The 55695-nt window shown below is 65.3% G+C and carries 54 protein-coding genes, 1 tRNA gene and 1 pseudogene (2 of these 56 cut by a window edge); 26 read left to right on the top strand and 30 right to left on the bottom strand.

The window, feature by feature from the left end; all coding sequences use genetic code 11:
- The 18 genes and pseudogenes from QTI24_RS09335 to QTI24_RS09250 form a co-directional block, all read right to left on the bottom strand.
- A protein-coding gene (locus QTI24_RS09335) for an NADH-quinone oxidoreductase subunit J (RefSeq protein ID WP_286599918.1) crosses the window boundary here: on the bottom strand, nucleotides 1–500 show its 5' portion. 148 nt of this gene lie to the left of the window's left edge; the window shows 500 of its 648 coding nt (coding positions 1–500); it begins with the start codon at nucleotides 498–500; its stop codon lies beyond the left edge, outside the window.
- A gap of 23 nt (nucleotides 501–523) precedes the next feature.
- Complete coding sequence (gene nuoI / locus QTI24_RS09330) at nucleotides 524–1066, bottom strand: NADH-quinone oxidoreductase subunit NuoI (RefSeq protein WP_286599917.1); 543 nt, start codon at nucleotides 1064–1066, stop codon at nucleotides 524–526.
- A gap of 11 nt (nucleotides 1067–1077) precedes the next feature.
- Nucleotides 1078–2154 (bottom strand): NADH-quinone oxidoreductase subunit NuoH, encoded by a 1077-nt coding sequence (gene nuoH, locus QTI24_RS09325; RefSeq protein WP_286599916.1) that lies wholly within the window; start codon nucleotides 2152–2154, stop codon nucleotides 1078–1080.
- On the bottom strand, nucleotides 2151–4301 hold the full coding sequence (gene nuoG / locus QTI24_RS09320; RefSeq protein ID WP_286599915.1) for an NADH-quinone oxidoreductase subunit NuoG: 2151 nt from the start codon (nucleotides 4299–4301) through the stop codon (nucleotides 2151–2153). The genes nuoH and nuoG overlap by 4 nt, the downstream gene beginning before the upstream one ends.
- A 17-nt stretch (nucleotides 4302–4318) precedes the next feature.
- A complete protein-coding gene (gene nuoF / locus QTI24_RS09315; protein ID WP_503011229.1) occupies nucleotides 4319–5659 on the bottom strand; it encodes an NADH-quinone oxidoreductase subunit NuoF in 1341 nt (446 codons plus the stop codon).
- On the bottom strand, nucleotides 5659–6174 hold the full coding sequence (locus QTI24_RS09310; protein WP_286599913.1) for an NADH-quinone oxidoreductase subunit NuoE family protein: 516 nt from the start codon (nucleotides 6172–6174) through the stop codon (nucleotides 5659–5661). The genes nuoF and QTI24_RS09310 overlap by 1 nt, the downstream gene beginning before the upstream one ends.
- A 7-nt stretch (nucleotides 6175–6181) precedes the next feature.
- A complete protein-coding gene (locus QTI24_RS09305) occupies nucleotides 6182–7435 on the bottom strand; it encodes an NADH-quinone oxidoreductase subunit D (protein WP_286599912.1) in 1254 nt (417 codons plus the stop codon).
- A complete protein-coding gene (locus QTI24_RS09300) occupies nucleotides 7435–8043 on the bottom strand; it encodes an NADH-quinone oxidoreductase subunit C (protein ID WP_286599911.1) in 609 nt (202 codons plus the stop codon). Before QTI24_RS09300 ends, QTI24_RS09305 begins: the two co-directional genes overlap by 1 nt.
- Nucleotides 8044–8056: 13 nt before the next feature.
- Complete coding sequence (locus QTI24_RS09295; protein ID WP_012748606.1) at nucleotides 8057–8536, bottom strand: NuoB/complex I 20 kDa subunit family protein; 480 nt, start codon at nucleotides 8534–8536, stop codon at nucleotides 8057–8059.
- A 15-nt stretch (nucleotides 8537–8551) separates the two neighbouring features.
- The gene (locus QTI24_RS09290; protein ID WP_028248911.1) at nucleotides 8552–8911 is read right to left on the bottom strand and encodes an NADH-quinone oxidoreductase subunit A; all 360 of its coding nucleotides are present in this window, start codon (nucleotides 8909–8911) and stop codon (nucleotides 8552–8554) included.
- A 59-nt stretch (nucleotides 8912–8970) separates the two neighbouring features.
- A tRNA-Leu gene (locus tag QTI24_RS09285) sits at nucleotides 8971–9055 on the bottom strand.
- Nucleotides 9056–9175: 120 nt separating this feature from the next.
- Nucleotides 9176–9616, bottom strand: coding sequence for a preprotein translocase subunit SecG (secG, locus tag QTI24_RS09280; RefSeq protein ID WP_286599910.1), 441 nt, complete (start codon nucleotides 9614–9616; stop codon nucleotides 9176–9178).
- A gap of 38 nt (nucleotides 9617–9654) precedes the next feature.
- A complete protein-coding gene (gene tpiA, locus QTI24_RS09275; RefSeq protein ID WP_286599909.1) occupies nucleotides 9655–10404 on the bottom strand; it encodes a triose-phosphate isomerase in 750 nt (249 codons plus the stop codon).
- 11 nt (nucleotides 10405–10415) lie between these two features.
- Complete coding sequence (locus QTI24_RS09270; RefSeq protein WP_286599908.1) at nucleotides 10416–11414, bottom strand: NAD(P)H-quinone oxidoreductase; 999 nt, start codon at nucleotides 11412–11414, stop codon at nucleotides 10416–10418.
- 84 nt (nucleotides 11415–11498) lie between these two features.
- Entirely contained in the window at nucleotides 11499–13808 is a 2310-nt protein-coding gene (gene pnp, locus QTI24_RS09265; RefSeq protein ID WP_286599907.1) for a polyribonucleotide nucleotidyltransferase, read from the bottom strand.
- A 206-nt stretch (nucleotides 13809–14014) separates the two neighbouring features.
- Complete coding sequence (gene rpsO, locus QTI24_RS09260; protein WP_007837783.1) at nucleotides 14015–14281, bottom strand: 30S ribosomal protein S15; 267 nt, start codon at nucleotides 14279–14281, stop codon at nucleotides 14015–14017.
- A 187-nt stretch (nucleotides 14282–14468) separates the two neighbouring features.
- A pseudogene (locus QTI24_RS09255) lies at nucleotides 14469–15641 on the bottom strand (pyridoxal phosphate-dependent aminotransferase); the annotation flags it as partial.
- Nucleotides 15642–15654: 13 nt separating this feature from the next.
- The gene (locus QTI24_RS09250) at nucleotides 15655–16935 is read right to left on the bottom strand and encodes a branched-chain amino acid ABC transporter substrate-binding protein (protein WP_286599906.1); all 1281 of its coding nucleotides are present in this window, start codon (nucleotides 16933–16935) and stop codon (nucleotides 15655–15657) included.
- 125 nt (nucleotides 16936–17060) lie between these two features.
- Here QTI24_RS09250 and QTI24_RS09245 point away from each other — a divergent pair, with 125 nt between their 5' ends.
- Complete coding sequence (locus QTI24_RS09245; protein ID WP_286599905.1) at nucleotides 17061–17432, top strand: Hsp20/alpha crystallin family protein; 372 nt, start codon at nucleotides 17061–17063, stop codon at nucleotides 17430–17432.
- A gap of 199 nt (nucleotides 17433–17631) precedes the next feature.
- Nucleotides 17632–18369 (top strand): alpha/beta hydrolase, encoded by a 738-nt coding sequence (locus QTI24_RS09240; protein WP_286599904.1) that lies wholly within the window; start codon nucleotides 17632–17634, stop codon nucleotides 18367–18369.
- Here QTI24_RS09240 and tsaD read toward each other — a convergent pair.
- Nucleotides 18317–19366, bottom strand: a complete 1050-nt coding sequence (gene tsaD, locus QTI24_RS09235) for a tRNA (adenosine(37)-N6)-threonylcarbamoyltransferase complex transferase subunit TsaD (protein ID WP_286599902.1) — start codon at nucleotides 19364–19366, stop codon at nucleotides 18317–18319. The genes QTI24_RS09240 and tsaD overlap by 53 nt on opposite strands.
- 93 nt (nucleotides 19367–19459) lie before the next feature.
- Between tsaD and QTI24_RS09230 the strand changes: the two genes are divergently transcribed.
- The 4 genes from QTI24_RS09230 to QTI24_RS09215 all read left to right on the top strand — a co-directional run bounded on the left by QTI24_RS09230 (nucleotide 19460) and on the right by QTI24_RS09215 (nucleotide 24021).
- Nucleotides 19460–20716: a nitrate regulatory protein gene (locus QTI24_RS09230; protein WP_286599901.1), complete on the top strand. Its 1257-nt coding sequence runs from the start codon at nucleotides 19460–19462 to the stop codon at nucleotides 20714–20716.
- A 332-nt stretch (nucleotides 20717–21048) separates the two neighbouring features.
- Entirely contained in the window at nucleotides 21049–22293 is a 1245-nt protein-coding gene (locus tag QTI24_RS09225; protein ID WP_286599900.1) for a CmpA/NrtA family ABC transporter substrate-binding protein, read from the top strand.
- Nucleotides 22294–22303: 10 nt separating this feature from the next.
- Entirely contained in the window at nucleotides 22304–23215 is a 912-nt protein-coding gene (gene ntrB / locus QTI24_RS09220; protein ID WP_286599898.1) for a nitrate ABC transporter permease, read from the top strand.
- Nucleotides 23212–24021, top strand: a complete 810-nt coding sequence (locus tag QTI24_RS09215) for an ABC transporter ATP-binding protein (RefSeq protein ID WP_286599896.1) — start codon at nucleotides 23212–23214, stop codon at nucleotides 24019–24021. Before ntrB ends, QTI24_RS09215 begins: the two co-directional genes overlap by 4 nt.
- Nucleotides 24022–24054: 33 nt before the next feature.
- Here the strand turns inward: QTI24_RS09215 and QTI24_RS09210 are convergent, their stop codons facing one another.
- Nucleotides 24055–25329, bottom strand: coding sequence for an ANTAR domain-containing protein (locus tag QTI24_RS09210; RefSeq protein ID WP_286599894.1), 1275 nt, complete (start codon nucleotides 25327–25329; stop codon nucleotides 24055–24057).
- A 254-nt stretch (nucleotides 25330–25583) separates the two neighbouring features.
- Between QTI24_RS09210 and QTI24_RS09205 the strand changes: the two genes are divergently transcribed.
- Complete coding sequence (locus QTI24_RS09205) at nucleotides 25584–26843, top strand: MFS transporter (RefSeq protein WP_286599892.1); 1260 nt, start codon at nucleotides 25584–25586, stop codon at nucleotides 26841–26843.
- A 140-nt stretch (nucleotides 26844–26983) separates the two neighbouring features.
- Here the strand turns inward: QTI24_RS09205 and QTI24_RS09200 are convergent, their stop codons facing one another.
- The gene (locus tag QTI24_RS09200) at nucleotides 26984–28696 is read right to left on the bottom strand and encodes a bifunctional protein-serine/threonine kinase/phosphatase (protein WP_286599891.1); all 1713 of its coding nucleotides are present in this window, start codon (nucleotides 28694–28696) and stop codon (nucleotides 26984–26986) included.
- Nucleotides 28697–28760: 64 nt separating this feature from the next.
- Between QTI24_RS09200 and nirB the strand changes: the two genes are divergently transcribed.
- The 10 genes from nirB (at nucleotide 28761) to QTI24_RS09150 (ending at nucleotide 39289) form a co-directional block, all read left to right on the top strand.
- Nucleotides 28761–31220 carry a nitrite reductase large subunit NirB gene (nirB, locus tag QTI24_RS09195; protein WP_286599890.1) on the top strand — a complete coding sequence of 820 codons (2460 nt, stop codon included), beginning with the start codon at nucleotides 28761–28763 and terminating at the stop codon, nucleotides 31218–31220.
- An 11-nt stretch (nucleotides 31221–31231) separates the two neighbouring features.
- Complete coding sequence (nirD, locus tag QTI24_RS09190; protein WP_286599889.1) at nucleotides 31232–31612, top strand: nitrite reductase small subunit NirD; 381 nt, start codon at nucleotides 31232–31234, stop codon at nucleotides 31610–31612.
- A gap of 9 nt (nucleotides 31613–31621) precedes the next feature.
- Nucleotides 31622–34423, top strand: coding sequence for a nitrate reductase (locus QTI24_RS09185; RefSeq protein ID WP_286599888.1), 2802 nt, complete (start codon nucleotides 31622–31624; stop codon nucleotides 34421–34423).
- Between the two features lie 98 nt (nucleotides 34424–34521).
- A complete protein-coding gene (gene ybiB / locus QTI24_RS09180; RefSeq protein ID WP_286599887.1) occupies nucleotides 34522–35463 on the top strand; it encodes a DNA-binding protein YbiB in 942 nt (313 codons plus the stop codon).
- Nucleotides 35460–36248, top strand: a complete 789-nt coding sequence (gene cobA / locus QTI24_RS09175; RefSeq protein ID WP_286599885.1) for a uroporphyrinogen-III C-methyltransferase — start codon at nucleotides 35460–35462, stop codon at nucleotides 36246–36248. The genes ybiB and cobA overlap by 4 nt, the downstream gene beginning before the upstream one ends.
- A 22-nt stretch (nucleotides 36249–36270) precedes the next feature.
- On the top strand, nucleotides 36271–37509 hold the full coding sequence (locus tag QTI24_RS09170; protein WP_286599883.1) for a BaiN/RdsA family NAD(P)/FAD-dependent oxidoreductase: 1239 nt from the start codon (nucleotides 36271–36273) through the stop codon (nucleotides 37507–37509).
- 97 nt (nucleotides 37510–37606) lie between these two features.
- Complete coding sequence (gene rpsU, locus QTI24_RS09165; RefSeq protein WP_007833691.1) at nucleotides 37607–37819, top strand: 30S ribosomal protein S21; 213 nt, start codon at nucleotides 37607–37609, stop codon at nucleotides 37817–37819.
- Nucleotides 37820–37926: 107 nt separating this feature from the next.
- The gene (locus QTI24_RS09160; protein WP_286599881.1) at nucleotides 37927–38376 is read left to right on the top strand and encodes a GatB/YqeY domain-containing protein; all 450 of its coding nucleotides are present in this window, start codon (nucleotides 37927–37929) and stop codon (nucleotides 38374–38376) included.
- Nucleotides 38377–38378: 2 nt separating this feature from the next.
- Nucleotides 38379–38831: an NUDIX domain-containing protein gene (locus tag QTI24_RS09155; RefSeq protein ID WP_286599880.1), complete on the top strand. Its 453-nt coding sequence runs from the start codon at nucleotides 38379–38381 to the stop codon at nucleotides 38829–38831.
- The gene (locus QTI24_RS09150) at nucleotides 38831–39289 is read left to right on the top strand and encodes a DUF6314 family protein (protein WP_286599879.1); all 459 of its coding nucleotides are present in this window, start codon (nucleotides 38831–38833) and stop codon (nucleotides 39287–39289) included. Before QTI24_RS09155 ends, QTI24_RS09150 begins: the two co-directional genes overlap by 1 nt.
- Nucleotides 39290–39308: 19 nt before the next feature.
- Here QTI24_RS09150 and QTI24_RS09145 read toward each other — a convergent pair whose 3' ends face one another.
- The 4 genes from QTI24_RS09145 to pmbA are packed head-to-tail and all read right to left on the bottom strand — an operon-like array spanning nucleotide 39309 to nucleotide 42671.
- Nucleotides 39309–39899: a biotin transporter BioY gene (locus QTI24_RS09145; protein WP_286599878.1), complete on the bottom strand. Its 591-nt coding sequence runs from the start codon at nucleotides 39897–39899 to the stop codon at nucleotides 39309–39311.
- Between the two features lie 39 nt (nucleotides 39900–39938).
- On the bottom strand, nucleotides 39939–40532 hold the full coding sequence (locus QTI24_RS09140) for a CbiQ family ECF transporter T component (RefSeq protein ID WP_286599877.1): 594 nt from the start codon (nucleotides 40530–40532) through the stop codon (nucleotides 39939–39941).
- Nucleotides 40525–41298: an energy-coupling factor ABC transporter ATP-binding protein gene (locus tag QTI24_RS09135; RefSeq protein WP_503011228.1), complete on the bottom strand. Its 774-nt coding sequence runs from the start codon at nucleotides 41296–41298 to the stop codon at nucleotides 40525–40527. Before QTI24_RS09135 ends, QTI24_RS09140 begins: the two co-directional genes overlap by 8 nt.
- 2 nt (nucleotides 41299–41300) lie before the next feature.
- A complete protein-coding gene (pmbA, locus tag QTI24_RS09130) occupies nucleotides 41301–42671 on the bottom strand; it encodes a metalloprotease PmbA (protein WP_286599876.1) in 1371 nt (456 codons plus the stop codon).
- Nucleotides 42672–42729: 58 nt separating this feature from the next.
- Here pmbA and yjgA point away from each other — a divergent pair, with 58 nt between their 5' ends.
- Entirely contained in the window at nucleotides 42730–43386 is a 657-nt protein-coding gene (gene yjgA / locus QTI24_RS09125; RefSeq protein WP_286599875.1) for a ribosome biogenesis factor YjgA, read from the top strand.
- A 125-nt stretch (nucleotides 43387–43511) separates the two neighbouring features.
- The gene (gene mog, locus QTI24_RS09120) at nucleotides 43512–44090 is read left to right on the top strand and encodes a molybdopterin adenylyltransferase (RefSeq protein WP_286599874.1); all 579 of its coding nucleotides are present in this window, start codon (nucleotides 43512–43514) and stop codon (nucleotides 44088–44090) included.
- Nucleotide 44091: 1 nt separating this feature from the next.
- On the opposite strand, the gene QTI24_RS09115 is transcribed toward mog, so the two are convergent.
- The 5 genes from QTI24_RS09115 to QTI24_RS09095 form a co-directional block, all read right to left on the bottom strand.
- Entirely contained in the window at nucleotides 44092–45528 is a 1437-nt protein-coding gene (locus tag QTI24_RS09115; protein WP_286599873.1) for an aldehyde dehydrogenase family protein, read from the bottom strand.
- A 163-nt stretch (nucleotides 45529–45691) separates the two neighbouring features.
- Nucleotides 45692–46138 carry a nuclear transport factor 2 family protein gene (locus tag QTI24_RS09110; RefSeq protein WP_286599872.1) on the bottom strand — a complete coding sequence of 149 codons (447 nt, stop codon included), beginning with the start codon at nucleotides 46136–46138 and terminating at the stop codon, nucleotides 45692–45694.
- Nucleotides 46139–46181: 43 nt separating this feature from the next.
- On the bottom strand, nucleotides 46182–47093 hold the full coding sequence (gene kdgD, locus QTI24_RS09105) for a 5-dehydro-4-deoxyglucarate dehydratase (protein WP_286599871.1): 912 nt from the start codon (nucleotides 47091–47093) through the stop codon (nucleotides 46182–46184).
- An 89-nt stretch (nucleotides 47094–47182) separates the two neighbouring features.
- Entirely contained in the window at nucleotides 47183–48163 is a 981-nt protein-coding gene (locus tag QTI24_RS09100; protein ID WP_286599869.1) for a Bug family tripartite tricarboxylate transporter substrate binding protein, read from the bottom strand.
- A gap of 130 nt (nucleotides 48164–48293) precedes the next feature.
- Nucleotides 48294–49124: a FadR/GntR family transcriptional regulator gene (locus QTI24_RS09095; RefSeq protein ID WP_286599868.1), complete on the bottom strand. Its 831-nt coding sequence runs from the start codon at nucleotides 49122–49124 to the stop codon at nucleotides 48294–48296.
- A gap of 66 nt (nucleotides 49125–49190) precedes the next feature.
- Between QTI24_RS09095 and QTI24_RS09090 the strand changes: the two genes are divergently transcribed.
- The 7 genes in view from QTI24_RS09090 to QTI24_RS09060 are tightly spaced (at most 55 nt apart) and all read left to right on the top strand, a layout consistent with a single transcriptional unit that may run on beyond the window.
- Nucleotides 49191–50015 (top strand): NAD-dependent epimerase/dehydratase family protein, encoded by an 825-nt coding sequence (locus QTI24_RS09090; protein WP_286599867.1) that lies wholly within the window; start codon nucleotides 49191–49193, stop codon nucleotides 50013–50015.
- Nucleotides 50016–50020: 5 nt separating this feature from the next.
- Nucleotides 50021–50911, top strand: coding sequence for an SMP-30/gluconolactonase/LRE family protein (locus QTI24_RS09085; RefSeq protein WP_286599866.1), 891 nt, complete (start codon nucleotides 50021–50023; stop codon nucleotides 50909–50911).
- A 44-nt stretch (nucleotides 50912–50955) separates the two neighbouring features.
- Nucleotides 50956–51927, top strand: coding sequence for a TRAP transporter substrate-binding protein (locus QTI24_RS09080; protein WP_286599864.1), 972 nt, complete (start codon nucleotides 50956–50958; stop codon nucleotides 51925–51927).
- Nucleotides 51928–51982: 55 nt separating this feature from the next.
- Nucleotides 51983–52471, top strand: coding sequence for a TRAP transporter small permease (locus QTI24_RS09075; RefSeq protein ID WP_286599863.1), 489 nt, complete (start codon nucleotides 51983–51985; stop codon nucleotides 52469–52471).
- Nucleotides 52472–52474: 3 nt separating this feature from the next.
- Nucleotides 52475–53770, top strand: a complete 1296-nt coding sequence (locus tag QTI24_RS09070) for a TRAP transporter large permease (RefSeq protein WP_286599862.1) — start codon at nucleotides 52475–52477, stop codon at nucleotides 53768–53770.
- Between the two features lie 20 nt (nucleotides 53771–53790).
- The gene (gene garD / locus QTI24_RS09065) at nucleotides 53791–55377 is read left to right on the top strand and encodes a galactarate dehydratase (RefSeq protein WP_286599861.1); all 1587 of its coding nucleotides are present in this window, start codon (nucleotides 53791–53793) and stop codon (nucleotides 55375–55377) included.
- Nucleotides 55378–55390: 13 nt separating this feature from the next.
- A protein-coding gene (locus QTI24_RS09060; RefSeq protein ID WP_286599859.1) for an SDR family NAD(P)-dependent oxidoreductase crosses the window boundary here: on the top strand, nucleotides 55391–55695 show its 5' portion. Its footprint extends 460 nt past the window's final position; 305 of the gene's 765 nt are visible here — the first part of the coding sequence; it begins with the start codon at nucleotides 55391–55393; the stop codon falls past the right edge of the window.

Genomic DNA, 55695 nt, shown 5'->3' with positions numbered 1-55695 from the left:
CGCAGCGTAAGGGCGATGGCCGCAAACATGGCGACCAGCAGGATCACGGCCGCGATCTCAAGCGGATAGAGATAGTCGGTGTAGAGAAGCTTGCCGAGTTCGAGCGTGTTGGACGTGTCGGGGCCGGTCGCGAGCGGGCTCTTCGGCGCGCTCAGGCGGAAACCGCCCATCAGCACCGCGGCCATCTCGAGCGCGATCAGCGCGCCGACGGCGGCAGCAAGCGGGAAGTGCTTCCAGAAGCCCTCGCGAAGCCCTTCGACGTCGATGTCCAGCATCATCACCACGAAGAGGAACAGCACCATCACCGCCCCCACGTAGACGAGGACCAGTGCGATCGCCAGAAATTCGGCGCGCAGAAGCAGCCAGATGGCCGATGCCTGGAAAAACGCCAGCACCAGGTAAAGCGCGGCATACACAGGGTTGCGCGCGGTGATCACGCGGAAGGCTGCAAACAGCAGCACCGCGGAAAACAGATAGAACAGACCGGTCTTGACGTCCATGGATCGAATTTGTTTCTTCCCGCTCAGCGGTACTTGGCGTCAGCCGCCTTGTTGGCGGCAATTTCTTTTTCGTAGCGGTCGCCGACGGCGAGCAGCATGTCCTTGGTGAAGTAGAGGTCGCCGCGCTTCTCACCGTGGTACTCGAAGATGTGCGTCTCGACGATCGAATCGACCGGGCAGCTCTCCTCGCAAAAGCCGCAGAAGATGCACTTGGTGAGGTCGATGTCGTAGCGCGTGGTACGGCGGGAGCCGTCGTCGCGCACGTCGGATTCGATGGTGATGGCGAGCGCCGGGCACACGGCCTCGCAAAGCTTGCAGGCAATGCAGCGCTCTTCGCCGTTTTCATAGCGGCGCAACGCATGCAGTCCACGGAAGCGCGGCGACAGCGGCGTCTTCTCTTCCGGGAACTGAATGGTGATCTTCCGGCTGAACGCGTACTTGCCGGTTATGGCCAGACCCTTGAACAACTCGAACAGCATGAAGCTGCGCAAGAAGTCCTTGAGCGAGAAAGGCGCGGACGCGAATGAGGAGGAGCGCGCAAGCGCGCTGGCGGAGGGCGCAGTCATGGCAGTTCCAGTTATTTCCAGATGTTGAACGGGGTCTGCATCCAGGCGCCGACCACCACCAGCCACACCAACGTGACCGGAATAAAGATCTTCCAGCCGAGCCGCATGATCTGGTCATAGCGGAAGCGCGGGAAGGTCGAACGAACCCAAAGGAACATCGTGACGACCACGAAGGTCTTGATGCCCAGCCAGATCCAGCCCGGGATGAATGCGAGGAAGTCGAACGGAGGCAACCAGCCGCCGAGGAACAGCACCGCGCACAGGATCGAGACGAGCCACATGTTGGCGTACTCGGCCAGGAAGAACATCGCGAAGCTCATGCCCGAGTACTCGATCATGTGACCGGCGACGATTTCCGATTCGCCTTCCACGACGTCGAAGGGGTGGCGATTGGTTTCAGCCAGGCCCGAGATGAAGTAGACGACGAAGATCGGCAGCAGCGACAACCAGTTCCACGACAGAAACCCGATGCCCATCGAAGCGAAGTGGCCCTTGCCCTGCCCCATCACGATGTCAGTCATGTTCAGGCTGGCGGACACCATCAGCACCACGACGAAGCAGAAGCCCATCGCGATTTCGTAGCTGACCATCTGGGCCGAAGCGCGCAGTGCACCGAGGAAGGCGTACTTGGAGTTGGACGCCCAGCCGGCAATGATCACGCCGTACACCTCGAGCGAGGTGATGGCCATCACGAACAGCAAGCCGGCATTGATGTTGGCCAGCGCGACCTCCGGTCCGAAGGGAATGACCGCCCAGGCGGCCAGCGCCGGCATGATGGTCATGATCGGCCCCAACAGGAACAAGCCCTTGTTGGCGACGGTCGGCAGGATGATTTCCTTGGTCAGCAGCTTGAGCGCGTCGGCGATCGGCTGCAGCAAGCCCAGTGGGCCGATGCGGTTGGGGCCGATGCGAATCTGCGTGAAGCCGATGGCCTTGCGCTCCCACAGCGTGAGATAGGCAACTGCGCCCATCAGCGGCAGCACCACCACGACGATCTTGATCAGCGTCCAGATCACCGGCCAGGCCACGCTGGTCCACCAGCCCGCGGAGATCAAGCCCAGGCCGAAGCCATGCAGCGCGTCGATCATGCGAGCACCTCCTGTGCCACAGAGGCCTGCGCCAGGCGCGCGTCGGCCGTGAGTTGCAGGGAAGGTGCGCGACGCACGATCGAGTCGAGTTGGTAGATGCTCGCGACGGCCGGCGACGCGCCCGAGGCGTTGCCAGACTGGATGGGCGCCGCGGTGGCGTTGCTCAGCCGGTCGGCCAGCACCTGGCCGGGCGAGCCGATCTCGGCCAGTACGTCAGCCGTCGATTCGAACGCGAAGCCCGAGAGGCCGAGCAAATTGGCCAGCACACGCAGAACCTTCCAGGCCGGACGTGTTTCACCCAGCGGCTTCACGACGGCGTGGAAACTTTGCGCGCGGCCTTCGGCATTGACGAAGGTACCCGGCGTCTCGGTGAACGGAGCGACAGGCAGCAGCACGTCGCTGAATTCGAGGTTGGACTTGAACGGACTCAGCGTCACGACCATTTGCGCGTGCGCGAGTCCTTCGACGGCAGCAGCACCGGCTGCCGAATCGAATACGGGTTCGGTGTTGAGCAGCAATACAGCCTTGAGCCCGCCGCCGAGCATCTGGCCTGCATTCAGACCGCCGGCCTTCGGCAGTGCGCCGACGACTTGCGCGCCGACGGTATTGGCCGCCTCGGTCAGGTAGCCGACGCTGGCACCGGTTTGCGCACCGATCCAGTTGGCCAGTGCCAGCAAGGTGCTGGCCTCGGCATGATGCGCCGCCGCGTTGCCAAGCAGGACGGCCTTGCGTTCGCCGCCGAGCAGCGATGCCGCCATTGCCTTCGCCGAGTCGCTTGCAGCGGCATTCCTCGTCACAGGAGCCGTGGCGCCGGTGCTTTCAGCAATCGCAGCAGCGATGTCGACCAAAGAGTCGACCCACTGGTGAGCCGGAACGCGAACGGCGTTCGCCACGGGCATCGCCCAGGCGTCGGCATCGGCCAGCAGGTCCGGCGAAGTCAGTGCACTGAGCACGCCGCCCTTGCGAATCGATTGACGAATACGCTGCGCGAACAGCGGATGCTCCTTGCGCAGGTTTGAGCCGATCACGAACGTGCGTTGCAGCTGCGACAGCGATGCGATCGAGGTGCCGAGCCAACGGACGCCTTCGACCTCGGCGAACTCGGCGTTGCGCAGGCGGTAGTCGATGTTGTTGCTGCCCAGGCCATGCGTCAGCAAGTTGGCGAGGTGTAGCTCTTCGAGCGTGCTGTGCGGGCTGACGAGCGTGCCGATGCTTTGCGCACCGTGGTCGGCCTTGATCTGCTTCAGGCCATTGGCAACGTATTCCAGCGCAGTTTGCCAATCGACTTGTTGCCACTGGCCGCCCTGCTTCAGCATCGGCTGCGTCAGGCGCTCGGGGCCGTTCAATGCCTCGTAGGAGAAGCGGTCGCGGTCGGCGATCCAGCACTCGTTCACGTCTTCGTTTTCGAGTGGCACCACGCGCATCACGCGATTGTTCTTGACCTGGACGATCAGATTGGCACCGGTCGAGTCGTGTGGACTCACCGATTTGCGGCGCGACAGTTCCCAGGTGCGAGCGCTGTAGCGGAAGGGCTTGCTCGTCAGCGCGCCGACCGGGCAGATGTCGATCATGTTGCCCGACAGTTCGGAATCGACCGAGTCGCCGAGGAAGGTCTCGATCTCGGAGTGTTCGCCGCGGTTCGACATGCCGAGCTCCATCACGCCGGCGACTTCCTGGCCGAAGCGGACGCAGCGCGTGCAATGAATGCAGCGGCTCATTTCTTCCATGCTGATGAGCGGGCCGACGTCCTTGTGGAACACGACGCGCTTTTCTTCCTCGTAGCGCGAAGACGAACCGCCGTAGCCCACGGCCAAATCCTGCAACTGGCACTCGCCACCCTGGTCGCAGATCGGGCAGTCGAGCGGATGGTTGATCAGCAGGAACTCCATCACCGACTGCTGGGCCTTGATGGCCTTTTCGCTCTTGGTGCGGACGATCATGCCCTGGGTGACGGGCGTGGCACAGGCCGGCATCGGCTTCGGCGCCTTCTCCACATCGACCAGGCACATGCGGCAGTTGGCCGCGATGCTGAGCTTCTTGTGATAGCAGAAGTGCGGGATGTAGGTGCCCGCCTTGTCGGCCGCGTGCATGATCATGCTGCCTTCGACGATGTCGACCTTCTTGCCGTCGAGTTCGATTTCAACCATATGTGTTCTTCTTGCGCTCAGGCCTTGGCCGGTGCCTTCGGGACGTAGCCGGGGATCAATGCCTCGAACTCGTGGCGGAAGTGCTTGATCATGGCTCTGACCGGCATCGCGGCGGCATCGCCCAGCGCGCAGATGGTGCGGCCCTGGATGTTGTCGGCGACAGAATTCAGCAGGTCCATGTCGGTGGCCTTGCCATGGCCGTTGTGGATGCGATCCACCACGCGCCACAGCCAGCCCGTGCCTTCGCGGCACGGGGTGCACTGGCCGCACGACTCGTGCATGTAGAAGTACGAGAGGCGCTTGAGCGATTCGACCATCGAGCGGCTGTCGTCCATGACGATCACGGCGCCGGAGCCCAGCATCGATCCCGCCTTGGCGATGGAGTCGTAGTCCATCGTGCATTCCATCATGATGGATGCCGGCAGGACTGGAGCCGACGAGCCGCCGGGAATCACCGCCTTCAACTGGCGCCCCTTGCGCACTCCGCCGGCCAGTTCGAGCAGCTTCGAGAACGGCGTGCCCATCGGCACTTCGTAGTTGCCCGGCAGTTCGACGTCGCCGCTGACCGAGTAGATCTTGGTGCCGCCATTGTTCGGCTTGCCGCACTCGAGATAGGCCACGCCGCCGTTGTTGATGATCCAAGGCACCGCGGCAAAGGTCTCGGTGTTGTTGATCGTGGTCGGCTTGCCATAGAGGCCGAAGCTCGCCGGAAATGGCGGCTTGAATCGTGGCTGGCCCTTTTTGCCTTCGAGCGATTCGAGCAGCGCGGTTTCCTCGCCGCAGATGTAGGCGCCAAAGCCGTGTGCAGCGTGAAGCTGGAAGTTGTAGCTACTGCCCAGGATGCCGTCGCCCAGGTAACCGGCCGCGCGCGCTTCTTCCAGCGCTTCCTCGAAGCGGTCGTAGGTCTGAAAGATTTCGCCGTGGATGTAGTTGTAGCCCACGCTGATGCCCATCGCGTAGGCCGCGATGGCCATGCCTTCGATCACGATGTGCGGGTTGTAGAGCAGGATGTCCCGGTCCTTGCATGTACCCGGCTCGCCTTCGTCGGAATTGCAGACGAGGTACTTCTGGCCCGGGAACTGGCGGGGCATGAAGCTCCACTTGAGACCGGTCGGAAAGCCCGCGCCGCCGCGGCCCCTCAAGCCAGACGATTTGACTTCGGCGATCACCTGGTCGGGCGTCAGCCCTTCACTCAGGATCTTGCGCAGCGCCTTGTAGCCACCACGCGCCTCATAATCGGCCAGCCGCCAGTTGGTGCCGTTCAGGCCGGCGTAGATCTGCGGCTCGATGTGGCGATCGTGAAAGCAGGTCTGGACGCCGGTCGCCTGGAACTGCGAAAGCACTTGCTCGGGCGACATCATTGCGCTCCCTTCAAGCCGTCTATCAGCTGATCGAGCTTTTCATTGCTCATGAAGCTGCACATCGTGCGGTCGTTGACCAGCATCACCGGCGAATCGGCGCAGGCACCCAGGCATTCGCTCTGCTGAAGAGTGAACATGCCGTCGGGCGTGGTCTCGCCCATTGCGATGCCCAGCTTCTTCTCGAGATGTTTCAGCGCCACGGCGCCGTCGCGCAACTGGCACGGCAGGTTGGTACAGACGTTGAGCTTGAACTTGCCCACCGGCCGCTGGTTGTACATGTTGTAGAAGGTCGTGACTTCATGCACCGCGATCGGCGCCATCCCCAGGTAGGCGGCGATCTCGCGTTCGCGCTGCTCGCTGACGAAGCCTTCGTCCTGCTGCACGATCGTCAGGCAGGCCATCACTGCGGACTGCTTACCTGTCGGCGGATACTTGGCAACCTCTCGCGCAAAGCGCTCCAGCGTCGCGGCCGACAGCGACGCCTGGGGGCTGTGGGTGGTGTCGGAATTCATGGGCTCTTTACCTGTCAATCTCACCGAACACGATGTCCATCGTGCCGATCACGGCCACTGCGTCGGCAATCATGTGCCCGCGCGCCATCTCGTCGAGCGCCGCAAGATGCGGGAAGCCGGGTGCGCGGATCTTCAGACGGTAGGGCTTGTTGGCACCGTCGCTCACCAGATAGATGCCGAATTCGCCCTTCGGGTGCTCGACGGCGGCATATGCTTCGCCTTCGGGCACATGAAAACCTTCGGTGAAGAGCTTGAAATGGTGGATCAACTCCTCCATGTTTGCCTTCATCGACTCGCGCGCAGGAGCGGCCACCTTGTGGTTGCTGGTGATGACCGGCCCCTGATTCGCACGCAGCCATGCCGAGCACTGCTGGATGATGCGATTGGCCTGGCGCATTTCCTCGACGCGGACCAGATAACGGTCGTAGCAGTCACCGGTCTTGCCGACGGGTACGTCGAAGTCCATGCGGTCGTAGACGTCGTAGGGCTGCTTCTTGCGCAGATCCCATTCGACGCCGGAACCGCGCAGCATCGGACCGGTGAAGCCGAGGTTAAGGGCGCGCTCTGGAGTGACCACGCCGATACCGACCGTGCGCTGCTTCCAGATCCGGTTGTCGGTGAGCAGCGTCTCGTACTCGTCGACCATCTTCGGGAAGCGCTTGCAGAAATCGTCGACGAAGTCCAGCATCGAACCCTGGCGGTTTTCGTTGAGCCGCTCGATCGCCTTCGCGTTCTTGATCTTGCTGGCCTTGTACTGCGGCATCGCGTCGGGCAGGTCACGATAGACGCCGCCCGGACGGAAGTAGGCCGCATGCATGCGCGCGCCGGACACCGCTTCGTACAGGTCGAACAGGTCTTCACGCTCGCGGAAGCAGTAGATGAGCATGTTCATCGCGCCGCAGTCGAGGCCATGCGCGCCAAGCCACAGGAGGTGGTTCAGCAGGCGCGTGATCTCGGCGAACATCACCCGGATGTATTGCGCGCGGATCGGCACATCGAGGCCCATGAGCCGCTCGATGGCAAGACAGTACGCGTGCTCGTTGCTCATCATCGACACGTAGTCGAGACGGTCCATATACGGCAGCGACTGGATGTAGGTGCGCGACTCCGCGAGCTTCTCGGTCGCGCGGTGCAGCAGGCCGATATGCGGGTCGGCGCGCTGGATGACTTCGCCATCCAACTCCAGCACGAGGCGCAGCACGCCGTGCGCTGCCGGGTGCTGGGGACCGAAGTTCAGCGTGTAGTTCTTGATTTCGGCCATCAGTGGAGTCCGCCGTAGTTGTCTTCGCGGATCACCCGCGGCGTGATTTCGCGCGGCTCGATGGAGACGGGCTGATAGATCACGCGCTTCTGGTCCGGGTCATAGCGCATCTCGACGTGACCCGACACGGGAAAGTCCTTGCGGAACGGATGCCCGATGAAGCCGTAATCGGTCAGGATGCGGCGCAGGTCGTCATGGCCTTCGAAGACGATACCGTACAGATCGAAGGCTTCGCGCTCGAACCATCCCGCGGCATTCCAGACGCTGGTCAGCGAATCGACGACCGGCAGGTCTTCGTTCGGCACGAACACCTTGAGGCGGACACGCTGGTTGAGGCTCACGGAAAGCAGATGGGACACGACGCAGAAACGCTCGCCCTCCCACTCGCCTTCACGATAGCCGGAATAGTCCATGCCACAGAGGTCGATGAGTTGCTCGAAGCGGCAACCCGGCGCATCGCGCAGCAAGGTCGCAACCGCCCGGTAGTCAGCTGCACTCACCACCACCGTCACCTCGCCCAGCGCGAGCGTGACGCTCTTCGCCTTGGAGCCAAGCGTTTCGGTGATCTGGGTCTGCAGCGCCTCGGGAGAAATGGCAAAGTCGGTCATCGTCTCTTGCTCTTCAGGCGCGCGCAATCGTGTTGGTACGGCGAATCTTCTGCTGGAGTTGGATCACCCCATACAGAAGCGCCTCGGCGGTCGGCGGACAGCCCGGAACATAGACATCGACCGGCACGATGCGATCGCATCCGCGCACGACCGAATAGCTGTAGTGGTAGTAGCCGCCGCCGTTCGCGCACGAGCCCATCGAGAGCACCCAGCGAGGCTCCGGCATCTGGTCGTAGACCTTGCGCAGCGCCGGAGCCATCTTGTTGCAGAGGGTGCCGGCGACGATCATCAGGTCGGACTGGCGCGGGCTGGGCCGGAACAACATGCCGAAGCGGTCGATGTCGTAGCGCGCCGCGCCCGCATGCATCATCTCCACCGCGCAGCAAGCCAGCCCAAAGGTCATGGGCCACAGTGATCCGGTCTTGGCCCAGTTCACCACCGAATCGTAGGTCGTGGTGACGAAGCCTTCCTTCATGACGCCTTCAATGGCCATTTTTCGGATTCCTTGTCATTCCCAGTCGAGGGCGCCTTTTTTCCACTCGTAGACGAAGCCCACGACGAGGATGGCGAGAAAAATCATCATTGCCCAGAACCCGACGGGGCCGATTTCCTTGAGCGCGATGGCCCACGGAAAGAGAAAAGCAATTTCGAGGTCGAACAGGATGAAGAGAATCGCGACGAGGTAGTACCGGACGTCGAACTTCATGCGCGCGTCTTCGAAGGCCTCGAAGCCGCATTCGTAAGGGGAATTTTTTTGCGCGTCGGGGCGGTTAGGACCGAGGATGTAACCCAGAACCTGGGGTGCGACGCCGACTCCGACACCGACCAGGATGAACAACAGGACGGGGAGGTAGGAATCGAGGTTCATCAGGGGGTTCTATCACCGCTTGCCACCGGCAGGAAGCATAGATTCCTGCCGGTGAGATTTGGTGCGGTCGGCGAGACTCGAACTCGCACAGCTTTCGCCACTACCCCCTCAAGATAGCGTGTCTACCAATTTCACCACGACCGCGGTTTTTTCTGTCCGGATGGCATGAGGAACCTCGAGAGGTTTTGGCTTTCCGGAACAGCTTTAGAGTTTACCCTGAAAAACAGCCGTTTTCACTGGACGACTGAAGAGAAGATAGCAGGATTACTTGGCCGGGATCTGCCCGGCGCCCGAAGCAGGCGCGGCCGGGGCCGAAGCCGGCGCATTCGACGCAGGGGCGGCAGGCGCGGGACCCGACGGAATCTCCGCAGCCGAACCCGAACCCGAAGTCGCAGGTGCCGGCGTCGGTGCCGGTGCAGGCGCGCCGACTGCGGCGCGTTCGAGCAAGCTGCCACCGCCCGCAGGCCGCGAATGGCCGAAGTAGGCCAGCAGCAGCGTGCAAGCGAAGAAGACGGCAGCGAGAACCGCCGTCGTACGCGAAAGAAAATTCGCACTGCCGCTGGCGCCGAACAGGCTGCCGGCGCTACCGCTGCCGAAGGCCGCGCCCATGTCGGCACCCTTGCCGTGCTGGATCAGGATCAGGCCGATCATCGCGAGTGCGGTGAGCATCTGCACGCCCACGAGAATATTGAGGACCACGTTCATTCGTTCTAACTCCTAAATTGGTTGGCAGCCGCGCTGTATCAGCTGGCCGCGGCGATGATCTGCAGGAAGTCGGGGGCCTTGAGGGACGCGCCGCCGATCAACCCGCCGTCTATATCGGCTTGCGCGAGCAGTTCTGCTGCATTCGCAGCGTTCATGCTGCCGCCGTAAAGAATCCGGATGCCGGCGGCATGGTCGCTCGCGGCGTGGTGCAGTTGCGCGCGCAGCACCGCATGCACGGCCTGCGCCTGCTCAGGCGTTGCCGTCTTGCCGGTGCCGATGGCCCATACGGGTTCGTAGGCCACGACAATCTCGCTGATGCAATGGCCATTGACGTGAATCACCGCTGCGAGCTGGCGCTTGACGATCTCTTCCGTCTGCCCTGCTTCGCGCTGAGCCAGCGTTTCGCCAACGCAGACGATCGGCGTGATGCCATTGGCCAGCGCAGCAGCCGTCTTCGCGGCCACGACCTCGTCGGTCTCGCCGTGATACTGACGCCGCTCCGAATGCCCCACGATCGCGTAGTGCACGCCGAATTCCTTCAGCATTGCCGCCGACTGCTCGCCAGTGAAAGCGCCTTGCGCCCGCGCCGACACATCCTGCGCACCCAATTCGATCGGAGATCCCGCGACCAGCGTTTGCACCTGCGCAAGATAAGGCGCGGGCACACACACCGCGATTGCGCAAGCCGGGGTGCCAACGCCTGCCACCAGGGCCTTCACCAGCGCCTCGTTGGCGGCGAGGCTGCCGTTCATCTTCCAGTTACCCGCGATCAGCTTTTTCTTCGTCATGTCTGTCTTGTTCACCAGGTCAGCACGATCTTGCCGATGTGCTGATTCGATTCCATGAGGACGTGCGCCTGCGCGGCGCCGCTCGGATCACCCTCTGCAGCGAAGCTGCTGTGAATGACCGGCTTGACCGCGCCGCTCTCGAGGAGCGGCCACACCTTCTCGCGCAATGCCTTGGCGATCGCCCCCTTGAAGGCGACCGGCCGCGGACGCAGCGTCGAGCCGGTGATGGTGAGCCGCCTGCGCAGCACCAGTCCTGCATTGATTTCACTCTTGACGCCCCCCTGCACCGCGATGATCACCAGCCGGCCGTCCTCGGCCAGGCATTCGATCTCACGCGCCACATAGGCGCCGGCCACCATGTCGAGCACCACGTCGACACCCTTTCCGCCGGTGAGGCGTTTGGCCTCCTCGACGAAATCGGCAGTCTTGTAGTTGATTGCGTGGTCGGCACCGAGCTTCAGGCACGCTTCGCACTTTTCGTCGCTGCCCGCCGTCACGATCACGGTGGCGCCGAGCGCCTTGCCGAGTTGGATGGCCGTGACGCCGATACCGCTCGAACCGCCCTGGATCAGCAAGGTTTCGCCCTTCTGCAGGCGGCCGCGCTCGAACACGTTGCTCCAGACGGTGAAGAAGGTCTCGGGCAGCGTGGCCGCCTCGACGTCGCTCCACGTCTTGGGCACCGGCAGGCATTGCGCGACGGGGGCGACGCACAACTCGGCATAGCCGCCGCCCGCGACCAGCGCGCAGACGTGGTCGCCGATCTTGAAACCGGCATCGGCCAACGCCTTCCCGTCGCCCGACACGATCTCGCCCGCTACTTCAAGGCCGGGCAAGTCCGACGCTCCCGGCGGCACCGGGTAGTGGCCCATCCGCTGAAGCACGTCAGGGCGATTCACGCCGCTTGCGGCCACGCGAATCAGCAGTTCTCCCTCGCCCGCGACGGGTGTGGGACGCTCCACCATGCGCAGCACCTCGGGGGGGCCGAACGATGTGATCTCTATGGCTTTCATGGTCTTCTCTAGGCTGCAATGCCCGCAGTCAGGCGGGCATTGCTCGATCCACAAGTGCGGCGACGTCTCCGCCACCGCTCCTCTTCAGGCCTGATGGTCGCCGCGGTTCGCCTCTTGCAGCGGCAATTGCTCGACCACTTGCTCGCCCTGCTCGCCGCCACGTTCGTTGTTCTCGAAGCGCGGTGCACGTTCGGTGCGCGGCGGACGATCGCCACGGTCACCACGGTCCGAGCGCTCACGGCGATCGCCACGATCGCCACGGTCTTCGCGCGGAGGACGCTCGTTGAACTCCATGCCGGCCGGACGCTCGGCCAGGGCCTTCATGGACAGCTTGACGCGACCCTTTTCGTCGGTCTCGAGCACCTTGACCTTCACGATCTGGCCTTCGCTCAGGTAGTCGGTCACCTTCTCGACGCGCTCGTGCGCAATCTGGCTGATGTGCAGCAGGCCGTCCTTGCCGGGCAGCAGGTTGATGAGCGCGCCGAAATCGAGAATCTTGGTGACCGGGCCTTCGTAGACCTTGCCGATTTCCACTTCCGCGGTGATCTGCTCGATGCGCTTCTTGGCCGCTTCAGCCTTTTCCGGGTCGGTCGAGGCGATGGTGATGGTGCCGTCTTCGTCGATGTTGATCTGCGTGCCAGTCTCTTCGGTCAGCGCGCGGATCACGGAGCCGCCCTTGCCGATCACGTCGCGGATCTTCTCGGGGTTGATCTTCATCGTGAACAGGCGCGGCGCGAAGCTCGAGACTTCGGCCTTGGCCTCGCCCATGGCTTCCTGCATCTTGCCGAGGATGTGCATGCGGGCTTCCTTGGCCTGCGCCAGAGCGACCTGCATGATTTCCTTGGTGATGCCCTGGATCTTGATGTCCATCTGCAACGCCGTAATGCCGTTGGTCGTGCCGGCCACCTTGAAGTCCATGTCACCGAGGTGATCTTCGTCGCCCAGGATGTCGGTCAGCACCGCGAAGCGGTTGTCTTCCTTGATCAGGCCCATGGCGATACCGGCCACGTGGGCCTTCATCGGCACGCCGGCGTCCATCATCGAGAGGCAGCCGCCGCAGACCGAAGCCATCGACGAGGAGCCGTTCGACTCGGTGATTTCCGACACGACGCGAATCGTGTACGGGAATTCTTCCTTGCTCGGCAGGCAAGCGACGAGCGCGCGCTTGGCGAGGCGGCCGTGACCGACTTCGCGGCGCTTGGTGGAGCCCATGCGGCCGACTTCGCCGGTGGCGAAGGGAGGCATGTTGTAGTGGAACAGGAAACGGTCTTCGTATTCGCCGGCCAGCGCGTCGATGCGCTGCGCATCGCGTTCGGTGCCGAGGGTGGTCACGACCAGCGCCTGGGTTTCACCGCGCGTGAACAGGGCCGAACCGTGGGTGCGCGGCAGCACGCCGTTGCGGATTTCGATCGGGCGCACGGTGCGCGTGTCGCGGCCGTCGATGCGGGGCTCGCCCGACAGGATCTGGCTGCGAACGATCTTCGATTCGATCGAAAAAAGCAGGTCGTTGACCTTGCCTGCGTCGAAGGGCTCGCCGCTTTCCTTCAGCGCGTTCATCACGCTGGCGTTGGCTTCGCGCAGGGCCTGCGTGCGCGCTTGCTTGCTGCGGATCTGGTAGACGGCGCGCAGCTTTTCCTCTGCCAGGCCCTTGACCTTGGCGACGAAGGCTTCGTCTTCGGCCGGCGGCTGCCAGTCCCACACCGGCTTGCCGGCGTCGCGGACGAGTTCATGGATCGCGTTGATCGCGATGGCGGCTTGCTCATGGCCGAACACCACGCCGCCGAGCATGATTTCTTCGCTCAGTTGCAGGGCTTCGGACTCGACCATCAGCACGGCGGCTTCGGTGCCGGCCACGACCAGATCCATCTGCGAATCCTTGCGCGCGGTCTGACCCGGGTTCAGCACGTACTGGCCGTTGATGTAGCCCACGCGGGCGGCGCCGATCGGGCCACTGAACGGAATGCCGGAGATCGACAGCGCGGCGCTCGTGCCGATCATCGCGGCGATGTCGGCATCGACTTCGGGGTTGAGCGACAGGGTGTGGATGACCACGTGCACTTCGTTCAGGAAGCCTTCGGGGAACAGCGGGCGGATCGGGCGGTCGATCAGGCGGCTGGTCAGGGTTTCGTGTTCGCTGGGCTTGGCTTCGCGCTTGAAGAAGCTGCCGGGGATCTTGCCTGCGGCGTAGGTCTTCTCGATGTAGTCAACGGTCAGGGGGAAGAAGTCCTGGCCGGGCTTGGCGGATTTGGAAGCGACTACGGTCGCCAGGACCACGGTGCCCTCGATGTCCACCTTGACGGCGCCGCTGGCCTGGCGCGCGATTTCGCCGGTTTCCAGGACGACAGTCTTGTCGCCCCACTGAAAGGACTTGGTGACTTTGTTGAAGAGGCTCATGTTCAGCTCCTGTTTTTTGATAGCGGCTCGACCCGTGATAGTCACAGGCCCCGCGGGGCCGGAGCGCTTTCCAGAACACGATGCCATTCCAGAGAAGCTCGCCGGGAACCTCGTTGGAATGACACAGCTTCGCTCTGTTGGCGGCTCCGAAGTAAAAAACGCCTGAGCTAGCGGACTAACCCAGGCGTTCTTGCATGCGATTCGGCTTACTTGCGCAGACCCAGCTTGGCGATCAGCGCGGTGTAGCGGTCGGCGTCCTTGGACTTGAGGTAGTCCAGCAGCTTGCGGCGGCGGCTCACCATGCGCAGCAGGCCGCGACGACCGTGGTGGTCCTTGGCGTGCGTCTTGAAGTGCGGGGTGAGTTCGTTGATGCGGGCGGTCAGTAGTGCGACTTGCACTTCGGGACTGCCGGTATCGTTGGCGGCGCGGGCGTTGTCCTTGACAACTTCGGCCTTGATAGAGGCTGCGATCATTTGATTTTCCTAGTTCCGGGATGTTTGACTTGCGGTGTGTGCTGGAACTGCGCACACCGTGCGCCTTGCGGCATGCAAAGCTTTGGGATTATAGCTCGCCCCCAGGCTGCGCGCACTTCGTGTCGCTTCGCCTACCCCCTGCCGGGGGCAACACCCTGCGGACCGGCGGAGCCGGATCCGCGGTGTTTCACGCGTTTGGCTGCGCGGCCAGCCAGCGCTTCAGGCGGTTGACGCCCTCCACCAGGCGTTGCTTGTCCTTGGATGCGAAGCACCAGCGGAGCCAGCCTTGCGCCTCGGGCGCGAAGGCGTTGCCGGGGGCCAAACCCAGGCCGGCTTCGGCCACCAGGCGCTTGGCGACTTCCAGGGAATCGTCAAATCCGTCGAGCTTGAAGAAGGCGTACATGCCGCCGCGCGCGGGAGCCACCTCGACGCCGGGAATGTCCGACAGCAAGGGGACCAGGGTGTCGCGGCAGGATTTCAGGTGCGCGACGATCTTGGGGGTGATTTCCTCGGTGTGGCCCAGTGCGGCGACGCCGGCGCGCTGGGTGAAGACGCTGGCGCACGAGGTGTTGAACTCGATCAGCTTGCCCATACCGTCCATCAGCGCGGGGGGCACAACCAGCCAGCCGAGTCGCCAACCCGTCATCAGGAAGCTTTTGGAGAAACTGTGGGCGACCACCAAGCGGTCGTCGGGCGACGCGACGTCGAGGAAGCTGGGCGCGCAGCGGTTGGGCGTCGGTTCGTAATACAGGCGCTCGTAGACCTCGTCGGCGAGGATCCAGGTGCCGGTGGCGCGGCAATGGTCGAGGATCGCCTGCTGCTCGGCCCGCGTCAGCGTCCAGCCGGTCGGATTGTTCGGCGCGTTGACGATGAGCAGCTTGGTCGATGGCGTCACTGCGGCGCGCAGCGCTGCGAGGTCGAGGGTCCACTGCCCTCCCGTGGGCACCAGGGGCACGCAGCGCACCCTTGCGCCGAGGATTGCCGGTTGCGCGGTGAGGTTGGGCCATACCGGGGTGATGGCGACGACCTCGTCACCCGCATCGACGAGCGCCTGCACGGCCAGCATCAGCGCGCTGACGCCGCCGGAGGTGATCGCAATGCGCGACGACTCGATCTTCGGGTGCAGGCCGCTCATGTATCCAGCGACGGCCTCGCGCAGTTCGGGCAGACCCAGGTTGTGCGCATAGAAGGTTTCGCCACGCTGCAGCGACTCGATGGCCGCCTGGCGGATGACCTCGGGCGTGACTTCGTCGCTCTCGCCGAACCAGAAGGCCAGCACGTCGCTGCGGCCCAGGCCGGCGTTGGCGACTTCACGGATCTTGGAGGCTTCGAGGTTGTGGATGGCTTCGCGCATCGGATTTTTCCTTGGGGATTCAGGGGCGCTGCATCTGGCAGCTGGTGGGCATTTCGGCGCGGCTGGCCGGGATCGTCTTCACGACACGGAAGCCGTAGCCGGAGCCTTCGACGTCGAACTTCACGCCGGGCGCGCCCTGCTTGTCCATGACGCCGACGACGAGGCTCTGCTGGAACTGATGGTCAGCAGCGCGCATGTGGCCGCTCTGACCCGACAGCGTGACATTGGCCTTCTCGAGCGAGCGCGCCACGGCCACGGTATCAACGCTCCCCGCGCGCTCGATCGCCTGCGCCAGCGCCTCGATCATCAGTTGCATGCGCATGTGGACGTAGTCGTCGGCGGCTTTCGGAAAGCGCTCGCGGAAAGACCGGTAGAAGGCCTCGGACTGCGGCGTCTGCACGTTCGGCAGCCAGTCGGCCACCGCGATCACGCGCCCGATGCCGGCGTCGCCGATGGCCGCCGGCGCACCGAGGGCGTTGCCGTAGAAGGTGTAGAAGGTGCCGTTGAAACCGGCTTCGCGCGCCGCCTTCACGAGCAAGGTGAGATCGTTGCCCCAGTTGCCGGTGATGACCGCCTGCGCGCCACTCGCAAGGATCTTGCTCGCATAGGGAGCGAAGTCCTTGACCCGCCCCATCGGGTGCAACTCGTCGCCCACGATCTTCACGTCCGGGCGCAGCACGCCGAGCTGCCGTCTGGACTCACGCAACACCGCCTGTCCGAAGCTGTAGTCCTGGCCGAACAGGTAGACGCGTTGGAGCGCCTTGTCGTCCTTCAGGACATCCATCAGCGCGGTGACGCGCATGTCGGCGTGCGCATCGAAGCGGAAGTGCCAGAAGCTGCAGCGCTCGTTGGTGAGCGCCGGATCGACCGCCGAGTAGTTGAGGAAGAGCACCCGCCGGGCCGGATCGCGCTCGTTGTTCTTCTCGATCGCATCGATCAGCGCGGCCGCCGTGGCCGACGAGTTGCCCTGCAGCACGATGCGCGCGCCGTCGTCCATCGCGGCGCGCAAGGCGGACAGCGCCTCCTCGTTCTGCCCCTTGCTGTCGTAGCGGTCCAGCTGCAGAAAGCGAGCGCCGCCCGGCAGCTTGACCCCACCGCGCGCATTGACGCGCTCCACCGCCCACAGCAGATTGCGGAACACCGCCTCGCCGGTGTTGGCGAAGGGGCCGCTCATGCTCTCGATGAGCGCGATACGGATGGGAGGCGCGGGCTGCGCATGCGCCAGGCCCAACACCGATGCGCATAGTGCCGAGGCGCCGAATTTCAAGGCGGCGCGACGGCAAATAAAGCTTGCATTCATTGCTTGAAAGTCCCTGGGGCCGCTCCTAGTTGAGGGGCATGCGGCACTTGTCTTGTTGAAACCGCCGCGCAGTGTACGGGACACACATTTCTTGTCCCCATTCTCATCGCTCAGGAGTTCTCACCATGTTTTTCGCACCCGCCGTTCGCACCGCCCGCTTCGTTCCGCGTTCGTACGACCGGAGCCTGGAGCGCTTCGTCAACGAGGCATTCTCCGGAGCGCAACGCTCGCTCAATGTCGAACAGGACGACAAGACCTGGACCTTGACGCTGGACGTGCCCGGCCTGTCGCGTGATGACCTCACGATCGGCATCGAAGGCGCCGTGGTTCGCATCGAGAGCAAGGCGGAGGCCAAGCGCCAGCTCAAGGCCGCGTACGAACTGCCACAGGACATCGACGTGGCCGCGAGCCAAGCCAAGCTCGAAAACGGCGTGCTGACGCTCAAGCTGGGCAAGCTGGTTCCGGTCAGCAATGTCGCTCAGCTCGCCATCAACTGACAACCTGTCGCTTCGAACTCAAAAAAGGCAATACACGGGCCGGTAACTTTCAGTTGCCGGCCCGATGCGTTTTTGACTCACAATCGGTGCGTATTTCGTCACGTTCTGTGACGATTTTTTCAATGCCTTCCTCTTAATTTGCGCTGGAAGCGAACGGGACTGCGGTGGCAGCAGACGCGAGGCGCCCCGACGAAGCACCATGAAAACGCACTTGAAGCTTGCAGACGACGACGCCCGTTCGGACACCCTGTTGGTGTTCCTCCCGGGGGCCTTCCTCAAGCCTGAAGAATTCGAGCGCGAAGGTTTCGTCCATGCCGTGAGGGAGCGCGAGCTGGCCGCGGACGCCCTGCTCGTCGATGCCGATGTGTCGTACTTCTACGACCAGACCTTCATCGAGCGGCTGCACGACGACGTCATCCAGCCGCAGCGCTCCCTGGGCTACAAGTCGATCTGGCTGGTCGGCATTTCCATCGGCGGCTTCGGCGCGCTGATCCACGAACTGGCAAAGCCAGGCGCCGTCGACGGCATCGTGGCGCTGGCGCCCTATCTCGGGCGCCGCCCCATCGCCGCGGAAATCCACAAGGCCGGTGGCCTGCGTGCCTGGAAGGCGCCCGAAGGACCGCCGCCCGACGAGGAAGTCGATCGCAAGCTCTGGCCCTGGCTCCAGCAATATTCGTCGCCGAAGCGTGCGGAGAACCTGCCGCCGCTGTATTTGGGATTCGGGCTCAGCGACCGTTTCGCGGCCAACCATCAACTGCTGGCGGATGCGCTGCCGGACGGCCGCGTGTTCACCACGGAAGGCGGGCACGATTGGCCCCAATGGTCGCAACTCTGGCGCAAGGTGCTCGATGTGCTCCCGCTTCCATCGCGCACCATGAAGGGCTCTAGGCGAGCGGTGACGCCTCGGTCAACGACGCCAGCGGCCATCGCGGCTTGACGTCGAAGGCGTAGCGCTCGGTCGGCGACTGCATGCCGGCCTGAAGACGCATCGCGGCAGCCATGGCGATCATGGCGCCGTTGTCGGTGCACAGGTGCAGCTCCGGATAGTGCACGCGAACCCCGCGTTTCGCGCATGCCGCGTTCAGTTGCTCGCGCAACGCCCGATTGGCGCCTACGCCGCCGGCGACCACCAGCCGATTCAGGCCTGTCTGTTCGATGGCGCCCAGCGATTTCTTCAGCAGCACTTCCACGATCGCAGCCTGGGTCGATGCGGCGAGATCAGCCTTGCGCGCCTCCAGCTCGCTGCCCAGTTTCTTGGCCTGGGTGAGCACTGCCGTCTTGAGGCCGGCAAACGAGAAGTCGAGGTCGCCGCTGTGCAGCAGGGGGCGCGGCAATTTGAACGCCGCCGCGTCGCCGCCTTCCGCCAGCTTGGCAAGCCAGGGACCGCCCGGATAAGGCAGGCCCATCAGCTTGGCGCTCTTGTCGAAGGCTTCGCCGGCGGCGTCATCGATGGTTTCGCCCAGTAGCTCGTAGCGCCCGACGCCGTCGACGCGCATCAGTTGCGTATGTCCGCCTGACACCAGCAAGGCCACGAAGGGAAATTCCGGCGCGTCCGCGCTCAGGAAGGGCGACAGCAGATGGCCCTCCAGGTGGTGCACGCCGAGCACGGGCTTGCCGAGCGCCGCTCCCAGCGCGCAAGCCACACCGGCGCCGACCAGCAAGGCACCCGCCAGGCCCGGCCCGCGCGTGTACGCCACGACGTCCACATCCGCGAGCTTCCGCCCGGCTTCGGCGAACACGGCCTGCGCCAACGGAAGAACACGGCGGATGTGATCGCGGCTCGCCAGCTCGGGGACGACGCCGCCATAGGCCTGGTGCATGGCGATCTGGCTGTGCAGCGCGTGCGCGGCCAGGCGTGGCAAACCACTCTCCCCGGCCTCGACGAGGGCAACCCCGGTTTCGTCGCAAGACGATTCGATTCCCAGTACAAACATCCAGCAAGTGTAGGTTGCGCCCGCTTTCGGGGCACGGATGTTGCTGGATAGGCTCAGCCCCAGAGGTATATGGATAGTGACTCGAATACGACGATGAAATCTGGCTTGAGCTTTTTGGTTGCCGCTCTTCGATGCGAGATCGAAGGGTTGGAGCAGCTCGACCGAACCAGTCAACTGGTCGGAACGATCAGCCGGCTGGTGCATGCCTTGCAGCGCGAGCGGGGAATTTCGAACGTGCTCCTGGCGTCGCGAGGCCAGCGCTTCGGCGCGCAGCGTGACGAGCAGATCGCCGAGTGCCTACGAATGGAAGAAGCGGCGCGCCTCGGTTTCGAGCAGTTGGAGATGGAAACTGCCCGCATCGGCAACGGTGCGCGGCTGTTCAGCCGCATTGCCTGGGTGCTGCCGGGGCTGGATGCGCTGCCGGAATTGCGTCGTCGCATCGGTGCGCTGGAGGTGGACTCGGCCGAATCGACCGCTGCCTTCGTCAAGCTGATCGCGGGCTTGCTCGCCGTCGTGTTCGAGGCGGCTGACGGCGCGACGGATCCGGAGGTCTCGCGCGCACTCGTGGCGCTCTTCAATTTCATGCAAGGCAAGGAGTTCGCGGGGCAGGAACGCGCCTGCGGTGCCGCCGCCTTTGCCTCGGGCCGCAACGACAGCAACCGGCAACAACAGTGGCTGCACCTCATCGATTCGCAGGAGCGGTGCTTTCAGGTCTTCACCGAGTTTTCGGCGCAGGACCTCGTCGATATCTGGCGTGCGAGCCTGCCCACCACGCAGATGGCCGAACTGGAGCGGCTTCGCCGCATCGCCTGCGCGGCACCGGCGGGCGTGGTGCTCGATACCGACTTGAGCCAGACATGGTTCGATTGCTGCACGCGGCGAATCGATGCCATGCGATCCATCGAGGAACGCCTTGCCGACGACCTCCACCGGATCTGCCAGCAGAAGACTACGCAAGCCCGCGCGGAGTTGCAGACTCACCAGGCACTGCTGGCAAAGGTCAGCGGCCAGCCCGATGCGACGGCTGCCGCGTACTTCGACGGGCCGGCAACGCTGGACCCCGCACCGTACGGCCGACAGCTTGAACGATCGATTCTCGACATGGTCCAGGAGCAATCGCACCGGCTTCAGGCGATGAGCGACGAACTCGACACCGTGCGCGCGGCGCTCAACGAGCGCAAGCTGGTCGAGCGCGCCAAGGGTCTCCTGATGGCGCACCGCCGGATCAGCGAACAGGAGGCGCACAAGATGCTGCGCCAGACCGCCATGAACCAGAACCGAAGGCTGATCGATGTCGCCGAATCGGTGCTGGCCATGGCCGAGTACCTGCCCAAGGATGCGTCGTCTTGAGCGCGCCGCCAAGCCGGAATGGTGCGCTGCACAACAATCGCGCTTCGTTCGGCTTCGAAAGAAAATCTCTTCCCAGCCCAATGCAGGCATCGATTTGAAGCTATGTTTTTCATAGCAATCGGCCGCTCGAAATCGCTGGCACGTAGCTTGCAGTCAACCTGCCCATAGACCAACGAAGGTCTGCAGGCAGGCGGCATCCAACGGCGGGTGCAGCCCACCCAACCGGACAAAGGCGTCCCCACCCGCAAGGGCTCGTTTTCGAGCAGCCCTGCGCGGTGAGGACGCCTTTTTTGTTTTCTGCTTTGTCCTATTTCCACTTCGGAGTTCGCCCCATGACCGATTCGCTGCCATCCAAACTGAGTCGCCGACGTGTGCTGCAGGCCGCAGCGGCCGGCGTTGTCGGGCTCGACCCCGCCCTGCGCGCGGCCGTCTGGGCCCAGGGCTCGGACAAGCCGGAGAAGGAGGAAGTCAAGATCGGCTTCATTCCGCTCACCGACTGCGCCAGCGTCGTGATGGCCTCCGTGCTGGGCATCGACAAGAAGTACGGCGTGAAGATCGTGCCGAGCAAGGAAGCAAGCTGGGCCGGCGTGCGCGACAAGCTCGTCAACGGCGAGCTCGACTTCGCCCATGTGCTCTACGGCCTGGTGTACGGCGTGCACCTCGGCATCGGCGGCCCGAAAAAGGACATGGCCGTGCTGATGACGCTCAACAACAACGGCCAGGCGATCACGTTGTCGAAGAAGCTCGCCGACAAGGGCGCGGTGGATGGCGCCTCGCTGGCCAAGGTGATGGCCGGCAACAAGGCCGAATACACCTTCGCGCAGACCTTTCCCACCGGCACCCACGCGATGTGGCTCTACTACTGGATGGCCGCCAACGGGATCGATCCGCTGAAGGACGCCAAGGTCATCACCGTGCCGCCGCCGCAGATGGTCGCGAACATGCGCGTCGGCAACATGGACGGCTACTGCGTGGGCGAACCCTGGGGCCAGCGCGCGATCATGGATGGCATCGGCATCACCGCCATCACGACGCAGGACATCTGGAAGGACCATCCGGAAAAGGTGCTCGGCACCACCGGTGACTTCGTCAAGAAGTACCCCAACACCGCGCGCGCCGTGACCGCCGCCATCCTCGAAGCCGGCAAATGGATCGACGCCGGCCTGCAGAACAAGAACAAGATGGCCGAGACCATAGCGGACAAGAGCTACGTCAACACCAGCGTGGATGCAATCAACCAGCGCATCCTCGGCCGCTACACCAACGGCCTCGGCAAGAACTGGGACGACCCCAACTACATGAAGTTCTACAACGACGGCGCGGTCACTTTCCCGTACCTGTCGGACGGCATGTGGTTTCTCACGCAGCACAAGCGCTGGGGCCTGCTGAAGGAGCATCCGGACTACCTGCAAGTGGCGACACAGATCAACCAGATCGACATCTACAAGCAGGCCGCCGCGGCCACGAAGACTTCCGTTCCGAAGGAAGCGATGCGCACCAGCAAGCTGTTCGACGGCGTCGTCTGGGACGGCAAGAACCCGAAGCAGTACGCCGATTCGTTCAAGGTCCACGTCTGAGGAGCGCACCATGGTCAGTGCCGTCTTTCACTCCCCGCTCGACGCGACTCCGGTCATGCCGGCCGCTGCGAAGACCGTTGCCGCCGCCAGGCCCGTGGCTCCGGCCAGGCAGGTCGAATCCGAGCCGCGCCCGCCTCGTGATTTCAGCGCGCTGTGGCTGCGCGTGCTACCGCCCGTACTGGGCTTTGCGCTCCTGATCCTGATCTGGGAACTGGTCGCGATGAAGAGCACCACCGGCTTCCCCTCACCGCTCACGACATGGAAGCAGGCGCTGATCGTGTTCAGCGATCCGTTCTACAGCAAGGGGCCGAACGACCAGGGCGTGGGCTGGAACGTCCTCTCGTCGCTGCAGCGCGTGGGGCTCGGCTTCGGGCTCGCGGCCGCCGTAGGCATTCCGGCGGGCTTCGCGATCGGGCGCTTCGAGTTCCTCTCGCGCATGTTCAATCCGCTGATCAGCCTGTTGCGTCCGGTATCGCCGCTGGCCTGGCTGCCGATCGGGCTGCTGGTGTTCAAGGGCGCGAATCCTGCAGCCATCTGGACCATCTTCATCTGCTCGATCTGGCCGATGATCATCAACACCGCCGTCGGCGTGCAGCGCGTGCCGAGCGACTACATGAACGTTGCCAAGGTGCTGAACCTCAGCGAATGGAAGATCTTCACCAAGATCCTCTTTCCTGCCGTGCTGCCCTACATGCTGACCGGCGTGCGCCTCGCGGTCGGCACTGCCTGGCTCGTGATCGTCGCGGCCGAGATGCTGACCGGCGGCGTGGGCATCGGCTTCTGGGTGTGGGACGAGTGGAACAACCTCAACGTCGCCAACATCATCATCGCGATCTTCGTCATCGGCATCGTCGGACTCGTGCTCGAGTTCGCGCTGATCAGGATTGCCACGGCATTCACGTTCGAAGAGGTCAAGTCATGAACGACGACAGCAAGTACATCCAGATCCAGGGCGTGGAGCAGCGCTTCAAGACGGCCAAGGGCAGTTTCCTCGCGCTGCGTGACGTGAACCTCAACGTGGCAAAGGGCGAGTTCATCACCCTGATCGGGCACTCGGGCTGCGGCAAGTCGACCCTCCTGAACCTGATCGCAGGCCTCACCACGCCGACGCAAGGCGCGCTGCTCTGCGCCAACCGCGAGATCAAGGGCCCCGGCCCGGAACGCGCGGTCGTGTTCCAGAACCATTCGCTGCTGCCCTGGCTCACCTGCCACGAGAACGTGTACCTCGCGGTCGAGCGCGTGTTCGCACCGACCGAAGGCAAGGCGCAACTCAAGGCACGCACCGACGCGGCGCTGGCATTGGTCGGCCTCACGGCCGCCGCGCAGAAGCGCCCCGGCGAGATCTCGGGCGGCATGAAGCAGCGCGTAGGCATCGCACGCGCACTGTCGATGGAACCGAAGGTGTTGCTGATGGATGAGCCCTTCGGCGCCCTCGATGCGCTCACCCGCGCCAAGCTGCAGGACGAACTGCTCGCCATCGTGCAGAAGACGCACAGCACCGTCGTCATGGTGACGCACGATGTGGACGAGGCAGTGCTGCTCTCGGACCGCATCGTGATGCTGACCAACGGCCCGGCCGCCACGATCGGCGAGGTGCTGGCGGTCGACATTCCGCGCCCGCGCAATCGCGTCGAGCTCGCCGAGGATCCGGTCTACGTGCACGCGCGCAAGGCGGTGATCGACTTTCTCTACACGCGCCAGGCGCACGTGGAGAAAGTCGCCGCCTGAGGCGACCCGCGCCGACGAAGCGCGCGACCGGAGTCAGGACATGATGACCTGCAGGCTGTGTTCGTACGACGCAGTGAGATGGTCGAAGGTGTCGACCAGCGCATCGCTGGAACGCACCAGCGCGGAGCGGCCTTCGGCGCTATCGGCCTCCCGCACGCCGTGCACGAGTTGCAGCCATTCGTCCCGTGCGCCTGCCAACGCGGTGCGAATCTCCGGTGAGCTCAGGGGTGCGCGTTCGAGTTCCAGCAATGCGGACTCGAACTCGTCCATGGTCGGCGCCAGGCGTGCGCGCGAGGCATCGGCCGACAAGGTCGACGCCAGCAGCGCGTCCTTCGCCAGCCGCTGCGCACGCATGCGTTGGCGCCCGCAGATGTTGACGATGCGGAGCGCCCGTCGCGCGCCCGATGCCTCCAGTGCACCTGTCAGGGCTTCGGCGGCCGACAGCAACGTGTCGGCGCGCGCATCGATATCGATCAGCGCCTTCGGTCCTAGCCTCGTCGCGAGCGCTGTCTCCAGGCTCTGCCACGCCAGGCGTACATCGGCCAGGGCCTGCGCGCCGGATTCATCGAGTTCGAAGGCTGCCAGATGATTCAGGTTGTCCTGCACCCGTTCGGTCGATTGCGTGCGCAGGACGCGCGCACGCCGCGCGTCGATGCCGGCCAGCGCCTGCGCAGCGACCCGGACCAAGCGCTGCGACAGCATGCGCAACTGTCCGGCGCGATTGATCGCATCGGCCCACCGGGACGCCTCCACCACGGAGCGCGAGACCTCCCCCAGTCGCAGATTGGCGTGCATCGCAGCGCCGCGCAGCAGGCCGAAGGCCTCGTCCTCACCAATGCCGCGCGCCGACATCAGCAATCCCTTGGCGCGACCGACCCATTTGCGCTCGTCCAGACGGGTGCGAAGGGATTCCAGTTCGGTGCGCAGGGCGGCCTCCCGCTGCCAGCGCGCCCGCGCGCGGCCCAGCAGTGCATCGAGGGATCGCGCGTCGAGTCCCTCGATCGGCGCCCATGCATGCACACCGAGCGCGGCGACCTTCTCATGCGCCTCGCGATTCAGTGGCGCAGACACCAGGCTCAACGCACAGGGCGGTACGCCCGACCAGGCTTGCAGCGCATCGACAAGATCCGGTGTCACCGCCGGCACGCAGATCAGGATTTCACGAGGCGCGAGCGAGAGCGCCCGCGGCGCCATCGTGCGGTAGCTTGCACGCGCGACCTCCGCGGCATGGGCGCCAACGAAGGCGCGCTGCAGGACTTCGGGAAGATCGGTGGCTTCGTGGTGCAGGACGACAAGAAGAGGATTCACGACAGGCTTCGGGCTGGAGCCGAAAGCATAGGTCACGCACGGTCACATTCGCTGGCATATCTCTTGCGTGACATTGCGCGTGGTGTAACGAAGCACCGCATTGGTGAAGCGGCAGGCTCCTGCACGCAGCCCGGGAACGCACAGGCCGGGCACCTCCGTCACGCCGCCAGCATCCGCTGCCGGCACTGCATCCCCAACACGACCGACGACACGGCCCGACAACGGCCGCGCCGCGGCATTTCGCACTGAAAGCCATGTCCAGCTTCAAGTCTTTCCTGAACTCAGGCCACGGCCCGACGTTGTTCGCGTCCTTCCTGTACTTCGCGTTCTCGTGCTGCATCTGGGTCCTCAACGGCGCCATGGCGCCATTCATCGGCGAAACCTTCGACCTCTCGCCGGCGCAAAAGGGCCTGATGCTGTCGGTGCCGATCATTGCCGGCGCGCTGATGCGTTTTCCCCTGGGCATCCTGTCGCAGTACATCGGCCGCAAGAAGGCGACGCTGGTCGAGATGGGCCTGATCGCCGTCGCGATGCTGTTCGGCTTCTTCATGGTGCACAGCTTCAACGACCTGCTCGCCATGGGCGTGCTGCTGGGCATCGCCGGCGCCAGCTTCGGCGTAGCGCTCTCACTCGGTTCGGGCTGGTTTCCGCCGCAGCACAAGGGGCTCGCGATGGGCCTGGTGGGCGCGGGCAACGTCGGGACGGCGGTGTCGGTGCTGGTGGCGCCGCCGCTCGCGCAATGGCTGGGCTGGCAGAGCGTGTACGGCGTCGCGGCCGTGGCGATCCTGCTGCCGATGATCGTGATGGTCGTGTTCGCGAAAGAGCCGCCCGACATCGACAGCCACGCCAGCTTCCGCGAGCACATCGCCTGCCTGTTCGAGAAGGACGGATGGGTGTTCAGCCTGATCTACGGCGTGACATTCGGCGGCTTCATCGGCCTGACGACCTTCCTGCCTTCCTACTACTACGACCAGTTCGGCGTGAGCAAGGTGCAGGCCGGTCAGCTCACCATGCTCGCCGCCTTCATGGGCGCCGCCGTGCGCGTGATCGGAGGCTGGATCTCCGACCGCTGGGGGGGCGTCAACACGCTGACGCTGGTGCTTCTGGTGGTGGCGGTCGGGCTGTCGCTGGTGGGGTTCGCATCGTCGTCCCTCACCCTCACGACGCTGCTGCTGATCACCTGCTTCGCCGCACTGGGTGCGGGAAACGGCGCGCTGTTCCAACTCGTGCCGCTGCGCTGGCCGACGAGCACGGCGGTCGCGGGCTCCATGATCGGCGAGATCGGCGCTCTCGGCGGCGGCCTCGTGCCCAACGCGATGGGCCTCTCCAAGCAATACCTCGGCAGCTATCTCTGGGGATTCGTCTTCTTCGCCGCCCTCTCCCTCGTGATGCTCGGCGTCATGCGCGTGATGCAGATCCGCTGGACCCGCACCTGGGCCGAAAAAGGCGGCCGCGCCCGCGCGGCCTCACAGCCAGCGACCCCCGCCAAGTTCACCAAAGCCCGCAACGCATGAACCCGCACAACCCCATTCCAGGAATACCGCGGACCCGGCTTAGCCGGTCCGCCGGTATTGCCCCCTGCAAGGGGGTGGAGAGCGACATGAAATGCGCGAGCCTGGGGGTGTGCGCAAAGACTACGAGCCTGGGGCTGTGCTCAGCTCTTTGGCAAGAACAGCAGCCAGAACACCAGCAGCATGTTGAGCAGCAAGGACACGCCGAGCGCGATCTTGTACAGCGCCGCCGGGTCACGGCGAACCAGGGGCGTGGCGCTCGGGGCGCTGACGGGTCGCGAAGCGCCACGCTCCAGCGCCAGCAGCAACTCCTCCGCCGTCTCGAAGCGCTGCCGCGGATCGCGCGCGACGGCCTTGCGCACCAGGTGGTCCAGCCATATCGGCACATCGGGCCGGATGCGCGAGAGCGAGGCCGGATCGCGCCGGTAGCGCGACGCCTGGTAGGGCTCGATCTCGCCATAGGGCAAGCGCCCAGAGAGCCACTGGTAGAGCGTGACCCCCAATGCGAAAAGATCGCTCGCCGCATCGGCAACGCCGCCTTCCCATTGCTCAGGATTGATGTAGCTCGGCGTGCCGGCGTGCAGCTCGCGTTGCGCCGCACCCTCGCGCCCGGACAACGCCACGCCCAAGTCGAGGATGCGCCAGCGTCCATCGTCTCCGAGGTGCAGGTTGCCAGGCTTGATGTCCCGATGCACCACACCGTGGCGGTGCAGCCGTCCCAGTGCGCGGCTCACTTCGATGGCCGCGGCCACGACTTCGGCGACCGCCCCGCGCCCGCCGGACTTCTGCATCTGCTCGAGCGTCCGGCCGCCATGCCAATCGAACACGGTGTAGAGCGCGCTCGCATCGGCCGCTCGCTCATGGACGCGCACGAAGCCGCTGTCGGGTCGTGCGCTGACGCGCAGGCCCAGCCAGGCTTCGTGCGCGAGCATCGCGCGCTCCTGAGGGTCGCCGGCCCGGGACGGGTGCAAGGTCTTGAGCGCGACCAGCGCTCGCGTCACGGGATGGCGCGCCTGGTAGAGCAGGTGCACGCCGCTGTTCGCCACCAGCGCGGTGACGAGGTAACCGTCCAGCACGTCGCCGACCTTCAACAGGGGCGGCGGCGCCAGGCGGCGGACATCGCCCATCTCGTCGTCCAGTTGTCGGGCATCGAGACCGATGACACGGATCACCAGCGCGGTCGCGTTGTCGCGGGTTCCTGCGCCCAGCGCCGCATTCACCAGCGCGTCGCTGGCCTCGCCCGCCGTGCCTTGCAGCGCGATCGCGGCGAGTTGCTGCGCCTTGAGCACACCGTGCACGCCGTCGGAGCTGAGCACGAAGCAGTCGCCGACGCGCACGTCACCTTGCACGTAGTCGACCCGCACCTGGTCGTCGAGGCCGATGGCGCGTGTCAGGCGGCTGCGAAAGTCGGGCTGCTCGAAGGCATGGTCGTGGGTCAGCGGCACGGCGGGCTCGCCATCCTGCCGCACGCGCCAGGCACGGGTGTCTCCGACGTGCGCGAGCGTGTAGCTCTGCCCGTGCAACACCAGCGCGGTCAGCGTGGTGAGCGCAGTGCCCTCGCCTTGGCGTCGACGGTTGTGATCGGCCAGCCAGGCGTTCTGCGCGCCGATCAGGCGGTCCAGCGCCGCGGTGGGCTCCCAGGTGTCGGGCGTGGCGAAGTAGTCGCCCAGCAGCCCCATCACCGTGGTCTGCGCGGCTTCCAGGCCGCGCCCACCGGTCGATACACCGTCGGCAATGGCGGCGATCAGCCCGCGCGCCTCTTCGCCGCGCGGCGCGTGCACGGCACCGGCGAAGTCCTCGTTGACGTCGCGCGGCCCGCGCTGGCTGCTGTAGCCGATGTCCACTTCAAAGCTCATGGCGCGATTCTCCACGCGCGTCCCGGGCAGCCCGCTTGATTGAATCGACGAAAGGTCCAGCCCCATGAAGAAGATGAAACTCGTGATGGTCGGCAACGGCATGGCCGGCGTGCGCACGATCGAAGAGCTCCTCAAGATCGAGCCCGACCTCTACGACATCACCGTGTTCGGCGCCGAGCCTCACCCGAACTACAACCGCATCCTGCTGTCGCCTGTGCTCGCGGGCGAGCAGACGATCGATGAGATCGTGCTCAACAGCTGGGAGTGGTACGCCGAGAATCACATCACCTTGCACGCCGGCAAGAAGGTGGTCGAGATCGACCGCGTCAAGCGCATCGTGCGTGCCGAGGACGGCACCGAGGCCGCGTACGACCGCCTGCTGATGTGCACCGGGTCCAACCCATTCATGCTGCCGGTCCCGGGCAAGGACCTGAAGGGCGTGATTGCCTACCGCGACATCGCCGACACCGACTACATGATCGAGACCGCCCGCACGCACAAGAACGCGGTGGTCATCGGCGGCGGCCTGCTGGGCCTCGAAGCGGCCAACGGCCTGATGCTGCGCGGCATGAACGTCACCGTGGTGCACGTCATGCCATGGCTGATGGAGCGCCAGCTCGACGACGTCGCCGGCAAGCTGCTGCAGAAGTCACTCGAAGACCGCGGGCTCAAGTTCCTCCTGGGGGCCCAGACGCAGGAACTGGTCGGCGGCGAGGACGGTCGGGTGAAGGCCATCCGCTTCAAGGACGGCACCGAGGTGGCGGCCGACCTGGTCGTCATGGCGGTCGGCATCCGGCCCAACACCGAACTGGCCGAGAAGGCCCGGCTGCACGTCAACCGCGGCATCGTCGTCACCGACACCATGCAGACCGTGACCGACGCGCGCATCTATTCGGTCGGCGAATGCGCGGCGCATCGCGGCATCGCCTATGGCCTCGTGGCGCCGCTTTTCGAACAGGCCAAGGTGGCGGCCAACCATCTGGCGCAGTTCGGCATCGGCCGCTACATGGGCTCCCTGACCTCGACCAAGCTCAAGGTCACCGGCATCGACCTCTTTTCGGCCGGCGAATTCATGGGTGGCGAAGGCACCGAGGAGATCGTGATGAGCGACCCTTTCGGCGGGGTCTACAAGAAGCTGGTGATCAAGGACGACAAGCTCGTCGGCGCTTGCCTCTACGGCGACACGGTCGACGGCAGCTGGTACTTCAAGCTGCTGCGCGACGGCCGCAGCGTGCACGACATCCGCGACAAGCTGATGTTCGGCGAATCGAACATCGGCGACACCGGCCACGAAGGCCATAGCAAGGCCGCGTCGATGCCGGACGATGCCGAGGTCTGCGGCTGTAACGGCGTCAACAAGGGCACGATCTGCAAGGCGATCAAGGACAAGGGACTGTTCACCCTCGAAGAAGTCAAGAAGCACACCAAGGCGAGCGCGTCCTGCGGTTCGTGCACCGGTCTGGTCGAGCAGATCCTGATGTTCACGGCGGGCGGCGACTACTCCGCGACGCCGAAGAAGAAGGCCGTCTGCGGGTGCACCGACGTGAGCCACAAGGACGTGCGCGACGCGATCCGCAAGGAGCACTACCTCACGCACGACGAGGTGTACCGCAACCTCGGCTGGCGCACGCCCAACGGCTGTTCGTCCTGCAGGCCGGCCATCAACTACTACCTGATCTCGACCTGGCCCAAGGAGGCGAAGGACGATCCGCAGAGCCGCTTCATCAACGAGCGCAGCCACGCCAACATCCAGAAGGACGGGACCTATTCGGTGATCCCGCGCATGTGGGGCGGCCACACCACGCCCGACGAGCTGCGGCGCATCGCGGACGCGGCCGACAAGTACAAGATCCCGACGGTCAAGGTCACGGGCGGCCAGCGCATCGACCTGCTCGGCGTGAAGAAGGAAGACCTGGAAGGGGTCTGGAAGGACATCGGCATGCCTTCGGGCTTTGCCTACGCGAAGTCCCTGCGCACGGTGAAGACCTGCGTGGGCAGCGAGTGGTGCCGCTTCGGCACGCAGGACTCGACGCAGATGGGCAAGGACCTGGAGCGCGCGTTGTGGGCGATGTACTCGCCGCACAAGGTCAAGCTCGCCGTCTCGGGCTGCCCGCGCAACTGCGCCGAGGCCGGCATCAAGGACGTGGGCGTGATCGGCGTCGACTCGGGCTGGGAAATCTATGTCGGCGGCAACGGCGGCATCAAGACCGAGGTCGCGCAGTTCCTCGTGAAGCTGAAGACCTCCGAGGAAGTGATGGAGTACGCGGGCGCGTTCCTGCAGCTTTACCGCGAGGAAGGCTGGTATCTGGAGCGCACGGTGCACTATGTCGGGCGTGTCGGCCTCGACTACGTGAAGAAGAAGATCCTCGAAGACGCGGAAGGCCGCAAGGCACTCTGGGAACGTCTCCAGTTCGCACTCGATGGCGAGCCCGATCCGTGGTTCGAGTCGAGCCAGGCCTCCGTCGACGTGCGCCAGTTCACCCCTGTCGCCGTGGTCACCGACAGCGCTGCGCAGGTCGCTTGAAAGGAAACGCGATGAGCGAATGGAAAGTCATCTGCCGCGTCGACGACATCCCGGTGCTCGGCGCACGCCGCGTGAGCCGGCCAGCGGGCGTCGATGTCGCGGTGTTCCGCAATGCCGAGAACCAGGTCTTCGCGCTGCTCGACCGCTGCCCGCACAAGGGCGGTCCCCTGAGCCAGGGCATCGTCTTCGGCACCAGCGTGGCCTGCCCGCTGCACAACTGGGCCATCGGCCTCGACGACGGCTGCGCGAAATCGCCCGATGAAGGCTGCACGCCGCGCTTCGCGGTCAAGCTCGCGGATGGCGTGGTGCACCTCGATGCCGTCGAACTGGCGTCGCACGCCATCGATCTCCCCCGGCCCGTCGCCGGACCGAAGCGCACCGTTGCGGCCTGAGGGAAAGCCATGAAGGAAACACGCTCGACCTGCCCGTACTGTGGTGTGGGCTGCGGCGTGATCATCGAGTCCGATGGCGCGCAAATCACCGGCGTGCGCGGCGATCCCGAGCACCCCGCCAACTTCGGCCGCTTGTGCACCAAGGGCTCGACGCTGCATCTGACGGCCAGCGCCGCGGTCACGATGCAGACGCGACTGCTGCAGCCGATGCAGCGGGCCACGCGCGGCTCCGCACCCGCAGCGATCAGCTGGGATGGCGCGCTGGACGTGGCTGTCGAGAAGTTCTCGCAGGTCATCCGCGACTACGGCCCGGACGCGGTGGGCTTCTATGTCTCCGGCCAGTTGCTGACCGAGGACTACTACGTCTTCAACAAGCTCGCCAAGGGCCTCGTCGGCACCAACAACATCGACACCAACTCGCGACTGTGCATGAGCAGCGCAGTCGCGGGCTACAAGAAGACGCTCGGCGCCGACGCCCCGCCCGCCTGCTACGACGACCTGAAGCGTGCCGAGTGCATCTTCATCGTGGGCAGCAACACGGCCTGGGCGCATCCGATCCTGTTCCGGCGCATCGAGGACGCGAAGGCGGCCAATCCGGCGATGAAGATCATCGTGGCCGATCCGCGGCGCACCGACACGGTGGAGATCGCCGACCTGTTCCTGCCCATCCAGCCGGGCACCGACGTGATGCTCTTCAATGGCATGCTGCACCTGATGCTGTGGGAAGGATGGACCGATGCGCGCTACATCGCCGAGCACACCAGCGGCTTCGACGCGCTCAAGGCCACGGTGCGCGACTGCACGCCCGATCATGTGGCGCAAGTCTGCGGCATCTCGAAGGACGACCTGTTGCAGGCAGCGCGCCTCTTCGCGACCTCGGGCGCGACGCTGAGCCTCTATTGCCAGGGACTCAACCAGTCCTCTTCCGGCACTGCCAAGAACGCGGCGCTGATCAACCTGCATCTGGCGACCGCCCAGATCGGCAAACCCGGCGCCGGGCCCTTCTCGCTCACCGGGCAGCCGAACGCGATGGGCGGTCGCGAAGTGGGCGGTCTTGCCAACCTGCTCTCGGCGCATCGCGACCTCGCGAATCCGCAGCATCGCGCCGAAGTCGCGGCGCTGTGGGGTGTGCCGGACGTTCCACAGCAGCCGGGCAAGACGGCGGTCGAGATGTTCCAGGCCGCCGCCGACGGCGAAATCCGTGCGCTCTGGATCGCCTGCACCAATCCGGCGCAGTCGATGCCCGACCAGGCCACCGTGCGACGCGCGCTTCAACGCTGCGAGTTCGTCGTGGTGCAGGAAGCCTTTTCGACCACCGCCACCTGCGACTTCGCCGACCTGCTGCTTCCCGCCACCACCTGGGGCGAGAAGGAAGGCACCGTCACCAACAGCGAACGTCGGATCTCGCGCGTGCGGCCGGCCGTGCCCGCACCCGGCGAAGCCCGCGACGACTGGACGATTGGCGTGGCCTTCGCGCGCCGGCTCGAAGAAGAGCTGGGCCGCACGAACACCCTCTTCCCCTACCCCGATGCCGAGTCGGTCTGGAACGAGCACCGCGAATCGACCCGCGGCCGCGACCTCGACATCACGGGCATGAGCTACGCGATGATCGAAGCCGCGCCGCAGCAATGGCCGCTGCGCGAAGGCGAATCCACCGGCCGCGCGCGCCTCTACGAAGATGGAATCTTCCCGACGCCCGACGGCCGCGCCCGCTTCGTCGACACGCCTTACAAGCCGGTGACGGAGGCGCGGGAGGCGCGGTACCCCTTCTCTCTCAACACGGGCCGCCTGCGCGACCAGTGGCACGGCATGAGCCGCACCGGCACACTGGGCCGCCTGTTCGGCCACGCCGCTGAACCCACGGTACAGATGCACCCGCAGGACATGGCGCGCCGCCAGATCGCCGAAGGCGATCTCGTGCACGTGACATCGCGCCGCGGCTCGATCGTGGTGCCCGTCGCGGCAAGCAGCGAGGTCGGCCTGAGCCAGGCATTCATCGCGATGCACTGGGGCGGCGAATACCTGAGCGGCTCGTCCAGCACGGGCACGCTGCTGGCGGGCGTCAACGCGCTGACGACGCCGAGCTTCTGCCCCGACTCGAAGCAGCCCGAGCTCAAGCATGCCGCCGTGAAGATCCTCAAGGCCGAGCTGCCCTGGTCGCTGCTCGCCGCGGCCTGGTTGCCTCAGGAAGCGGCCTTGCATACCGTGGCGGCACTTCGCAAGCTGATGCAGAGCTTTCCCTTTGCGAGCTGCGTGCCTTTCGGTACCGGCGGCGCATTGGCAGGCAGCGGCGCGGATCGCACGGGCATCCTCTTCCGCGCGGCGGCGCACGAGGCAGCGGACGACGCATTGCTCGCGCAGATCGAAGGACTGCTCGCACTGGACGGCGCGGATACCCTGCGCTATGCCGACGTCAAACGCGGACAACGTCGCGCCGTCCGCCTGGTGCGCGACGGCGCGGATGCCCACCTGGAAGGTTTCCTGCTGGGAGGCGACACCCGAGCCGAGGCCTGGATCAAGGCATTGCTGCAAGACCGCTTGCCGGCCCAGGCCTTCGGTCGCCAACTCCTGCGTCCCGGTGCCTCGGCTCCCAGCGGCGTGGCCGCGCGCGGCAAGGTGATCTGCAGCTGCTTCGGCGTGACGCAAACGGCGATCAGCGAACAGGTCGTCCTGATTCGAGGCACCGACGACGAACGCCTTGCCAAGCTCCAGGCCACGCTCAAGTGCGGCACCAATTGCGGCTCCTGCCTGCCCGAACTCAAGCGGATGGTGCGCGCCGGTGCGACGCCGGCGCTGGCGGAGGCGCCGTGAACTCTCCGTCCAACGCTCTCACCGCCGACCCTCCTGCGCTTCGGGGCATAAGCACGCTCAATTTGCGGCATAAGTCATGCGGGACAATCCAGGCACCCATGGGAATCAGCCAGTACATCAAGGAAATCGGCCGCGGCGCGCGCGGCGCGAAGCCACTCAACCGCGAGCAGGCGCTCGACCTGTTCGGTCAGGTGCTGGACGGCACCGTCACCGATCTGGAGATCGGCGCCTTCTGCCTGGCGATGCGCATCAAGGGCGAAACGCCCGAAGAAATGGCCGGCTTCCTCGATGCGACGCATGCCCGGCTGGCGCGTTTTCCGGCCACCGTTCGCCCGCTGATCGTGGTGCCCAGCTACAACGGAGCGCGTCGGCTGCCGGTGCTCACGCCGCTGCTGGCGTTCCTGCTCGCCCGCGAAGGGCTGCCGGTGCTGGTGCATGGCACGGCCACGGAGTCGACACGGGTGCTGGCCTCCAATGTGCTTGCCGCGCTGGGTGTGCCGGCGCTCGCCGCCGTCCGGCCCATCCAGGACGGCGAAGTCGTCTTCGCACCCACGGAGTTGTTGAGCCCTGGTCTCAAGCGCCTGCTGGACGTCCGCCGCGTGGTCGGCCTGCGCAATCCGGGGCACAGCGTCGTCAAGCTGATGCTGCCAAGTGCAGGCACCTGCGTGGTAATCGGCAGCTACACGCATCCGGCCTACGCCGAATCGATGGCTGCAACCTTCGAGTTGATGGGCATGACTGCCCTGCTGTCGCGCGGCCTCGAAGGCGAGAGCGCGGCCGACCCCCGCCGCATCGCGCAGGTCGACGGCTTCGTGAACGGCCGGCGCGTGGAACTGCAGGCCCAGCAGCCTGGCACCCAAACCGAGGTTCCCGGCTTGCCCAGGGAAATCGACATCGCGACAACGGCCGACTACACGCGGCGGGTGCTCGCGGGCGAGACCCCGGTGCCCGATGCGATCGCCCAGCAGGTGGCGCAGATCCTGCAATTGGCGCAACTGGCTCAACTGGCTCAAGAAGCGGAACAGGTGGAAACCGAATGAGCAACCTCTCACATCAAGGCAGTTGCACTCTGGTCGGCGCCGGTCCCGGCGACCCGGAACTGCTCACCGTCAAGGCCGTGAAGGCCATCCAGGCCGCGACGGTGCTGCTGGTCGACGACCTCGTCAGCGATGAGATCCTGGCCTATGCCCGCCCCGGCGCACGCATCGTGCACGTGGGCAAGCGCGGCGGCTGCCGCAGCACACCGCAGGCTTTCATCGAGCGCCTGATGATCACCGCGGTGCACGAAGGCGAGACCGTCGTGCGCCTGAAGGGCGGCGACCCCTTCATCTTCGGACGGGGCGGCGAAGAGGTCGAGCACCTGCGCGAAGCCGGCATCGAGGCGCGCGTCGTCAACGGCATCACGGCCGGACTGGCTGCCGTCACGGCGCTCGGCGTGCCGCTCACGCACCGCGACCACGCGCAGGGCGTCGTGTTCGTCACCGGCCACGCCAAGACGGGGCATTCGGCCGAAGAGCATCCGACCAACTGGCAACAACTCGCCGCGACGGCGCGCGACGCGCGGCTCACGCTCGTGATCTACATGGGCGTCTCCGGCGTCGCGCACATCCAGGACCAGTTGCTTCACGGATTGCCGGACGACACGCCAGTGGCCGTGATCCAGCACGCGACCCTGCCGCAGCAGCGTCACATTGCAACCACGCTTTCCCGACTGCGCCGCGATATCGCTGCCGCTGGGCTGGCAAGCCCTTCGGTGATCATCGTGGGCGACGTGCTGCGCGGCCTGGCTGCGGCCGGTGTGCCGGCAACGCGCTTCGGCACCTGATGCGGCTGATGGACATGGCACGTTGAGCAGCTTCGACGTCGTCGTCATTGGAGCGGGCGCCGCGGGCCTGTACTGTGCAGCCCTCGCAGGCCAGCGTGGGCTGAAGGTGCTGCTGCTCGACCACAACGAGCGCATCGCCGAGAAGATCCGCATTTCTGGCGGCGGGCGCGCCAACTTCACCAATCGCGACCTGGACGTACGCGCGCCGCAGCGGCATTTCATTGGCGACAACCCGAACTTCTGCCGCTCGGCCCTGTCGCGCTACATGCCGCAGCAATTCATCGAACTGGTCCAGCGCCACGGAATCGCCTTCCACGAAAAGCACAAGGGCCAGTTGTTCTGCGACGGCCCCTCGCAGCAGATCATCGACATGCTGCTGGCCGAATGCGCGGCGGGCCACGTCGCTCATTGGCAGCCGTGCAGCGTGGGCGACATCGCGTTCTCGGAGCAGGGTGGCTACCAGATGGAAACCAGCCGCGGCAGCGTCAAGGCGCCGCGCCTCGTGATTGCCACTGGAGGGCTCTCCATCCCGCAGATCGGCGCCAGCGACTTCGGCTACCGGATCGCCACCCAGTTCGGATTGCGCGTCGTCACGCCGCGCCCGGCGCTCGTGCCATTGACTTTCGGCGGCGAGGCCTGGGAACCGTACGCCGGGCTGGCGGGGCTGGCCCTGCCAGTGCACATCGAGACTGGAAGCAAGAAAGAGCGAATGAGCTTCCTCGAGGACCTGCTTTTCACGCACCGCGGCCTGTCGGGCCCGGCCGTGCTGCAAATCTCGAGCTACTGGCGGCCGGGCGCACCGCTCACGATCGATTTCGCACCCGGGACCGATGTCGCCACCTCGCTCGGCGAGGCCAAACAGCGTTCGCGCAAGCGGATCGTCAACGAACTTTCGGGACTGGTGCCATCGCGGCTCGCCGACGCCTGGGTCGGACAGGACGCCGCCCTGCAGCGCCCGATCAACGAGGCCGCCGACCGCGCGCTAGCCGCTTTGGCCGAGCGCATCACGCGTTGGCAGATCACGCCGAGCGGTACAGAGGGTTACAAGAAGGCCGAGGTCACGGCGGGCGGCGTCGACACGCGCGACTTGTCGTCGCAAACCATGGAATCCAAGCAACCGGGCCTGTATTTCATCGGCGAGGTGGCGGACGTCACCGGCTGGCTGGGCGGTTACAACTTCCAGTGGGCCTGGGCCAGTGCCCATGCGTGCGCCCAGGCGCTGGCGCTCGACTCCAAAGCTGACGCTATAATGTCTGGCTAACTTTGGCCTCCCCTCAACGGCCTACTCCATTTCAGTTGAGGAACCCCGGCCCGGGGCCCGATCTTCCCCAGGCCAAATTCAACCAACCGATTCTTAAATGACCACCATCCGCGTAAAAGAAAACGAGCCGTTCGACGTCGCGCTGCGCCGCTTCAAGCGCACCATCGAAAAGCTCGGCCTGCTGACCGACCTGCGTGCCCGCGAGTTCTACGAAAAGCCGACCGCCGAGCGCAAGCGCAAGAAGGCAGCAGCCGTCAAGCGCCACTACAAGCGCGTGCGCAGCATGCAGCTCCCCAAGAAGCTGTACTAAGCACCTGCCGCGTTGGCTTCAGGCCAACGCCCGGTTCAGCAGCTTCCGAGCCGCGCCAGGAATACCTGCCGCGGCTTTTGTTTTTTGACCGCCTACGAAAGCCAGCCATGAGTCTCAAGGACCAGATCACCGAAGACATGAAGACCGCGATGCGCGCCAAGGACTCGGAGCGCCTGGGCACTATCCGCCTGCTGCTCGCCGCCCTCAAGCAGAAAGAAGTCGATGAGCGCATCGTGCTCGACGACGCCGCGGTGGTGGCCATCGTCGACAAGCTGGTCAAGCAGCGCAAGGACTCGGTGACCGCGTTCACTCAGGGCGGCCGCACCGATCTGGCGGACAAGGAAGCCGCCGAGATCAAGGTGCTGGAGGTCTATCTGCCGCAGCGCATGAGCTCCGACGAAGTGGCTGTCGAAGTCAAGGCGATCGTCGCCGAGCTCGGCGCCAAGGGCCCGGGCGACATGGGCAAGGTCATGGGCGTGGTCAAGACGCGCCTGGCCGGCAAGGCCGACATGGGCCAGGTCAGCGCCGCCGTCAAGGCCGCGCTCTCGGGCAGCTGAGCGTGACGCCAAGCCCTGTCCTCAAGGCCTGTGCCTGCCTGGTGGACGCCAACGGCCGCCTTCTGGTGTTCCACCATCCCGAGGACAAAGGCATGCAGTTGCCGAAAGGCACCATCGAGCACGGCGAAGCACCTGAGGACGCGGTGCGCCGCGAGTTGCAGGAGGAGTCGGGTATCCACTTCACCGGAGAACTGGTGCCGCTCGGCACCATCGATCGCTACTGCGAGGCTGGCATCGAAGGCAACAAGTACCGCCATCCGCAGTTGTGGCACCTGTTCCTGATGCACCACCAAGCACCTTTGCCCGAGGCATTCGACCATGTGGCCATGGGCAGCCCCGAAGAAGACGGTCTCGTCTTCAGCTTCAGCTGGCTGGCTCCGGGTGCCCCGCTGGACGCCTTTGCCGACCCCTACGTCCGGGCCATCGCCAAGGTTCGGAAAGCCCTCGCGGACTGATGCCCCGCATCTCCCCGTGGGGCAGCGCCGATGAGGTCTTCAATGGGCTCGAAGGCACCTGGGACCTGGTCCGGACCATCGAGAAGCAGGCCACCATGGCCGGCATCGCGGTGTTCACACCACAGCACGCCACGATGCTGAAGTACCGTGAAGACGGCCGAATCCGGCTGGCCGACGGCAAGGAGCTCGACGCTCATCGCGAATACCGCTTCGAGCGTGCCGCTGGCGGCTTCGCGGTCTACTTCGAGGAGGAGCCGCCCCGCCTCTTCCATCGCATCAGGATCGTGCGCGACGCGGACGCACTGGCCGGCTCGGCTTCCCACCTGTGCACGCCCGACACCTATGACAGCGCCTACCGCTTCCTCGTCGACGGCAGCTTCACCATCCGGCACACGGTACGCGGGCCGCGCAAGGACTACGTTTCGGCGACGGTTTTCAGGCGTCGCCGGGAGCCATAGCTCCGTCTGCAACGTCGCGTCAATCGCGTCCCAGACGCCAGCCCGGCATGCCTCGCATCACGGTCTGCACGACCATCGCGCAGATGCCGCACTTGATCAAGTCGCCGGGGATGAAGACCAGCATCGCCAGCGCCGCTTTCGACAGCGGCATGCTGGCGACCCACGAGAGCCCGACGATACCGAAGGCATAGACCACGACGATTCCGCCGACCGCACAGGACAGGAAGGCCGACGCCAGCAGGCCCGCGCCGGTCGCACCGTCGAGGCGATGCGCCAGCAGGCGCATCGTCAGGCCGCAGGCGACGGCGCCGAACATCCATCCGAACAGAAATCCCGCAGTCGGCCCGACAAACACACTCAGCCCACCGCGGCCGCCGGGCAGCAGGGGCAGGCCCAGCGCCACCGCGAGCAGGAACAACGCGATGGCGAGGAAACCGCGGCGCGGCCCTAACAGGCAGCCCGCCAGCATCACACCCAGCGACTGCAGAGTGATGGGCACGCCGAAGGGCAGGTCGACCTTCGGGATCAGGCCGAACACGGCCATCAAGGCCGCGAACAGCGCGATGTAGGAAAGGGATCGGGATGAAGCGAGGGTTGAGTTCGAGGTCATGGAAAGGTCAGTCGTGAATCGGGGCGGGAGACCAGGGGTTCATCGGCCCAGCCGCGCGGCCAGCGCATCGGCCACGCGCTCGGCAGTCTGGAGGGTGCGGATCGTCAGCGGCGCCAACAGCCGCAGACCCCCACCGCGGCCCGTGCGGGCACGGTAGGCGTCGTCGAGCCGCTGCCACTGGACATAGAAGTTCTCGGCGAAGCGCAGCATCAGCCCCAGCCCGAGCGCGATCCGTTCGGTCGGAACGCCGATGCGCTGCAACGGATGCAGGATGGCCTCGAGAACAGCCAGCAGGTCCTCGAAGCGAGTGCTCAACGTGAGCATCAGGGCCAGCGTGGCCGCGCTGGCGAGCCGCAGGGCGCTCGCCGCGCCGAGCCAGGTGGTGCCCAGTGCCCAGTGAAAGACGAGGATCAGTCCGCCGGCGATGGCCACGCCACCCAGCACGCGCAGGCGTCGCCATGCGGCCGGCCCGAGAGAGACGAAGACCAGCAGCACCGCGACGCAGGCGACGACCAGGTACATCGGCCGGTCGACCAGCACCAGGAGCGTGCCGCACACGGACAGGAGCACGAGCTTGATCCACGCCGGGATCGCGTGGAGCCAGGTGCGCTGCGCCGAATAAAGGCTACGCATGCCTGCCCTGTTCGGCCCGCACACGCTGGCGCACGTACTCGGCATAGGCCTCGCAGACCTCGTGACCCGGACCGTCGGCACGCACGCTGCCGCGTTCCAGCCACAACACGCGCTCGAAACCGTGCACGTGTTCGAGCAGGTGGGTCGACAGGATGACCTGCTGCTGCGTCGCTTCGAGTTGCGCGGCCAGCCGTGCCTGGCTCGGCAGATCGAGGCTCGCGAACGGCTCGTCGAGCAGCAGCGTCGCCGGTTCGCTGATCTGCAGGGCCAGAAGGCACACCTGCTGCCGCTGGCCTTGGCTCAGCTCGCCGATGGCACGTCCGGCCCAGGCGTCCATTCCGCGCCGTGCGAGGAACTCGCGCACTTGTTGCCGTGCAACATCCCGCGTTTGCCCGCGCGCCGTCAGGCTGAAGGCCAACTCCTCGGCCACGGTCGGAAAGATGATCTGGTCGTCGGGGTTCTGGAACATGAGCCCCACGTGCGGCGATGGCCGCCGGCGACGGTCTTCCTGCGATTCGTTGGCGGACAGGACGACGCGTCCCTGCTGTGGCGCATCAAGCCCGCTGATGAGACGAAACAAGCTGCTCTTGCCGGCCCCGTTGTCACCGATCAGCCCGATCCGCGCCTCCTGGAGGTTCAGCGTCAGATCGTCGAAGACCCGCTCGTTGCCGCGCACCAGCGTCACCGCCTCGATGCGAACTCCATGTGGCGCGACAGGCCCGGACAGGGCCGGCTGCCGCGCCGGGCAGCCGGCCGGCGCAACCAAGCTCAGCTCCCTGCGACCTTCATCCGGTTGATCAGCAGCGACCCGGTGGTCTTTGCGCCGTAGTTGTACGCATCGGCGCCGACGGCTTCGATACCCATCAGCATGTCCTTGAGGTTGCCGGCGATGGTGATCTCCTGCACCGGGAACGCGATCCGCCCCTTCTCGACCCAGAAGCCGCTCGCGCCGCGCGAGTAGTCGCCCGTCACGTAGTTGACGCCCTGCCCCATCAGCTCGATCACCAGCAGGCCGGTGCCGAGCTTGGCGAGCATCGCATCGAGGTCGTCACCCTTCTTCGTGAGCCGCGAGGTCAGCGTCAGGTTGTGCGAGCCGCCGGCATTGCCGGTGGTCTTCATTCCCAGCTTGCGCGCCGAATAGGTGCTCAGGAAATAGCCTTCGAGCCGCCCCCCATCGACCACCTTGCGCTTGCGCGTGACCACGCCTTCGTCATCGAAGGGCGAGCTGCCCTTGCCGCGCAGCACGTGCGGATCCTCCACTACGTCGATGTGCTTGGGCAGCACCGGCTTGCCCAGCGAATCGAGCAGGAAGGTGCTCTTGCGATAGAGCGCGCCACCGCTCGTGGCCTGCACAAGGCCACCGAGCAATCCGGCCGCCAGCGGCGACTCGAACAGCACCGGGCACTCGGTCGTCTTGATCTTGCGCGACTTGAGGCGGCTCAGCGCACGCTCAGCCGCATAGCGGCCGACGGCTTGCGGGCTCGCCAACTCTTCGGCCGAACGCATGGAGCTGTACCAGGCGTCACGCTGCATCTCGTCACCCTTGCCGGCGATCGGCGCCACCGAGATCGAATGCCGTGAGCTGGCATAGCCGCCGCGGAAGCCGCGCGTGTGAGCGCTGAAGAAGTGGCTCTGCTGCGCCGAGACGCCCGCGCCCTCGCTGTTGGTGATGCGCTTGTCGGTCGACAAAGCGGCCGCTTCGCATTCGAGCGCCATCGTGGCGGCCTGCTCGCTGGTGACGTCCCACGGATGGAACAGGTCCAGATCGGGCTGTTCCTTTGCGATATCGGCTTCGTCGGGCAGGCCGCTGACCGGATCCTCGGCCGTGAAGCGCGCAATGTCGTAGGCCGCCTGAACGGTCTGCGCCACGGCGGCCTCGGAGAAGTCGGACGTGCTGGCATTGCCGCGGCGGTGGCCGACGTACACGGTGACGCCGAGCGACTTGTCGCGGTTGCGCTCGACGTTCTCGAGCTCGCCCTTGCGCACGGAGACGCTCAGGCCGCAGCCCTCGGACGCCTCGGCGCCGGCATCGGTCGCTCCGAGCTTCCTGGCGTGGGCCAAGGCCGAGTCGACCAGGTTTTCGAAGAAAGAACGGCTGTAGGCGAAGCCGGAATCGGCGCGCGAGGAAGATGTGGTCATGTGTTGGCTATGATACTTGCGCCCCCAGCTCCCGATGGTGCGGCCAACGATTGCCTCTATGTCCCGCAAACCTAAAAAAGGCTACTTCGTCCGCGGCCAGTTCGTCGCCGAAGGCAGCGAACTCGACCTTGAACTCAAGCGTGAGCTCAAAGGCACCGACGCGGCAAGCAAGACCGACCTCAAACGCGAAAGCGCCGAACTTCAGGCGCTCGGCGAAGCGCTGCTCGCGCTGCGCGCCGGGCTCTTCGACAAGCTCGACCTCGGCGACAAGCTGAAGGACGCGATCGAAGAAGCCAAACGCATCACCAACTTCGAGGGCAAGCGCCGCCAGATGCAGTTCATCGGCAAGCTGATGCGCGGCCTCGACGCCGCCACGCTCGACACGGTCCGCTCGGCGCTCGACGAGCAGAACCGCGGCCCCGCGCAGGAAACCGCCGTGCTTCACGACGCCGAGCGGTGGCGCGATCGCCTCATCGCTGACGACGACGCGCTGGGCGGCTGGATCGAAACCCACCCCGGCACCGACGCCCAGCAGCTGCGCGCCCTGATCCGCCAGGCGCGCAAGGACATCAAGGCCGGCCCGCCCGGCGAAGCGCCGCGCCAGGGCAAGGCCTACCGCGAGGTGTTCCAGCTCGTACGCGCACAACTGGGCGTGCATGGCGCGGACGACCACGCGGCCGAAGCCGCCGCTCAGTCGCGCGAGGAAGATGCATGACTGGACTTGGGCTCTCCCCCAGGCTTGCCCACTTCGTGTGGCCGCCCACCCCCTCACCGGGGGCAACACCAGCGGCCCGGCAAAGCCGGTTCCGCGGTGTTTTTAGTCTGGCGTAGGAGGCTTCGGTGGAATCCGTACGTATTGGGATCGTGTCAATCAGCGACCGCGCATCGAGCGGCGTTTATGAGGACAAGGGCCTGCCCGCGCTGCAGGAATGGCTTCAGCGCGCGCTGCGCAATCCGATCACCTTCGAGTCGCGCCTGATCCCTGACGATCAGGCCGGCATCAGCGCAGCGCTGATCGAACTGGTCGACGCAGGCTGTTCGCTGGTGCTGACGACAGGCGGCACCGGGCCGGCGCTGCGCGACGTGACGCCGGAGGCGACGCTCGCCGTGGCGCACAAGGAAATGCCGGGCTTCGGTGAGCAGATGCGGCAGATCAGCCTGCGCTTCGTGCCCACCGCGATTCTGTCGCGGCAGGTCGCCGTGATCAGGAACCAGAGCCTGATCATCAACCTCCCGGGCCAGCCCAAGTCGATCGCCGAAACGCTCGAAGGGCTGAAGAACGCGGACGGCACCCAGACGGTACAGGGCATTTTTGCTGCAGTGCCCTATTGCATCGACCTGATCGGCGGGCCCTACCTGGAAACCGACGACGCGGTCTGCAAGGCTTTCCGCCCCAAGACCGCGATCCGCACCCGGTGACTCAAGCCAGCGTGTAGGCCGTCTTCACGACAGTGAAGAACTCCTGCGCGTAGCGCCCCTGCTCGCGCGGGCCGTAGCTCGATCCCTTGCGGCCGCCGAAGGGCACGTGGTAGTCGACCCCCGCAGTCGGCAGGTTCACCATCACCATGCCGGCCTGGCTGTGGCGCTTGAAGTGCGTCGCGAACTTCAGACTGGTGGTCGCGATGCCTGCCGAGAGTCCGAACTCCGTGTCGTTGGCCGTGGCCAGCGCCTCTTCGTAGTTCTTCACCCGGATCACGCTGGCGACCGGACCGAAGATCTCTTCCTTGTTGATGCGCATGCTGGCGACGGATTCGCTGAACAGCGCAGGCGACATGTAGAAGCCTTCGGTGTCGAGCTTGAGCCGCTCGCCGCCCGCGGCCAACGTGGCGCCTTCGCCCTGACCGATCTCGATGTAGTTCAAGTCCTGCTGCAACTGGCTCTCGCTAGAGACCGGTCCGATGTCCGTGCCCTGTGCAAGCGCGTCGCCCACCTTGATCTTGGCCATGCGCGCCTTCATCGCCTCGATGAACTTGGGGTAGATGCCTTGGGTGACGATCAGCCGGCTCGATGCCGTGCAGCGCTGGCCGGTCGAGTAGAACGCGCTCTGCACGCTGAGTTCGACGGCCTGGTTCAGGTCCGCGTCGTCCAGCACCACCTGCGGGTTCTTGCCGCCCATCTCCAACTGCACCTTCTTGTGATTGGTCGCGCATTGCACCGCGATGTTGCGGCCCACGCCCACCGAACCGGTGAAACTGATCGCGTGGATGCCTGGGTGGCTGACCAACGCATCGCCGATGACGCTGCCACGGCCCATCACGAGGTTGAACACACCCGCTGGAATGCCCGAGCGGCTGATGATCTCCGCCAGCGCCCAGGCGCAGCCGGGCACGAGGTCGGCGGGCTTCAGCACCACGCAATTGCCGAAGGCCAGCGCCGGGGCGATCTTCCACGCGGGAATCGCGATCGGGAAGTTCCACGGCGTGATGAGGCCCACGACGCCCACCGGTTCGCGGGTGATCTCCACGCCGATGCCGGGGCGGACCGAGGGGATGACTTCGCCCGAAAGCCGCAGGCATTCGCCGGCGAAGAACTTGAAGATCTGGCCCGCGCGCGTGGCCTCGCCGATGCCTTCGGCCTTGGTCTTGCCTTCTTCACGCGCGAGCAGCGTGCCGAGTTCTTCCTTGCGCGCAAGGATTTCATTGCCGATCTTGTCGAGCGCTTCGGATCGCGCCTGGATGCCGCCGGTGGACCAGGCGGGGAAGGCCGCGGTGGCGGCCGCGACCGCGGCATTCACCTGGTTCGCGTCGCCCTGGGCGTACTGGCCCAGCACGTCCGAAAGGTTGCTCGGGTTGGTGTTGGCGCTGTAGCTGACACCGGCGAGCCATTCGCCATTGATGAGGTTGTCGAAGTTCTGCATGGCTGGAGTCCTTGGAGTCGGTCGGAAAATGAGCAGGGCCGCATGGGCGGCCCTGCTCGCAAATGGCAAAGGGTAACGGTTCACCCCGCCGGACAGGGGTTGCGGGACCGCTTCCCAGCGTTGCCCGGAGGGAGTCTTTCGCGGGGGTGCGTCCGCTGCTTGCTTACTGTGGTGGGCGCACCGCCTGGCGGGCCAGCAGCTTCCAGTTGTCGCCCTGCTTCTGCCAGACGCCGAGGATCTTGATGCTGACCTTGCCGGGCTTGCCCGAGTCGTTGGTGTCGGCCGTGAGCGTGTGCCGGACGATCGCCACGTTGTCGATCACGTTGATGATCTGCTCGGTGATCGTGATGTTCACGAAGTCCGATTTGCCGTCCATCAGGTCGCTGATGAAACTCGCCTTGGTGTCGACCTTGCCGCCGGAATGGCCGTAGCTCAGATCGTCGGCGACCAGGGCGTTGAGCGCCGCAGGAGTCGGGTCGATCATCGCCACGCGCAGCTTCTCTGCCGCCGCGGCGACGGCCGGCTCGGCGGTCGGGTCCTTGGCACGCAGGGTCGTGCAGCCCGCGAAAGCCGCGGTTGCGGCAGCGATCAAGATAAGTTTCTTCAGCATTCCTTGTCTCCTTCTGTTGTGATTCTGGATCGGCGAAAAGAACTTACTGCGGGCCGAGCTTGTCGATCAGCGCCGCCAGGGCTTCGTATTCGTTCGACTTGAGTTCGGTCAGCGGCGTACGCACCGGCCCTGCGTCGTGGCCGACGATCTTGGCACCGGCTTTCACGATGCTCACCGCGTAGCCCTGGCCCTTGTTGCGGATATCCAGGTACGGCATGAAGAAGTCCTTGAGCAGGCGGTGCTGCGTGGCGATGTCGTCCTTTGCGACCGCATGATAGAAGTCCATCGCGGTCTTGGGGATGAAGTTGAACACGGCCGATGAATACACCGGCGTGCCCAGTGCCTTGTAGGCCGCTGCGTAGACCTCCGCCGTCGGCAGGCCCCCGAGGTAGGCGAAGCGATCGCCCATGCGCAGGTGGATGGAACTCATCAATTCGATGTCGCCAATGCCGTCCTTGAAGCCGACGAGGTTCGGGCAGCGTTCGGCCAGCTTTTCGAGCGTGGCGGGGTAGAGCTTGCTCTGGCCGCGGTTGTAGACGATGACGCCGAACTTCACGCTCTTGCAAACGGCTTCGACGTGCGCGGCGAGGCCTTCCTGGCCGGCTTCGGTGAGGTAGTGCGGCAGCAGCAGCACGCCGTGCGCGCCCGCCTTTTCGGCCGCTTGCGCGCACTGGATCGCGAAGCGCGTGGGGCCACCGGCACCCGCGATGATCGGCACCTTGCCGCGGCAGGTGTCGACCGCGGTCTGGATGATGCCTGGGTACTCATCGCCGGTCAGCGAGAAGAATTCGCCCGTGCCGCCCGCAGCGAACAACGCGCTCGCGCCGTAGGGAGCCAGCCATTCGAGGCGCTCGATGTAGCCCTTCTTGTTGAAGGTGCCGTCGGCATCGAAGTCGGTGAGCGGGAACGAAAGCAGGCCGGAGCCCATGATGGATTTGAGTTCTTGAGGATTCATTTCGAAAGTGGAGGGACAGTGGGACGGGGAGAAAGGTCCGGGAGACGGCGCCGCGCGCCGGACAGGGCGAGACGCGATAGGGCCTGCGTTCAGTCGAGCTTGATCTGGGCAGCGTTGACGACCTTGGCCCAGCGCGAGCGTTCCTTCTCGAAGAACTGCTCCTGCTCGGACGGCGTCATGGTCACGACTTCGGCGCCCTGGCCGGCCAGGCGCGAGCGGATGTCGGGGGAACGGATGATCGTGACCAGCTCCTTGTTCAGCCGCTGAACCAGCGCGTCCGGCGTGCCGCGAGGGGCCAGCACGCCCTGCCAAGTCCCGGATTCGAAGCCGGAAACGCCCTGCTCCGCAATGGTCGGCACGTCCCCGATCAGAGGCATGCGCGTGCCCTTGGACACGCCCAGCACCTTGAGCTTGCCGCTCTGCACGTGCGGAAGCGTCGCGAGCATGCCGTTCATGAGCACCTGAGTCTGGCCGGCGACGGTGTCCTGCACCGCCTGCACGCCACCTTTGTAGGGCACGTACTGCCAGCGCGCGCCGCTCGCGCGTTCGAGCGCAACGCCCGCGAGGTGCGGTGCGCTGCCGGTGGCCGTCACCGCGAAGTTCAGATCGGACTTCTTCGACAGCGCAATCAGTTCCTTGAGGTTGTTGGCCTGCACCGAGGGATGGACCACCAGCAGATGCGGCGAATAGGCCAGCATGGTGACGCCGCGCAGATCCTTGGACGGGTCGAAAGAGAGCTTGGTGTAGACAGAGGGGCTGATCGCCAGCGCGCCAACGTCGCACAACAGCAGCGTGTAGCCGTCGCCCGGCGCCTTCGAAACAAGATCCGCGCCGAGGTTGCCATTGGCACCGGCCCTGTTCTCGACGATGACTGATTGCTTGAGCGCCTCCGACAGCGGCTGGCTGATGGAGCGGGCAATGATGTCAGACGACCCGCCCGGCGGGTACGGCACGACGATGCGGATCGGCCTTGCAGGCCAGGCATCGGCTGCCTGTGCGCCGCCAGCAGCCATGAGGCCCGCCGCTGCTCCCGCTGCGCCGAGCATGAGTTCGCGTCGATTCAAGGTCATTTGTGTGTCTCCGGATGCGATTGAATGGATGAACTGCGTGTTGTCCGTCGCTGGCCGGGCAACACCTTAATGTCGTCAGTCATCGTACAACTAGTGTCGCGCGATGTCCAGCCCTGTCACGAAAATCGAATCAAGTCGCAGGCGCGACGGGGGTCGCGCCAGCCGCGTCGCCGGATGGCGCGGGCTCGGCGGCGTTCTTGGCGGCCTCCTGGGCAATGCGCAGGCGCTCGCGGCTGTTCGTCAAGTGAATGCGCATGGCCGCGCGGGCCGACTCCGGATCCCGCCGCGCGATGGCCGCGTAGATCTCTTCATGCTCGCGGTTCACGCGAGTCAGGTACTCCCCACGCCGGTCATGGTTACGGATGGCGGTGATGCGCGTGCGCGGGATGATCGTGGTGCCTAGATGGCTCATGATGTCCGCGAAATACGAGTTGCCTGTCGCCTGCGCGATCTGGAGATGGAAGCGGAAATCGGGCGCCACCGTGTCCCCCGCCACCGCGACGTTGCGCTCGAAATCATCCAGCGCCTCGCGCATGGCGAGCAACTGATCTTCGGTGCGCCGCGTCGCAGCCAGGCCGGCCGATTCGGTTTCGAGGCTGATGCGCAGTTCCAGCACCGCAAGCACGTCGACCGAGGTGGCGATGTCCGAGGCATCGAGGCGGAACATGCCCGCCGCGCGCGGCGGAAGAACGAAGGTTCCGATGCCGTGATGCGTTTCCACGAGTCCGGCCGCCTGCAGCTTCGACAGCGCCTCGCGCACCACGGTGCGGCTCACGCCATAGGCCTGCATGATGGCCGACTCGGTCGGCAACTTGTCGCCTGGGCGCAGTTGCTGGCTGCGGATTTTCTCGCCCAGATCGTCCACTAGGCCATGGGCCAGCCCACGGACCCTCCGGCGCGGATTCGCGCCGAAGGCAGGTTGTTCGGTCGTTGCGGTAGACCCCGTTGACAGGCTCGACATGCCATGATGATAATCGCCGCGATGTTGTATGACAACAGATAACTTACGACCAGAGACCAGACATCCATGAGCGAGACATCTCCCAACGCGCCGCGCGTCAGCCGACTGCTCTTGACGGGCGCCGCCGGCGGCCTTGGCAAAGTGCTGCGCGACCGCCTGCGCCCCTACGCCGACGTGCTGCGCGTCTCTGACATCGCGGCGCTGCCCCCGGCGGAAGGGCCGCATGAAGAAGTCGTGCCCTGCAACCTCGCCGACAAGGCGGCCGTCGACGTTCTCGTCGCCGGGTGCGATGCCATCGTGCACCTGGGCGGCGTTTCGGTGGAACGCCCCTTCGAAGAGATCCTCGAGGCCAACATCAAGGGCGTGTTCCATATCTATGAAGCCGCTCGCCGCCACGGTGTGAAGCGCGTGGTCTTTGCCAGCTCCAACCACGTGATCGGCTTCTACAAGCAGAGCGAACACCTGGACGCCCATGTCGCGCGACGTCCCGACGGCTACTACGGCCTCTCGAAATCCTTCGGCGAAGACGTGGCGCAGTTCTACTTCGACCGCTGGGGCATCGAGACCGTCAGCATCCGTATCGGCTCCTCGTTCCCCGAGCCGGCCAACCGCCGGATGATGAGCACCTGGCTCAGCTACCGCGACCTCACCCAGCTCATCGAGAAATCGCTCTTCACGCCCGACGTGAAGCACACGGTGGTCTACGGCATGTCCGCCAACCGTGACGTCTGGTGGGACAACGATGCCGCGGCCCACCTGGGATTCGTGCCGCAGGACAGTTCCGAAGTCTTCCGCGCGAAGGTCGAGGCGCAACCGCCCGTCGCGCCCACCGATCCGAACGCCATCTACCAGGGTGGCGCCTTCACGGCCCAGGGCCCCTTCGGCGATTGAGCGCTATGTCCGCCAACGCTGAACTCGTGGTCGATGCGCGCTGCGGCACGGGCGAAAGCCCCGTCTGGTCCGTGGCCGAAGAGGCCCTGTACTGGGTCGACATTCCCGGCCGTGCCCTCCACCGTTGGTCCACCGACGGCCACACGCAGTGGGCATCCAATGAAATGCCAGCCTGCATCGCGCCGCGGGCCGACGCGCCGGGCGCCTGGATTGCCGGCATGGAGAGCGGCATCTTCTCCATCGAGGCGCTGGACGACGGACGGATCGAAGCCCTGCGGCTCGCGCCCGTCACGCACGCTGCGCCGGGCATGCGCTTCAACGACGGCCGCTGCGACCGCCAGGGCCGCTTCTGGGCCGGCACGATGCTGATGGACATGGCGGCCGGCTCACGCGTCGGACGCGTCTATCGCCAGGACAAGGCCGACACAATGCCGATGGTCCAGTTGGAGGACTTCATCGTCCCCAACGGCCTCGCCTTCAGCCCCGACGGCCGCACCATGTATCTGTCCGACTCGCATCCCAGCGTGCAGACGATCTGGGCTTTCGACTACGACATCGCGACCGGAACGCCCTCCAACCGGCGCGTGTTCGTCGACATGAATTCCCTGCCCGGCCGGCCCGACGGCGCGGCGGTCGACGCCGACGGCTGCTACTGGATCTGCGGCAACGACGCCGGCCTGGTGCACCGCTTCACGCCCGAGGGCAAGCTCGACCGCTCGCTCGCCGTGCCCGTCAAGAAGCCCGCGATGTGCGCCTTCGGGGGCCCGAAGCTCGACACACTGTTCGTCACGTCGATCCGCCCCGGCGGCGACCTCTCCGATCAACCCCTGGCCGGTGGTGTCTTCGCGCTGCGCCCGGGAACCCAGGGCATCCCCGAACCGATGTTCGGTGCCTGAATCCAGATTTCATTTTCACGACAACCACCAGCAGAGGAAGACAAATGAAGGTACATAAACACGCACTCATCGTCGCCATCGCGGCCTGCATGACCGCGATGGCCGCACAGGCCACGGAGTTCCGGTCGGCCGACATTCATCCCGACGACTACCCGACGGTCACCGCGGTCAAGTTCATGAGCGAGCGTCTCAAGCAGCTCTCGGGCGGCAAGGACACCATCAAGGTGTTCAACAACAGCGCCCTGGGCAGCGAGAAGGACACCATCGAGCAGGCCAAGATCGGAGCTCTCCAGATGGTACGCGTCAACATCGCGCCGATGAACAACATCTGCGCCGAGACGCAGGTGCCGACCATGCCCTTCCTGTTCCGTTCGGTGGACCATCTGCACAAGGTGCTCGACGGCCCGATCGGCGAAGAGATCCTCAAGTCCTGCGAGAAGCAGGGCTTCATCGGCCTCGCCTACTACGACAGCGGCGCGCGCTCGATGTTCACCGCCAAGAAGCCGGTGCGCAGCTTCGCCGACATGAAGGGCCTGAAGGTCCGCGTGCAGCAGTCCGACCTGTGGGTCTCGATGCTCGAAGCCATGGGCGCCAACGCCACGCCGATGCCGATGGGCGAGGTCTACACCGGCCTCAAGACCGGCCTGATCGACGCCGCCGAGAACAACTACCCAACCTATGAAAGCGCACGGGCCTTCGAAGTCGCCAAGTACTACACCAAGACCGAGCACTCGATGGCGCCCGAGATGCTGCTGTTCTCCAAGCGTGCATGGGACAAGCTCTCGCCCGAGGAGCAAGGCTGGATCCGCCAAGCCGCCAAGGAATCGGTGCCCTACATGCGCAAGCAGTGGGAAGAGCGTGAAGTGAAGTCGCTCGCGACCGTGAAGGCCGGCGGCGCCGAGATCATCGAGATCGACAAGGCCCCGTTCCAGGCGGCGATGAAGCCGGTGTACGACAAGTTCATCGTCGACGCGAAGCTCAAGGATCTCGTCAAGCGCGTCCAGGACACGAAGTAACTCCGGTCTCTCCCTCTCTGCCCCTCTCCGCACGCGAGAGGGGCAAAGGCACATCATGTACACGAAAATCTGCCGCACGCTGGCTCGCGCCTGCATGTGGCTGGGCATCTTCGGCCTCGTCGCGGTGATCGCCGCCGTGAGCTGGCAGGTGTTCGGCCGCTATGTCCTGAACAACACACCTACCTGGGCAGAAAGCCTCGCGCTGCTGCTGGTGCTCTACGTCACCATGCTCGGCGTCGCCGTGGGCGTGCGCGATGCGGGCCACATCGGGCTCGAATCCTTCCTCGTTCTGGCGCCCGACTGGCTGCGCCTGAAGATGGAATTCCTGATCCATTTCCTAATCCTCATCTTCGGCGCCGCGATGGCGTGGAATTGCGCCTCGCTGGCGGAATCGGTCTGGGGCTATCGACTTCCCACGCTGTGGATCTCCGAAGGCTGGAAATACGTGCCGGCCGCAGTGTCCGGCGTCCTGATCGTGATGTTCTCGATCGAACACATCATCGCGCTCGCCAAAGGCCGCGAAGTCGAACCCGCCTGGGGCTGAGCAATGACCATTCCTCTCCTGATCCTCTGCATCTCCTTCACGGTATTCCTGCTGCTGGGCGTACCGGTCGCGTTCTCCATCGGCCTGTCGGCCCTGTCCACCCTGCTCTATGAAGGCCTTCCGCTGGAAGTCGGCTTTCAGCAGATGACTTCCGGCATGGGGATCTTCTCGTTCCTCGCGATTCCGTTCTTCATCTTCGCCGGCGAACTGATGCTCTATGGCGGCATCGCGGACCGCATCGTCAACTTCGCGCGGGATCTCGTGGGCCACGTGCGCGGCGGCCTCGGCATGTCGAACGTGGTGGCCTGCACCTTGTTCGGCGGCGTCTCGGGGTCGCCCGTGGCGGACGTCTCGGCAATGGGCGCGGTGATGATCCCGATGATGAAAAAGGAGGGCTACCACGCCGACTACGCCGTCAACGTGACGACGCACGCGGCCCTCGTCGGTGCCCTGATGCCGACCAGTCACAACCTGATCATCTATTCGCTCGCCGCAGGCGGCAAGGTCTCGATCGCGGCGCTGATCCTCGCGGCATTGCTGCCCGCCGCGGTGCTGACGATCAGCAACCTCGCGGCGGCCTATCTGGTGGCGGTGAAGCGCGGCTACCCGTCCGGCACCTTCCCCGGCTGGGACATCGTGGCCCGTTCGTTCGCAGCCGCATTGCCGGGTCTGTTCATCGTGGTGCTGATCCTCGGCGGGATCCTGTCGGGCGTGTTCACCGCGACCGAATCGGCTGCCGTCGCAGTGCTGTACGCGCTGGCGCTGACGATCTTCATCTACCGCACGCTGAAGTGGGAACACTTCGTCAAGGCCGCATCGAAGGCGGTGCGCACCACCGGCGTGATCCTGCTGCTGATCGGCATCTCCAGTACCTTCGGCTATCTCATCAGCCTCTACGGCGTGGCTGAGCTCACGGGGAAGATGCTGTCGCAAGTCACGACCACGCCCTGGATGATCTTCCTGCTGATCAACATCATCCTGTTCGTGCTGGGCACCTTCCTGGACATGGCAGCCACCATCCTGCTGTGCACGCCCATCTTCCTGCCCATCGCGCAGCAGTACGGCATGACCTCGGTGCAGTTCGGTGTCGTGATGCTGATCAACTGCGCGCTGGGCCTCAACACGCCGCCTGTGGGCACGACGCAATTCGTCGGCTGCGCGATCGGCGGTGTGTCGGTCGGCACGGTGATGAAGACGATCTGGCCCTTCTACGGTGCGCTGATCTTTGCGCTAGGCGTCGTGACTTTTGTTCCCGCCTTCTCGACATGGCTTCCGAGCCTGTTTATGGTGGTCAAGTGACACCACGTTGAAGGACCGAGATGCCGGAAACCGCGAAGCCGCCGCTCTACATCACGATGCACGACCGCGACAACGTCGCGATCGTCGCCAATGACGGCGGGCTGCCGGCCGGCACCGTGTTCCCCTCGGGCCTGACGCTGGTGGACAAGGTCCCCCAGGCGCACAAGGTCGCGCTGGTGGACATCCCCGAAGGCGGCGAGGTCCGTCGCTACAACGTCGTGATCGGCTATGCGCTCAAGGCGATCGCCGCCGGCAGCTGGGTGCACGAGCGGCTGCTCAGGATGCCCGCGGCGCGCGAACTCACCGGCCTGCCGATCGCCACGGTCAAGCCCGAGCCGCAGCCGCCGCTGGAGGGCTACACCTTCGAGGGCTACCGCAACCCGGACGGCTCGGTCGGCTCGCGCAACATCCTGGCGATCACGCAGACCGTGCAGTGCGTGGCCGGGGTGACGGAGTTCGCCGTCCAGCGCATCAAGTCCGAGCTGCTGCCGAAGTACCCCCACGTCGACGATGTCGTGGCGCTCGAACACGGCTACGGCTGCGGCGTGGCCATCGATGCGCCGGACGCCATCATCCCGATCCGCACGCTGCGCAACATCAGCCTCAACCCCAACTTCGGCGGCGAGGTCATGGTGGTGAGCCTGGGCTGCGAGAAGCTCCAGCCCGAGCGCCTGATGCCGCCGGGCACCATCCCCTTGATCGACGAGCGCAACGTGGCCGACGTCGGCGACAGCGCGGAGAGCCAGCTCGACGTCGTATGCCTGCAGGACGACGCGCACGTCGGCTTCATGTCGATGGTCGATTCGATCATGCGGCAGGCGGAAGAGCATCTGGAGCGCCTGAACGCCCGTCGTCGCGAGACCGTGCCCGCGAGCGAACTCGTGGTCGGCGTGCAATGCGGCGGCAGCGACGCCTTCTCCGGCGTCACGGCCAATCCGGCGGTGGGCTTCTGCACCGACCTGCTGGTGCGTGCCGGTGCGACCGTGATGTTCTCGGAAGTCACCGAAGTGCGCGACGGCATCGACCAGTTGACCTCGCGCGCCACCACGCCCGAGGTGGCCGAGGCGATGATCCGCGAGATGGCCTGGTATGACGCCTACCTGGACAAGGGGCGGGTCGACCGCAGCGCCAACACCACGCCCGGCAACAAGAAGGGCGGGCTGTCCAACATCGTCGAGAAGGCGATGGGCTCGATCGTGAAGTCGGGCAAGTCACCGATCTCGGGCGTGATCGCGCCCGGCGAGAAGGTCCGGCAGAAGGGCCTGATCTACGCGGCGACGCCGGCCAGCGATTTCATCTGCGGCACGCTGCAGCTGGCTGCGGGCATCAACCTGCATGTCTTCACCACCGGCCGGGGCACGCCCTACGGGCTGGCCGAGGTGCCGGTGATCAAGGTCGCCACGCGCAGCGACCTGGCCCGCCGCTGGCACGACCTGATGGACATCAACGCCGGCAGCATCGCGGATGGCGACGCCACCATCGAGGACGTGGGCTGGGAGATGTTCCATCTGATGCTCGACGTCGCGAGCGGGCGGAAGAAGACCTGGGCCGAGCACTGGAAGCTGCACAACGCGCTGGTGCTGTTCAACCCCGCCCCCGTCACCTGAAGGAGAACGAAATATGGAAGACCTCAAGGGCCGCAGCGCCCTCGTCACCGGCGCAAGCACGGGCATCGGCGCCGCCGTCGCCATTGGGTATGCCCAGCGCGGCATGCGCGTGGCTGTGCACTACAACAGCTCGGCAGATGCCGCCAACAAGGTGGTCGCGACGATCCAGGCCGCCGGCGGCGACGCCTTTGCGCTGCAGGCGGACGTGCGCGACAGTGCGGCGATTCGGCGTGTCGTGGCTGAAGCCGACGAACGGCTCGGCGGCATCGACGTGCTGGTCAACAACGCGGGCAGCCTCGTCAAGCGGCTGCCGATTGC

The organism is Variovorax sp. J22P240 (assembly GCF_030316855.1).
GTDB lineage: Bacteria > Pseudomonadota > Gammaproteobacteria > Burkholderiales > Burkholderiaceae_C > Variovorax.
The sequence above is the reverse complement of the archived record's forward strand: the minus strand, read 5'-3'. Positions and strand labels throughout refer to the sequence as shown.

Excerpts from the sequence above, each read along its gene's own strand:
- nuoI (WP_286599917.1), bottom strand. The coding sequence starts at position 1,066 with ATGACTGCGCCCTCCGCCAGCGCGCTTGCGCGCTCCTCCTCATTCGCG.
- nuoH (WP_286599916.1), bottom strand. The coding sequence starts at position 2,154 with ATGATCGACGCGCTGCATGGCTTCGGCCTGGGCTTGATCTCCGCGGGC.
- nuoG (WP_286599915.1), bottom strand. The coding sequence starts at position 4,301 with ATGGTTGAAATCGAACTCGACGGCAAGAAGGTCGACATCGTCGAAGGC.
- nuoF (WP_503011229.1), bottom strand. The coding sequence starts at position 5,659 with ATGTCGCCCGAGCAAGTGCTTTCGCAGTTCCAGGCGACCGGCGTCCAG.
- QTI24_RS09310 (WP_286599913.1), bottom strand. The coding sequence starts at position 6,174 with ATGAATTCCGACACCACCCACAGCCCCCAGGCGTCGCTGTCGGCCGCG.
- QTI24_RS09305 (WP_286599912.1), bottom strand. The coding sequence starts at position 7,435 with ATGGCCGAAATCAAGAACTACACGCTGAACTTCGGTCCCCAGCACCCG.
- QTI24_RS09300 (WP_286599911.1), bottom strand. The coding sequence starts at position 8,043 with ATGACCGACTTTGCCATTTCTCCCGAGGCGCTGCAGACCCAGATCACC.
- QTI24_RS09295 (WP_012748606.1), bottom strand. The coding sequence starts at position 8,536 with ATGGCCATTGAAGGCGTCATGAAGGAAGGCTTCGTCACCACGACCTAC.
- QTI24_RS09290 (WP_028248911.1), bottom strand. The coding sequence starts at position 8,911 with ATGAACCTCGATTCCTACCTCCCCGTCCTGTTGTTCATCCTGGTCGGT.
- secG (WP_286599910.1), bottom strand. The coding sequence starts at position 9,616 with ATGAACGTGGTCCTCAATATTCTCGTGGGCGTGCAGATGCTCACCGCA.
- tpiA (WP_286599909.1), bottom strand. The coding sequence starts at position 10,404 with ATGACGAAGAAAAAGCTGATCGCGGGTAACTGGAAGATGAACGGCAGC.
- QTI24_RS09270 (WP_286599908.1), bottom strand. The coding sequence starts at position 11,414 with ATGAAAGCCATAGAGATCACATCGTTCGGCCCCCCCGAGGTGCTGCGC.
- pnp (WP_286599907.1), bottom strand. The coding sequence starts at position 13,808 with ATGAGCCTCTTCAACAAAGTCACCAAGTCCTTTCAGTGGGGCGACAAG.
- rpsO (WP_007837783.1), bottom strand. The coding sequence starts at position 14,281 with ATGATCGCAGCCTCTATCAAGGCCGAAGTTGTCAAGGACAACGCCCGC.
- QTI24_RS09250 (WP_286599906.1), bottom strand. The coding sequence starts at position 16,935 with ATGAATGCAAGCTTTATTTGCCGTCGCGCCGCCTTGAAATTCGGCGCC.
- QTI24_RS09245 (WP_286599905.1), top strand. The coding sequence starts at position 17,061 with ATGTTTTTCGCACCCGCCGTTCGCACCGCCCGCTTCGTTCCGCGTTCG.
- QTI24_RS09240 (WP_286599904.1), top strand. The coding sequence starts at position 17,632 with ATGAAAACGCACTTGAAGCTTGCAGACGACGACGCCCGTTCGGACACC.
- tsaD (WP_286599902.1), bottom strand. The coding sequence starts at position 19,366 with ATGTTTGTACTGGGAATCGAATCGTCTTGCGACGAAACCGGGGTTGCC.
- QTI24_RS09230 (WP_286599901.1), top strand. The coding sequence starts at position 19,460 with ATGAAATCTGGCTTGAGCTTTTTGGTTGCCGCTCTTCGATGCGAGATC.
- QTI24_RS09225 (WP_286599900.1), top strand. The coding sequence starts at position 21,049 with ATGACCGATTCGCTGCCATCCAAACTGAGTCGCCGACGTGTGCTGCAG.
- ntrB (WP_286599898.1), top strand. The coding sequence starts at position 22,304 with ATGGTCAGTGCCGTCTTTCACTCCCCGCTCGACGCGACTCCGGTCATG.
- QTI24_RS09215 (WP_286599896.1), top strand. The coding sequence starts at position 23,212 with ATGAACGACGACAGCAAGTACATCCAGATCCAGGGCGTGGAGCAGCGC.
- QTI24_RS09205 (WP_286599892.1), top strand. The coding sequence starts at position 25,584 with ATGTCCAGCTTCAAGTCTTTCCTGAACTCAGGCCACGGCCCGACGTTG.
- QTI24_RS09200 (WP_286599891.1), bottom strand. The coding sequence starts at position 28,696 with ATGAGCTTTGAAGTGGACATCGGCTACAGCAGCCAGCGCGGGCCGCGC.
- nirB (WP_286599890.1), top strand. The coding sequence starts at position 28,761 with ATGAAGAAGATGAAACTCGTGATGGTCGGCAACGGCATGGCCGGCGTG.
- nirD (WP_286599889.1), top strand. The coding sequence starts at position 31,232 with ATGAGCGAATGGAAAGTCATCTGCCGCGTCGACGACATCCCGGTGCTC.
- QTI24_RS09185 (WP_286599888.1), top strand. The coding sequence starts at position 31,622 with ATGAAGGAAACACGCTCGACCTGCCCGTACTGTGGTGTGGGCTGCGGC.
- ybiB (WP_286599887.1), top strand. The coding sequence starts at position 34,522 with ATGGGAATCAGCCAGTACATCAAGGAAATCGGCCGCGGCGCGCGCGGC.
- cobA (WP_286599885.1), top strand. The coding sequence starts at position 35,460 with ATGAGCAACCTCTCACATCAAGGCAGTTGCACTCTGGTCGGCGCCGGT.
- rpsU (WP_007833691.1), top strand. The coding sequence starts at position 37,607 with ATGACCACCATCCGCGTAAAAGAAAACGAGCCGTTCGACGTCGCGCTG.
- QTI24_RS09160 (WP_286599881.1), top strand. The coding sequence starts at position 37,927 with ATGAGTCTCAAGGACCAGATCACCGAAGACATGAAGACCGCGATGCGC.
- QTI24_RS09150 (WP_286599879.1), top strand. The coding sequence starts at position 38,831 with ATGCCCCGCATCTCCCCGTGGGGCAGCGCCGATGAGGTCTTCAATGGG.
- QTI24_RS09145 (WP_286599878.1), bottom strand. The coding sequence starts at position 39,899 with ATGACCTCGAACTCAACCCTCGCTTCATCCCGATCCCTTTCCTACATC.
- QTI24_RS09140 (WP_286599877.1), bottom strand. The coding sequence starts at position 40,532 with ATGCGTAGCCTTTATTCGGCGCAGCGCACCTGGCTCCACGCGATCCCG.
- pmbA (WP_286599876.1), bottom strand. The coding sequence starts at position 42,671 with ATGACCACATCTTCCTCGCGCGCCGATTCCGGCTTCGCCTACAGCCGT.
- yjgA (WP_286599875.1), top strand. The coding sequence starts at position 42,730 with ATGTCCCGCAAACCTAAAAAAGGCTACTTCGTCCGCGGCCAGTTCGTC.
- QTI24_RS09115 (WP_286599873.1), bottom strand. The coding sequence starts at position 45,528 with ATGCAGAACTTCGACAACCTCATCAATGGCGAATGGCTCGCCGGTGTC.
- QTI24_RS09110 (WP_286599872.1), bottom strand. The coding sequence starts at position 46,138 with ATGCTGAAGAAACTTATCTTGATCGCTGCCGCAACCGCGGCTTTCGCG.
- kdgD (WP_286599871.1), bottom strand. The coding sequence starts at position 47,093 with ATGAATCCTCAAGAACTCAAATCCATCATGGGCTCCGGCCTGCTTTCG.
- QTI24_RS09100 (WP_286599869.1), bottom strand. The coding sequence starts at position 48,163 with ATGACCTTGAATCGACGCGAACTCATGCTCGGCGCAGCGGGAGCAGCG.
- QTI24_RS09095 (WP_286599868.1), bottom strand. The coding sequence starts at position 49,124 with ATGTCGAGCCTGTCAACGGGGTCTACCGCAACGACCGAACAACCTGCC.
- QTI24_RS09090 (WP_286599867.1), top strand. The coding sequence starts at position 49,191 with ATGAGCGAGACATCTCCCAACGCGCCGCGCGTCAGCCGACTGCTCTTG.
- QTI24_RS09085 (WP_286599866.1), top strand. The coding sequence starts at position 50,021 with ATGTCCGCCAACGCTGAACTCGTGGTCGATGCGCGCTGCGGCACGGGC.
- QTI24_RS09080 (WP_286599864.1), top strand. The coding sequence starts at position 50,956 with ATGAAGGTACATAAACACGCACTCATCGTCGCCATCGCGGCCTGCATG.
- QTI24_RS09075 (WP_286599863.1), top strand. The coding sequence starts at position 51,983 with ATGTACACGAAAATCTGCCGCACGCTGGCTCGCGCCTGCATGTGGCTG.
- QTI24_RS09070 (WP_286599862.1), top strand. The coding sequence starts at position 52,475 with ATGACCATTCCTCTCCTGATCCTCTGCATCTCCTTCACGGTATTCCTG.
- garD (WP_286599861.1), top strand. The coding sequence starts at position 53,791 with ATGCCGGAAACCGCGAAGCCGCCGCTCTACATCACGATGCACGACCGC.